Here is a 57,671-nt window from a genome sequence, read left to right on the forward strand (position 1 = left end):
CACGTGAGGCAGGAGTGGCTTCACCACGTCCCACTGCGCGTCTGTTATGTCGGTTTGGTAGGCTCGTCTGTCCATGAGCCCACAATATAGGTAGAGCTAGTTCACTTTGTACAATTCTTAAACACACTCTGAGGGAGCGCCGCGACACACTGTCCGCCCACACCGCACCCGGCGCGCGACCGAAGGATCTCGCCTCGGCAGCGACGGGGCTCGTTCCCGCGCCACGCACCGGCGGCAACTCGTGGGCGAAGACCGACATCATGCGGTCCCAGCCGCGGATTCATTTGCCTGGGCGGTCGATGAATCGGCATGGGCGATACCGGGCCCGGGCGGGATGGGATAGGGAGGCGGAAAACTCTTCAGGGAGGTGGGGGATGGTCGCTGAAAGCAGCTTCTGCGGGTGTGGGACGATCCGGGAGATTGTCGGGATCAACACGGAAAGGATGATCGGGCGATGAGCACGATGGATGGCGTTCCCGCGGCGGCCCCGCGCATCTACATGCGCGTGAGCGAGCGGACACGGGTGGGGTTGGGCGTCGCGGGCGCGGCGGTGGGACTGGGGATCGCGGGCGACGTGCTGCTGCGCAGCGCGCCCTGGGGCATCAACCTGACGCTGTGGACCCTGGCGCTGGTGATGACGATCGGCGCGCTGCAGCGCTGGGCAGAGGTGGACGACGCGCAGGTGGGGTGGATGCCGCTGGCGCTGGCGGCGGCGGTGCTGATCGCCTGGCGCGACTCGCCCACGCTCAAGGCGCTGGACCTGGCGGCGCTGTGCATCATCCTGGGCCTGGCGATGTTCCGCGCGCGCGGCGGCGAGGTGCGGCTGGCGGGGCTGGCGCACGACGCCATCGGCGTCGTGGCGTCGGCCGGGGACGCGGCGGTAGGCGCGGCCAGCCTGCTCTTTCGCGACGTGCGCTGGAGCGAGGTGCGCACCGACGGCGCGGCGCGCCACGGCGTGTCCGTCCTGCGCGGCGCGGCGCTGGCGGTGCCGCTGCTGCTGGTGTTCGGCAGCCTGCTGGCGGCGGCCGACGAGCGGTTTTCGCGGCTGCTGGGCGGGATGACGCTGGACGTGCCGGCGCTGATGGGGCACGTGCTGTTCGCGCTGCTGGTGGCGTGGATCGCCGGCGGCATTCTGCGCACCATGACGCTGGGCGGCGAGCAGCCCGGGCCGCGGGTGAACCGGCCCGACGCGCTGGCGCTGGGGATCGTGGAGGTGGGGATGGTGATCGGCCTTCTCAACCTCCTCTTCCTCGCCTTTGTCATCGTCCAGCTTCCCTACTTCTTCGGGACGGCGGACGTGGTGATGCGGCCGGGGACGACCACCTTTTCGGAGTACGCGCGGCGCGGCTTCTTCGAGCTGGTGACGGTGGCGGGGCTGGTGCTGCCGCTGCTGCTGATGGCCGACTGGCTGCTGCGCCGCGAGCGCCCCGGTCACGAGCGCGTCTTCCGCGTCCTGGCCGGCGCGCAGGTGGCGCTGCTGTTCGTCATCATGGGGAGCGCGCTGCACCGCATGCGGCTCTACCAGGGTGCGTACGGGCTCACGGAGCTGCGCCTCTACACCACGGCGTTCATGCTGTGGCTGGGCGTGGTCTTTGGATGGTTCGGCTGGACGGTGCTGCGCGGCCGCCGCGAGCGGTTTGCCTGGAGCGCGCTGACCACGGCGCTGGAGGCGCTGGTGCTGCTGCACGTGGTGAACCCCGACGGGATGATCGTCCGCGTGAACGCCGCCCGCGCCGACGCGTCCACCCACTTCGACGCGCCGTACGCCGCCTCGCTGAGCGCCGACGCGGTGCCGCCCCTGCTGGCTGCGCTCCCCACGGTGCGCCACGAACTGCGCTGCGCCGCCGCCGACCGCCTTCTGGAGCGCTGGGACCGCTCCAACGCTGACTGGCGCAGCTGGAGCCTGTCGACCTCCCGCGCCCGCTCCGCCGTGTCGCAGCGCCGCGGAGAGTTGCTGGCGATGACGCCCTGTCCGCCCGTGCCGGTGAACACGATGACGGTGTCCGCGTACCCGTCCTCCACCTCCGCCGGGCAGCCGCCAGCCGCCGCACCGACGGCATCCCCTGCCCCGGCCGTCTCCCCCGCGCCGATCGTGACGACGACGCCGGTGGACGCACCGCTCACGGGATCCGCCGCGACGACCGCGCCCGCTTTGTCGCCCGCCGCGGCGGCGGGTGAGCCGGGGAGAGCGCCGTGAGCACGCCGGCCCGCTACGCCGAGGCGGTGGTGCAGCCGGTGTCCGTGGCGCCGGCGACGTCCACCGCCCTTGTCCCCATCGCCGGGGATCGCGGGCCGCGGCCGGTGCCCCCCGTGGAGCCGCCGACGAACGCGCACCGGCTGTTCTTTGCCATGGGATACGCGGGGGTCGCGCTAATCTGGACGTCGATGTGGCTCGGCGGGCTCGTAAGCCAGGGCGCGGAAACCTTCGCCATCCTCGGCGTTTTGTTCACGGGGCTGGGCGGATTTGGCGTGTTCATCCACACCATCTGGAAGCCGAACGAGCGCAAGGTGCGGCACCTGCTGCTGGCACTGGCCACGCTGGGGCTCACCGTCGCGTCGTATCCGCTGGTAGAGCGCGTGTCGCGGGAGATGTACGCCACTGCGGCGGTGGCCCGGCTGCAGCCGCTGGCGGAAGCGCTGGCGCAGGATGCGCGCATTCGAAACATCGGAATCTCCAACGCATCCGTGATGTTGAACGGATACATGGGTCCGGAGTTCGGCGGCGGGAGCATCGAGGGGCAGGAGGGCGTAATGCTGGGAGAGGTGCTGTCGCGCGACGGCATCTCGCGCGAGGAGTACGAGGCGGTCCAGCAGCGCCTGAGGTTGGCGGGGGTAACCCGCGCCCAGCGCACCGCATCCACCGTCGCCTTTTACCCCGACGGCCGCAGCGGGCTCCGGCTGCTGTACGTCATCCCCGGCCACGCGCTTCCCCCGGCGCACGCGCTGCTGCAGGAGAACGGCACCTATTACTCGGAGCCGCTGGGTGGGCCGTGGTACATGGTGCTGGATGGCCCCCGCTGACGCGAGAAAAGGCGGTGACCCGGAGCCCGGATCACCGCCTTCTGTCTGTCCCGCGGATGCGGATCAGCCGCCGGCGGGTGGCTGGGGCGGCGGAACGCGAAAGTGCACGCCGCGAAAGAACTTCCATCCATCCGCCTCCCTGCGCCACACCTGCATGTCTCGCAGCTGCCGCGTGGCGCGCTGCGCCGGCTCCGCCTGCACGGTGGTGGTGTTCCACGCCACGCGGACCACCGCCAGGTCGCCGGAGACGATGATCTCTTCGATGGTTGGGACGGTGGTCACCGTGACGCCCGCCGGCAGGTTCGTCATCTCGCGGTAACCGGCGTCCAGCGTGGCATAGTCCTGGTCGGGGACACCCGGATAGGTGAGAATCACGTCGCGTGAATAGAGCGCGATGATGGTGTCCGGATCCTTGGCGTTGAACGCGTCCCCGGAGCGGATGACCAGCGCGCGCACCGCCTCCACGTCCGCCGCGGGCCCGTGGGTGACGGTCTGCTGCGCCGCGGCCGGAACGTGCAGCGCGGCCGCGAGCAGAAGCGGGGCCGCAAGACGGAATCGCATCGTGATCTCCTGGAAAGGCGAAGGGGCGGAACAACCGGCATTCACGTGAGACGGTGGATGATATCCCGTTGTTGGATGGAAGTGGTGAGGGTTTTGTCATTGTTTCTCGAAGTGGGCCCTGAAAAGCTGTTGGGTACAGAGGGACAGAAAAGGGCCAGAGAAACAGAGGACGTTTTCCTCTGTTTCTCTGGCCTTTGTCTGTCCCTCTGTACCCCCCCATCTGTTCCGTAGTGGCGGGGCGCTGAAAGGATCAGTCGACGCCGCGGCCGGTCTTTTCCTGCAGCTCGTCGATCTTCTTGGACGCTTCGGCCTTGGTCAGGTCGTCGTCCACCTCCACGTGCGCCTCTTCGGCCAGCGTGTGCAGGTAGGAGCGCTGCGCGCCGGTCATCGGCTGATCGCCCGTGACCCAGTTGTCCGGGTCCTTGATCATGTTGCCCTGCTCCGCCTGCTCGGCCGTATTGCGATCCGTCATCGCCGCCTCTCCTGCTATGCGTTCAAGTGATTGGCTCCCAACCGGTTGCCCGTCCACATCCGCAGAATCCGTACCAAACAAACACCGAAGCGCGTGCGGAGAGCGTGGGGTGAAGCGGAGCAGCGGTCCCGAACGCTCCGTGCCGATTTACATCCTCCCCGGCCGCGGGGAGTGATGATTCTTGCGGGGCCCGCATCGGCGGCACCGCATCCAGCGCCGCACCGACCCAGATCCCGCAGCCGGTCCTGACGCATGGCCAACGAAAAGCCGTCCCTTACGCGCGAGCTGTTTCACGGCAGCATCGACGACTCGATCCTGTTTCCGTATCCCCGCATCAGCGACGAAGAAGACCGGCTGGTGAGCGGCTTTATCGAACGGCTGCGCGCGTACTGCGAGGCCAGCCTGGACCGCGAGTGGATCGACGAAAACGAGCGCATCCCCCAGGACGCCATCGAAGAGCTGAAGCGGATGGGGCTGTTCGGCATCTCCATCCCCAAAGAACACGGAGGGATGGGACTGTCGCAGAGCGCGTACTGCCGCGTCTTTGAGTACGTGACCGGCTTTGATCCAGGGCTGGGGATCATGCTGGGCGTGCACCTGTCCATCGGTATCAAGGGAATCCAGCTGGCCGGGAACGAGGCGCAGAAGGCGCTCTACCTGCCCAAAGCCGCCACGGGCGAATGGATGGCGTCGTTCGCGCTGACGGAGCCGGAGGCGGGGAGCGACGCGGCCGGCATCAAGTCGCGGGCGGAGCGGCAGGCGGACGGCTCGTGGATCCTGAACGGCAGCAAGATCTGGATCGGCAACGGCTCGTTCAGCGAGATCATCGTGGCGTTCGCGCAGACGGCGGTGGAGCGCAAGGGAAAGACGGAGGACCGGGTGACGGCGTTCATCCTTCGCCCCGACATGCCCGGCTTTGAGCGCGGGCCGGCGCTGCGCAAGATGGGGGCGCGCGGCAGCAACCAGGCGGAGCTGTACTTCAAGGACGTGCGCGTGCCGCCCGAGAACGTGCTGGGCGAGCCGGGCGAGGGGTTCAAGATCGCCATGCGCGTCCTCAACTCCGGGCGGCAGGGGCTGAGCGCCGGCGCGGCGGGCGGGGTAAAGCAGGCGCTGCGGATGGCGACGGACTGGGCCCGCCGCCGCGAGCAGTTTGGCCAGCCGCTGGTGAGCTACGAAAGCATTCAGGGCAAGCTGGCGGAGCTGGCGGCCGACGCGTTCACGGCGGAGAGCGTGGCCTACTTTACGACGGGCCTCAACGACCGCGGCGACGTGGACTACGCGCTGGAAAGCGCCGCGGCCAAGGTGTGGAACAGCGACGCGCTGGACCGCGCGGTGGACGAGGTGGTGCAGATCGCCGGCGGGCGCGGCTTTGTGAAGGGCTATCCGTACGAGCGGATGTACCGCGACGCGCGCATCACGCGGATCTTTGAGGGGACCAACGAGATCCTGCGCCTGTTCGTGGGCCTGTCCGGGCTGCAGGGGCCCGGCGAGGCGCTCAAGGAGGTGGCGGCGGCGCTGCGCGAGCCGGTCAAGCAGATCGGCCTGCTGACGGACTTTGCGGCGGACCGGGTGCGCATGGCGTTCGGCGGCGGCGAGCCGGCGCTGGACACGGACGTGAACCCGCGGCTGCAGACGCACTTCGACTACCTGGTGGAGCACACGCGCGACCTGCGCGTGGCGGCGGAGCGCGCGCTGCGGCGGCATGGGAAGAAGATCCCCGAGCGGCAGTTCATCGTCACGCGGCTGGGTGACATGGCGATCGAGCTGTACGTGCGCGCCGCCACCCTTTCGCACACGCAGGCGCTGCTGCAGGCACGCGCGCGGGGCGCCGCCGTCGCCCCCGCGTTCACCAGCACGCGCCAGCCGCTGGACGACGAGTCGGTGCAGCGCATCCTGCGCCTGTGCGACCTGGCCTGCATGCGCAGCGGCCTGCGCTTTCGCGCCGCGCGCGAGGCGCTCAACGGCTCGCGCGACGACCTGGTGCGCGCCGTGGCCGCCGACGTCATCGCCCAGACGGACGCGCCCACCGACGCGCGGCCCACGGGCGAGCACGGCGCGGCCGCCCGCCCCGCGGGCACGGGCGAGACGCACCCCGGCAGCCCGTCGGGCGAGCCGCGCATGGGGATGTAATCGCGCGGACCCCGCGGGTGCTCGCCGCACGTCGCGTAACGGCTGAATCCGGCCGCGGGGGACCTTCGATCGGCGGGAGTGCGACTTCGCTGTTTGCGCCGCGGCGGGAACCTTGCAATATTCTTTTGATCCAGCAGCCGGCGGAGCGTCCCGCACAGGGCGCTCCCCGGTATGCGTCCGCCCCCGGCACGTCCACGATCCACAGGGAAACCATCATGAGCGCACCGACAACTCGCGTGACAGAAACCTCCGGCATTGAATCCGGTGAGGCGAAGGTCCGCCGGCCCTTCGTGGCCCCGACCGTGGAGACGCTGGGAAGCCTGGAGACGCAGACGCTGCTCACGGTGGTCATTCCGTAGCAAAACGCTCGGGTCGCGGCTAGGCCAGAGGCCCCGCTCGCGGGACCCGCGGGACGTCCTCAAGCGAACGGTCGGCTCCACGGTTCGATGATCGGCGGCGGCACGCCATAGCGCGCCGCCGATTGTCGCATCCCGCCGTACGGGGTGCTGGCGCCGGCTTTTCCCGTGTATCCTGGTTTACGGAAGCACAACGGACGTGCTCAGTGCCGTTTCGGTCATCCCATGGTTGCGGCTGGCGGGTGATTCCGCAATAATGAGCGGCGTCCGGTACTCGGCGAGCGCGTCACGCTCGCCGGGCGCGTGCTTTCCGCCGCAGGTTCAACATCGATGGGGACCCATGACCAAGGCAGCGATGACTGACGGTACGAATACCTCCGGGATGGATCCTCGTGACAACGAGGTCCGCCGGCCCTTCGTACCGCCCGCGGTGGAAAACCTGGGGAGCCTGGAGACGACGACGCTGCTGACGCCTCCCTGACGCAGGTCACCCGGCCGCGGCCACACCGGAAGACACGAACTGGTCTTCCCGGTCAGGGCGCAGACCCCATGGGTCGATGATCGGCGGCACGCAATCGCGCGCCGCCGATCGTCGTTTCCGGCATCCGGCCCGTCCGCCGATCGACCGCGGCACCGGGCGTGCGGAGATCATCCCGCCTGATGGGCAAACCCGGACCCGCGACCCGCATTCTCCGCTCCATGACGGCTGATCCCGATACGACCGCGCCCGCCATCCGCTGCCGCGCGCTGCACAGACGCTTTGGCGAAACGGTGGCGGTGCGCTCGCTGGACCTTGAGGTCCGGCGCGGCGAGTGCTTTGGCCTGCTGGGCCCCAACGGCGCCGGCAAGACCACCACCATCGAGGTGCTTGAAGGGCTGCAGCCGGCGGACGGCGGCGAGGTGGAGATCCTGGGGATGCGCTGGGACCGCGACGAGGGCGCCATCCGCCAGCGCCTGGGCGTGCAGCTGCAGGAAAGCGAGTTTCCCGACCGGATGACGGCGGGCGAGATCGTGCGGATGTTCCGCTCCTTCTACCGCCAGGGGCCGTCCACGGAGGAGCTGATCGACTTCGTGCAGCTGGCGGAAAAGGCGGGGACGCAGGTGCGGCACCTGTCCGGCGGCCAGCGGCAACGGCTGTCGGTGGCGTGCGCGCTGGCCGGGTCGCCCGACATCCTTTTCCTGGACGAGCCCACGACGGGGCTGGATCCGCAGTCGCGGCGGCAGCTGTGGGACATCTGCGAGGCGTTTCTGGCGCGCGGCGGCACCATCCTGCTCACCACGCACTTCATGGACGAGGCGGAAAAGCTGTCGGACCGCGTGGCCATCCTGGACCGCGGGCAGATCATCGCGCAGGGCACGCCGGCGGAGCTCATCCGCTCGCTGGGCGGCGCGCACGTCATCGAGTTTGCCGCCACCGTCGTTCCGGACGACGAGCGGCTGGCCCAGCTCCCCTCCGTCACCCGCGTCACCCGCCGCGGCGAGTCCACGCTGCTGACCGTGGAAGAGCCGCACCGCTCGCTGCCGCCGCTGCTGGAGATGATCGGCGCGGCGGGCGGCGAGCTGACCGCCCTCACCACCCACCGCGCCACCCTGGACGACGTCTTTTTGTCCATGACCGGCCGCGCCCTCCGCGACGAGTAGCCGACGCGCCGGCGGGGCCGCCGGACCTGGCTCATACCCAATCCGGCGAAACACCTCACCTCATGTCGGACTACGGTAACAGAGGTCAGGGTACAGAGGAACAGGCAACAGCCAGAGGAACAGAGGAGGGAATGCGGATCACCTCTGTTCCTCTGGCGGTTCTCCGTCCCTCTGTACCTTCCGATGTTGGTTTTTCCGGATTCGGCATCAGCATCAGGCTTCGGGCCCGTTGACTCCTTGTGATAATGAGGCCATTCGTTCGGCGGATTCACCAGACTGCATCCCACCTGCGCCACCGTTCAAAAATCCACCGGATCCGTTCAATCTCTCCCCGCGATTGCCCCGCTAGCTTTTGAGCCGGGCTACCGAATGACCACGGAACCAGGGAGACGATGACCCCGATGATCTGGCCATCGGCCGACGGCACCATGGAAAGGCTCCTCGCGCGATGGCGGGCCGCCACGCCCGGATGTGCGCACAGGAACCACCTGAACAACGCCGGCTCCGCGCTCCCGCACAGGGCCGTGGTCCAGGCGACCATCAACCACCTGGAGCTGGAGAGCGAGATCGGCGGGTACGAGGCGGCCGGCCGTAGCCCCGGGATGATCCAGGCGGCGTACGGGAGCATCGCCCGGCTCCTGGGCGCGAAGCCGGAGAACGTCGCCATCGTGGGGAACGGCACCGCGGGGTTCATCCAGGCGCTGACCTGCTTTGACCTGGAGCGGGGCGACGCCATCGTCACCAGCCGGTCCGACTACACCTCCAACCAGATCCAGTACCTGGCCCTGTCGGAGCGGCTGGGCGTGCGGATCATCCACGCGCCCGACCTGCCGGAAGGTGGGATCGACCCAGGCGCCGTGCGCGAGATCCTGCGCTCCACGCCCGTGCGCCTGGTGGCGGTGTCGTGGATCCCCACGCACGCGGGGCTGGTGCAGGACGTGGAAAGCGTCGGCGAGGTGTGCGAGGAATTGGGCGTTCCCTTCGTCGTGGATGCTGTCCAGGCGGTGGGCCAGATCCCCGTCGACGTGCACGCGCTGCGGTGCGACTACCTGGTGGGGACGGCGCGCAAGTTCCTGCGGGGCCCGCGCGGAATCGGCTTTCTGTACGCGTCCGACCGCGCGCTGGCCCGCGGCGACTATCCGCTGTTCGTCGACATGCGCGGGGCCCGGTGGACGGCGCCCGTGCGCTTCGAGGTCGCGGCCACGGCGCGGCGGTACGAAGACTGGGAGTTCCCGTACGCCCTGGTGGCCGGGATGGGCGCGGCGGTGGACTACGCCCTGGCGCAGGACGTGGGGCGGTGCGGGGAGCGGGCGTTCGCGCTGGGTGCACGCCTGCGGCAGGGGCTGGAGGCGATGGACGGCGTGCAGGTGCTGGACCGCGGAACCCGGCGGTGCGCCGTGGTCACCGCGGCCGTTGCCGGCTGCACGGGCCACGATGTAGTGGCGGCGCTCGCGGCGGAGCGGATCAACGCGGTCGCCACGCTCCGCGAGTTCGCCATCCACGACTTTGGCCCGCGGGGCGTGGAGTCCGGCGTGCGGCTTTCACCCCACTACTACAACACGGAAGACGAGGTGGATGCCGCCCTCGCCGTCATCGAGCGTACCGCCCGGTCCGCACGGCACTGAAGCGCCACGGCAGGGCGCGCGCGCTCGGAACGGTTTTCCCAAACCTCGCCCTGCTCCCAACGGGGCACGGTGTCATCCTGAGGGAGCGCGCCTCCGTAACTTTCATCATCACAGAAACTTGCGCGCGACCGAAGGATCCTTGCAGGGTCGCGCGAGACCCAGCCTCAGGAGCCGGTCAAGTCCCTCGGGCGCTCAATCCTCGCCGGGATCAGCGGGCGGCACGGCGCGGCGGCGGTACGCGCCGGGGGGCATGCCAAAGGCGCGCTTGAACTCGCGGGTGAAGTGCGCCTGGTCGCTGAACCCCGCGCGCAGGGCGACCTCGGCGAGCCGCGGGTCCCCGGTGGCGAGCTCCGCCGCGGCGTTTTCCAGGCGCACGCGCCGCAGGTACTTGCCCAGCGTAGTCCCGTACGCCTGGCGAAAGCGCCGCGCCAGGTAGTCGGCGCTCACACCGGCTTCCCGGGCCAGGTCGCGGATGGCGAACCCACCGGCGGGCGCATCGTGCAGCTGGTCCCGCACGCGCGACAGCCAGCGCGGCACTCCAGCCTCCCGCGCCGGCGTGCGGCTGCGGAGAATCTGCCCAAGCAGCTCCAGCGCAAGCCCCTCCGCGATCACCGGCGTGGCGTCGTCGCGCGTCTGCAGCTCGGCGTGCAGCCGGGCGGCCAGCACGGGGACGGAGCCTTCGCGAAAGAGAAGGACCTCGTCCAGCGACCGGGCGGAGGCGCGCGAAGCGTCCGGGGGCCACTCCACCTGCAGCGTGGTGGTCTCGCGGTCGTCGAATACGTCGCTGTGAACGATGCCCGCCGGCTTGAGCAGCACGTTGCCCGGGCGGCACTGCACGCGATCCCGCTCGAACGTCTCGGTCACCCCGCCCGACATGGTGAAGGCCAGGTTGTGAAGGCCGTGCGTGTGCGGCGGGATGCGGAAGCCCCGCGGGAGCGTGGTGTTGATGATCCGGAAATCTCCCGCGTCCATCACCCGCGTCTCGCTGCCCACGGCGATCTCCCGGAACGGCGCGGAGGACTCCCGGCCCGGCGCGCGCGGCGTGGCGTCGTATCCCGGACGATGGCGTCCTTCCATGATGCTCCTGGTCGTCGGCCGGGGCCGTGTGCAGCGGTGCGCGCGTCCGGGATACCGGCAGGGACGGAGAGCCGATCTGCTCGCCGCATCATTTTCCGACCATTCATGGTCCGCGCGCAAGGGAGGGCTGCCCCGGGACCGTTCGAGTGCATCGACAAGGCGCATTCCGATCCCCGGGCACTTCGCGACGGAAGCGTAGGGCGCTGGTTCGCCCGATCGCCATCGAAATTCAGCCGACCCGGCGTTCGGCCGCCCGATGAGAGCCGTCAGCGGGAGCGCGGGGGCCAGCGCCACCCACTGCTCCGCGCCCGATCATCCCGTGTTTCCGATGGGTCCCGGTGCCGCGGACCTCATACCCATTCCCATAATTCTCCGTGCACTCGGAGTTCTACTGCCGGGCTCACGCGGAGACGCGGAGGGCGCGGAGGCGCGGAGAACATCACGCTTCTCCGCGCCTCCGCGTACTCCGCGCCCTCCGCGTGAGATTCGTTGAATAGGCCTGAATACACGTTGAATCAGCGGAAACGGTATTCAGTTATCCGCCTCTTCGTCGCCCTCGCCATACTCCTGGAGCCGCCGGTACAGGGTCTTGCGGTCCATCCCCAGGATGTTCGCCGCGATCCCCCGCTTTCCCCCCGAGCGCCGCACCACCTCCATGATGTACGCCCGCTCCACCTCGTGCAGCGGAACGCTGCGCTCCGCGGCCGACGCCACCAGCGCGGCGACCGCACCGCGTGCACGCACCCGCGGCGGCAGATCCTCGGCCCGGATCTCCCCGCTGCGGGCAAGCACGGCCGCGCGATCGATCGCGTTGCGCAGCTCGCGAACGTTCCCCGGCCACGCGTAGCCCACCAGGATCGCCATCGCCTCCGCCGACACGCGGGTGGGGCGCGACGGCTCCTGTGCGCCACGCCCTCGCGCCAGAAAGTGCTCCGCCAGCAGGGGGATGTCGGCCGTGCGGTCGCGCAGCGAAGGCACGTGCAGCGTCAGCACGTTGATGCGCCAGTATAGATCCTCGCGAAACCGGCCTTCCGCCACGGCCGTCTCCAGGTTGCGGTGGGTCGCCGCGACCACGCGCGCGTCCACCGTCTGCGCCCGCGTGGCGCCCACGCGGCGAATCTCCCCTGATTCAAGCACGCGCAGGAGCTTGGGCTGCAGCGCCAGCGGCAGCTCGCCCACCTCGTCCAGAAAGAGGGTTCCCCGGTTGGCGGCCTGGAACAGGCCGATCTTCTCGCGGTCGGCCCCGGTGAACGCACCCTTCTCGTGGCCAAAAAGCTCGGATTCCAGCAGGTGCTCGGGGAGCGCCGCGCAGTTGATCGCCACGAACGAGTCACGCCCGGACGCGTCGTGGATCGCCCGGGCCACCAGTTCCTTGCCCGTCCCCGTCTCACCCGTCACCAGCACCGGCAGCGCCGACGCCGCCGCCCGCCCCAGCAGGTCGAACAGCTCGCGCATGGGCCGGCTGGCGCCCACGAACCCCGGCGGCACCGCCCCCGCCTGCGACCGGCGCGCGAGCTCGCGGCGCAGGCGGCTCTCCTCCAGCGCGCGCCGAACGGTCAACAGCAGCTCCTCCGTCCCGAACGGCTTGGCCAGGTAGTCGTACGCGCCGCCCCGCATCATCTGGATCGCCGAGTCGATGGAGCCGAACGCGGTGATGATGACGACGTTCAGCTCCGGCCGGCGCGCGCGCAGCTCGGCCAGAAGCTCGTGGCCGCGCATCCCCGGCATGATCAGGTCGGTGATCACCAGGTCCGCGGCGGCACCCCGCACCACCTCGGCCAGCGCCGCGTCGGCGGTGGGAAACGAGGCCACCTCGTACCCGGCGTCTTCCAGCTCCTCGGCCAGAAACGCCCGCAGGTCACGGTCGTCCTCCACCAGCAGCACGCGCTCAGACATCCGCGGGGGCCCCGGCGTGAAGGGGAAGGACCACCCGGAACACGGCCCCGGCCACCGAGCCGTCGGGATGGAGCCGGTTGAAGGCCGTGATGCGGCCGCGGTGTTCCTCCACGATGCCCGACGCGATCGCCAGCCCCAGCCCGGTGCCCTGTCCGCCCGTCTTGGTGGTGAAGAATGGCTCGAACACCTGGGGCAGCACGTCGTCGGGAATGCCCGGGCCACTGTCCTCCACCTCCAAGACCGCCGCCGCGGCCTGGCCGTGGTCGCCAGCGGCCTCGCCCGCCGGCTCCATCGGCCGGATGCGCAGCGTCAGACGCCGATCGCCGGGCACCGTCTCCAGCGCCTGGATCGCGTTCAGCACCAGGTTGAGCACCGCCTGGTGAAGCAGGTGAGGGTCACCCGCCAGCACGGTGGGGCCGGCCGACTCGTGCCGCACCCGGATCTCGGCCCGCGCGAACTCCCCTTCCAGCAGGTCCAGCACGCGCCCGGTCACGGCGGCCAGGTCCACCTCCTGGACCAGCGGCTCGCGCCGTCGCGAAAAGTCGAGCAGGTTGCGGACGATCAGCGTGATCCGCCCGATCTGCTCCACGATGATCCCCAGGTGGCGGCGCCGCACCTCGGGCTGCGGCTCGGGCTCGCGGCGCAGCAGCGTTTCGGCGCGGCCGCGGATGACGTGCAGCGGAGCGCCGATCTCGTGCGCCAGCCCCGCGGCCAGGCGGCCCACCGTGGCCAGCTTTTCGGTCTGCCGCAGCTTGCGCTCCAGCTCCACACGCTCCTCCGCCTCGTCCACCAGCCGGCGCCGCGCGTCGGCCAGGTGGCCGGCCATGCGGTTGAACTCACGGGCAAGCTCCGAAAGCTCCACGCCCGTGAGGTTTTCCTCGATGCGGTACGAAAGCTCGCCCCGGCCCAGCGCGCGCACACCGCCTACCAGCGTGGTCAGCGGCGTCGCGATCAGCCGGCGCACCAGCCAGTGGATCAGCACCGTAACCGCCAGGAGCAGAAGGAAGGTGCTGACCACGAAGCGCGTGGTGACACGCGTGCGCTCCCGGTACAGGTACGAGAGCGGCTGCGCGACCTCGTACGCGCCTACCGCCCGGCCCTGGTCATCCTCGATCGCCTCGAGCACGGCGTACACGTCCCGGTCGGCGATTCTGCGCTGCATGGCCGCCCCGCGCCCGTTGCCCAGAACCTGCCGCACGCGCGCCGAGGGAAGCGAGTCCGCGAGCCTCACCGGCACCGAGGCAAAGAGGGGCCGGCCGGCCGCGTCGTACACCAGCACCCCGTAGATCTTGGGCTCACGGCTGATGCGGTCGATGATCTGCTGCGCGTCGGTGTGGTCCGGGTCGCGGAACGCCAGCTCCAGCGCCACCCCCAGCGCCACGGCGTACGCGTGCGTCTCGCGCCTGCCCTCGGTGATGAGGGTGCGCTGGCGCTCCACCAGCGACCAGCCGGCCGCCAGCATCATCACCAGCGAGACAGCCAGCAGAAGCGGCAAAAGAAGCCGCGAGCTGAGCCTTACGGGCCTTCGGTGCAGGGTGAGCTTCCTTGCAGGGGGATCGGGCGATAACGGACAAGATGGGGCATTGTGCCCCGCAATCGAAAGTACCCACGGGGCAGAACACGGAGCCTCCGCCCGTCGTAAGTGGAGGCTCCGCATACGGTTGCGCACCTTTGCCACCGGCGCACACTCCTTGCCCGGCGCAGAGGGCGTCTCCCATCCTCGATCGCGCTACCCCACGTTGCGTTCCGCCGCGACGCCGGTCCACCGTCCGTGCAGCCAGGACCGCGTGTCCGGGCGGGCGGGATGGGCAGCGGACCGCGCGAACCGGGAGCGCGGCGGATCGCGGTACAGGTGGGAGCGGCGGGCAGGGAGGGCGGCAAGCGGGTCGGGTGGGTACGGCGGCAGGTCGGACTGGGACGGTGCGGATGACGGGGACGGGCCCGGCCGCCGCGTGGTGTCCGGGGCAAGAATGCCGCAGTGGTTTGAAGGAGCTTCATGAAGGTCGTAGGAATCATACAGGCGCGGATGGGCAGCACCCGGCTTCCCGGAAAGGTGCTGAGGCCGCTGGCCGGAGAGCCCATGCTGGCCCGCTGCGTGAGCCGCCTGCAGCACGCACGGACGCTGGACCAGGTGGTGGTGGCCACCACCACGGGCGAGGAGGACGACGCCATCGTCGACCTGTGCCGGGCGCGCGGCTGGCCCTGGTTTCGTGGCGAGTGCGACGACGTGCTGGACCGCTACTACCGCGCCGCCCGGCAGTACGGCGCCGGCGTGGTGGTGCGCGTGACCTCCGACTGTCCGCTCCTGGGGCCGCGGGTGGTGGACCGGGTGGTCAGCGCCCTGGGTGACGCCGACCTGGCGTCCAACGTCCTTCCCCGCCACACCTGGCCTCGCGGCCTGGATGCCGAGGCGGTGCGCATGGACGCGCTGGAGCGCGCCTGGCACGAAGACACCAACCCCGCCACGCGCGAGCACGTGACGCTGTACATCAAGCGCCACCCTGAGCGTTTTCGGCTGGTGGAGGTGAACAACCACCATGCCCTCCCGGAGATGCGCTGGACGGTGGATACCCCCGAAGACTACGCCTTTGCCAGCCGCGTGTACGACCACTTTGGCCACGACCGTTTTTCGTGGCGCGAGGTGCTGTTGCTGCTGCGGTCGCACCCCGAAATCGCGGAGATGAACCGGCACGTGATGCAGAAGGCGCTGCCGGCCTGATGGCCGCGTCCGCATCCGCCGTGCTCCCGGTCACGCGCACGGCGTAGCGCCTCTTTCAAACCGTGCAAGCGCCTGGAACAGGCCCCGGACCGACTCGCGTCCGGGGCCTGTTTCCGCGCGGCAAGCCACGTGCATGTGGCGGCGCGGGTCGTCACGAACCGGGTAGCAAGCCCGCCCGCGAAACCCCGGCGCCGAGCACCCCGCAGGCTCCGCCGCCCGCCGGTGGCTTTCGAACTCCGTCCACAACCGTCCGACGCATGCACGGTCCCAGTCCCCTGCGCGAGCTTACGCTGGCGCGCATCCGCAGCTTTCTGCGCGAGCCCGAGGCGCTGTTCTGGACCTTTGGCTTTCCCATCATCATGTCCATCGGCCTGGGCCTGGCCTTTCGCGAGCGGCCGGCGGAGCGCGCGGTGGTGGGCATCGAGCGCGGCTCCGTGGCCCAGCGGTACGCCCCCGCGCTCCAGGCGTCGCCGGAGGTGGAGCTGAAGATCTTTTCCCCCGACTCCGCCGAGCGCGCCATCCGCAAGGGCGACGTCGCCGTGCTGCTGGCCGGGCGCGATGCGCTCACCTACCGCTACGACCCCGCCCGCGCGGAAAGCCGCAGCGCGCAGCTGGTGGCGGACCGTGTGGTGCAGCGCGCGGCGGGCGCGACGGATCGCGTGCCGACGATCCAGGACCGCGAGCGGCGGCCGGGCGGGCGCTACATCGACTGGGTGCTCCCGGGGCTGATCGGGATGAACCTGATGTCGACCGGGATGTGGGGGATGGGGTTCGGGCTGGTGCAGATGCGGCAGAAGAAGCAGATATTGCGAGGGTTCGTCCAGTGCGGCCCCCTTCGCAGCGGCGATGAGCACTGCGCAGCCCATCGTGGTGCGTTACTCATGCCACTGACCTGATGCATGCCCCACCCCCGCCGTGCTCCTGACACGCTTCTGTCACGGATTCTGTCACGGACAACAAGGGCGAAACCCCGGCAATCGGGAGTGGTGTCCCCGGCGTGCCACCCCGCATCCTGAGTTAGTTTATGCGTGCCGTCCGCCGACCGCTCACCCATCTACTTGTCACGGACATTGTCACAAGCTACGCATCTGGCCGCCGCGCTACATCCGTGCTTCTCGGTCGCAAAACCGGCTTCTTGGTGCGACGCGCAGGACCGATGGAGGTGTGACGCGAAATGAGTTGCGAAGGAGCTAAAATGGCACCATACTGCACGACCGAGGATGGCGCCGGACCCTCCTTCAAGTCGGTTCCCACCTCATCTACACGGTGTACTCCCATTCGGCGAGGCCGGAATAAGCCAGCCTTTACGATCCGCCTTTCATCGCCTCTTGAGGCAATCATGAGCGACAGCGCCTTTCCCCGGATCGAGGAGGCTCCACACGTCATTGGGCGCGTGGAGGACGGACACCAGTTCGGCGGTGCGCAGGAGGGGGAGGACACCTGCTGTATTCGCTGCGAGGAATTCGTGCTTGAACTGTTCACGGGACAGGACTTTGATGAAGCGGAGTTGGTTGAGGAGGCCCGGGAGAACGGCTGGCATCAGCCGGGCGGGAGCGCGGTGGAAGACGTGGGGAACCTGCTGGATTACCACGGAGTCGCTACGAAGCGGTACATCCACGCCAGCATCTTCAACCTGGCCAGCGAACTGTCGCAGGGACACAAGGTCATCATCGGCGTGAACTCCGACGAGTTGTGGAGCGCGCACCCCGTACTGGAGCACATTCACCATAGCTTGGGCGCGGACCACACGGTGGTGGTATCAGGGATCGATACCACGGACCCGGAGCACGTGATGGTTATCGTCAGCGACCCTGGCACCGGAGAGGCAGCCGCCCGCTATCCGCTGGACACCTTCGTCTCCGCATGGGCGGACAGCGAGTTCTTCATGGTCGCCACGCGCGACCCGGTGCCTGCATGGGCGCCGGAGATGGCCAACTTCGACTACGAGGCCGGCCACATTCCTTCCGTCGCAGGCCTTCCGTACGACGATTTCGCAGAACTGGAGGAGCAGCCTGAGGTGCTGTCTGGAATGCTGAGCACGGCGGCGCACCATTACGATTTCGGCGAATCCCATACGGAGCACCATCACCCGCACACGTCCCAAGGGGATGGCGACGGGCCGGGCGAGGGAGGGGACCTTGGGAGCGACACGCCTTGGGACCCAGCGCACGGGCCAAGCCATCAGCCACACCCCCACGGCGACGCGTCGCATCGCGACCGCGACTACGCGCATGGTCACGCGTCCCACCACCATGGGGACGGTGGGGTGGATCACCACGCGGACGATCTCGGCATCTTCTCCCACGAGGCGGACGTCGGCTCGCTCGGCCATCCCGCCGAGGAGGACCCGACAGACCACTTCGATCCTTCGAACCATTACGACCGCTGGGACGAGGGCTCCTCCCACGACGATCTCGGTCCCGGCTATTGACGGCTCTCCATCCCACGCTCTCAACCGGTAAGAATCTACATGCAGTTGGGAATGGACTTCGGCACCTGCTTCTCCAGCGCCGCAGTACTCACTGATGGCGCACCGCGGCCGGTGAAGCTGGGCCATAATCGCACCTCGCTTCCCTCCACCGTCTTCCTAAAGGATGACGGGACTCTGGCGGTAGGAGACACGGCCGACAACGAGCGGCGACGCGACGTAGACCGCTATCGGCGGGAGTTCAAACGCGCGTTGGGCGACTCCGCGCCCCTATTTTTGGGTGGGCAGGCCTTTCTGCCCGAGGAGTTGATCGCCGCAGTGCTGCGCCTGCTGAAGACACGGGCGGAGCAGCGCTTCCGCCAAGGCGAGTCCTTCAGCACGGCAGTGATCACAGTTCCCGCAGACTACGAAGGCCACCGGCGGGCATTGATGCACGACGCTGCCGCGCGCGCAGGGTTCAAGGATGTGGTGCTGCTTGAGGAGCCGATCGCCGCAGCGCAGTACTACCTGTGGCAGAGCGCCGGTCGGGATGGTTGGAAGCAAGGGGACACCATCCTGGTCTACGATCTGGGTGGTGGGACCTTCGACGCCGCGCTGCTGCGCAAGCAGGGCGCGGGATACGTCTCTCTGGCGCCGCCAGTCTCGCGTCGTATCGGCGGCATGGACTTCGATCAGTGCATCCTGCGGCACCTCCTCCCTTCCCTTCCTGAAGCAGTGCGAGAAGCGCTCGCCGACCCAGGTGCACGCGGCAAGCTCGCGCGCGATCTGCTCAGCGAACAGTGCCGGCTCATCAAAGAGCGCCTGAGTGAGGACAACGTGGCCGAGGGCGAGGTAAGTATTGAGGGACTGCACCGCCCTCGGCTGGATCGAGAGACTTTCGAGGGACTGATTGCGGAGCTGGTGGAGGAGACCGTAGTGGCCTCGCGCGAGTTGCTGGCCGCCGCAAGGATGGAGGCGGCGGAGGTGCGCGGGGTCCTGCTCATCGGCGGCAGTACACGCATCCCCTACGTACAGCAGGCGCTTTCACGGGGGCTGGAGCGACCGCTGTTCCTGGTGGATGATCCAGAGCTTGCCGTGGCGCTGGGCGCCGCGCTGCACACGGCAGAGCCCACCGTTCCCGACGCCGTGTTGATGCAATACCGCATCGCCTGTGAGATGGCCATCGCTGACGGGTCACTGGGTGCGGCGGAGGCGCGACGGCTGGACGCGCTGGAGAAGCAACTGGGGCTGGGCTCGCAGACCGCCGCGGGAATCGAGCGCGCGACGATGGGCAACACCCGCGACGCCCTGCGCCCCAGCCTCGTCGTCTCCTCCTTGGGCGGCGGAGACCACACCTCCATCCAAGCGGCAGTGGACGCGGCCGAAGGTGGCATGCGCGTGATCGTGAAGCCCGGCATCTATCGCGAGACGGTGCGGCTACGCGACGGTGTGGAGGTAATGGGCGAGGACCGCGCCACCACCATCCTCGACGGAATCGCCGGCAACGCGGCCACGCTCGCCGGCGGCAGCGCTGTCGTGCGGGAGATGACACTGTTGTGCACCGTAGAGCCGGTGCCGCGCAGCCGAGTTGAAGGCGGCGTGCGGCGGGCTACGTACTTCTGCGTGAATGTGTCGGGGGGCACGCTGCACCTCGAGAACTGCAACGTGACCTCCTCTTCTCTCTCCTGCCTAGGCGTGCACGGGGGCGGCGTGGCGCGCGCCAGCGGGTGCCGCTTTCATGACGGCGCATCCGCGGGAGTGCTGGTTTACGAGGGCAGTCGCGCCGAGCTACTCGATTGCCAGGTCGAGAGGAACCGCTTGGCTGGGGTGGAGGCGCGGGTACAGGGACATGCGGAGTTGGTGCGCTGCCGCATCACCGGCAACGGTTACGAAGGAGTGTGGGTGCACTACGGTGGCACAGCGCGCTTGGAGGCGTGCGACTTAGCCGGTAACCGTATGGGACCGGTAAAGGCGGAGCCGCCGGAAAGCGTGCAGACACTGGCGCCGGTCGGGATCTGACCCCGTACCGACGCGAAGAGACAGATACGACCCGGGCGGCGGTACCGGAACATCTAACCGAAAATGGGCGTGGAGGAACAATGGCGACATTTCAGGAGAGCAAGCAGGACGTGCTGGAGCTGTTCGGCGAGACGCTCCACTTCCTGCGCGGGCGCGGCGACACAGACGTGCTGCAGGTCGTGGAGGCTGCGCGCGAGCGGCTGGAGAACGGCCGTTTCACCGTGGTGGTGGCGGGCAAGTTCAAGCAGGGCAAGTCCAGCCTGCTCAATGCGCTTCTGGAGGAGCCCGGCTTGTTTCCCGTGGACTTGGACATCGCCACAAATCTCGTGACCACCATCGCGTACGGACCGGAGGAAAAGATCACGGTGATGGTGGGCGAGCGGGGGAAGGAAAAGCCACGGCGCATCACCCGCTCGGAGATCCCTGAGTACGTGACGGAGCAGCACAACCCTGCGCGCCGACGCAAACACCAAGCGCGGCTTTTGGTGATCGAAACGCCCAACCCGCGGCTGCGCGAAGGGCTGGTGCTCGTGGATACGCCGGGCGTTGGCGGCCTGAACGAGGAGCACACCGACATCACCTACACTTTCATCCCCAACGCCGACGCGGTGCTCTTCACCAGTGACGCCATGGCCCCGCTGGACACCGAGGAGTTGGAGTTCGTCGAGCGTATCGCTGAGCATACCAAGCATATCCTCTTCATCACGACCAAGATCGACGCTAAGCGCGACTATTCGGCCATCGTGGCCAACAACCGCGCCAAGCTAGCCACAGTGCTGGGGCGTGCCCCCGGTGACCTGACGCTGATACCGGTTTCCAGCCGCCTGCGCCTGCAGTACTTGGAGTCTCGCGATGCCGAGGACTTGGCGGACAGCAACTTTCCAGAGCTGGAGTCCACGCTTTGGCGGTTCGTGGGCGAGGAGAGCGGATTCATCCTTCTGATGCGTGCGCTACACGACCTAGCCAACGCCCTGGCGGGGCTGCAGCGACCGCTGCAGGCGGAGTGGCAGACCTACCAACAGCGCGTCCAGCAGGAAACGCGCGATGCGTTGAGGAAGCTGGAGGAACCGTTGCGTGAGCAGCAGGCCCGGCTGGACCTGCTGCAGAATTCGCGTGCGCCCTGGCGCCAGGAACTGCGCACACGCATGCAGGAACTAAAAGCCGAGTCGATGCGCGACCTGTCCGCACGGCATCGCGAAGTCAGGCGCCGCGCCCAAGGTTACCTGGCAGACAGTCGCCGTCTGCGCAACCCCGAATCCATCGCGCAGGCGCTCGAAGGCGACGTGGCTGGCGCTCTGGTGCTTGTGAGCAACGCACTCTCGGGGCGAGCGGCGGCCCTGCACGACGAGATGGCAGAGAAGCTGGGGCTGGAACTGAACCCCTTCGCGGTTTCCGCAGTTACGGTGGACGGGCAGTCGCTGGACCTGTCCGGGGTGGCGCCGCCCAAGACAGGAGCATGGGAGAAAGCGGTAGAGACCACCAGCCGCGGTTTGTTCTCCGGGACGGCTGGCGCGGTGCTGGGCGGGATCTTTGGCGCGGTGGCCGGCGCGGTACTGGGCTTCTTTGCCGGGGGCGTAGGAGCCGTACCTGGTGCGGCTGCAGGCGCAGCGCTGGGTGCGGGACTGGGCAAGGTTGGCGGCGCCACCACGGGTGTTAAGCGGCGGCTGAAGGAGATCGGCGAGCGCGACGACGCAGCGGCTCGGCGGGTGATCCACGCGTTGGTGCAGCCGTACCTGGGGGAAGTAGAGGCAGAGAGCCGGCAGGTGCTGGAGGACTCCTTGGCCGGCCTGCAGCGCTCAGTAGAGCAGGCGTTGGACGAACGCATTCTCGCCGAGCAGAGCATTCTGGGCGAGATGCGACGAGGGGTTGAGAAGGGACGCACCGCCACCCAGCAGCAAGCCGCACAGCGAATGCAAGAGATGCGTTTGCCCATGACGGTGCTGGCCCAGCTACTGCGCCGTGCGCAGGCATTCGTGGAGCAGTTGGCGGCGGGCAGTGAACCCCCCGCGGTGGGCGGAGCCGCCGCCGCGGCCCTGTAGCCCGGCCCGCCAATGTTCGACACACGGCTGCGGGAGCGTGCGGAGGAAGTATTTCGTCGCGGACAGGAGCGTACGGCGGGGCGGCCGGCGCTGGAGCCGCTGCACCACGCCTTAGGCGATGCCTTGGACCGGCTGGGGCAGCCGATGCGAGTGGCGGTAGTCGGCAAGATCAAGGCGGGAAAATCGACCTTCATCAACGCACTGCTAGGTGAGCCGCTGGTAGCCACGGGGGCGGAGGAGCTCACCTATAACGTCAATCGGCTACGATACGGAGAGCAGCAGTCGCTGATGGTGCACTTTAAAGACGGTCGCCCCCCTCAGCCGCACGCGCTGGAAGAGCTGGAGGCGCTCACCAGGCGCCGGGAAGAACACCGCGACTTCCTCTCGTCTATCCGCCACGTTGAGGTGTTCTATCCGAATGACTTCCTGCGCGCCTTCGACTTGGTAGACACTCCGGGGCTCAAGTCGTTCTTTGAGCAAGACGCACAGAACACCCTGGACTTCCTAGGCCTTTCCGCGGAGGACGTGCAACTGGCCACGGAGCAAGAGGCGTCCGGCGCCGACGCAGTGCTCTACCTGTTCCAAGGCGGGATGAGCCAGTCGGATTTGGAGACGGTGGTGGACTTCCAAGGTCCGGCGCTGGGACAGGTCACACCGATAAACGCCATCGGTGTGCTGACGATGGCGGACACCTACTGGTCGCACAACGCACCGGCCGAGGAAGGGGGCGACCCGATGGCAGCTGGCGGACGCGTCGCCCGCCGGTACGCTGAGGAACCGCGCTCCCGCGGTGTGTTCTACGGCATTTACCCCGTGGCGGGAAAGCTGGCGCTGGGGGCGCAAACGCTCACCCCGCACGCGTTCGCCATGCTGCAACGGCTGGCGGAAGTGTCGGAGCGGCGCCTTGCCTCACTGTTGGGAAGCCCCGACCGCTTCTGCGGCCGCGAGTATGAAGACGTTCCCCTTCCCGCGGAGGCGCGGCAGGAGCTATGGGACCAACTGGACCCCTTTGGCTGCTGGCGCGCCTGCGCGCTGATTAGGGATGGGGCGGTGTCGTCGCTGAACGAGTTGCGCACAGCACTCCTGACGGAGAGCGGCGTTCCCGCCGTTCACCAGTTAGTGCTCTCCCACTTCGGCAACCGGTCGCTGATCATCAAGCTCAACAGTGCCGTACAGCGAGTGGCCAGCGTGTGCCACGTGGAGAAGCAGCGGCCGTTAGGAAGCGAGCGGCGCATCGTGGAAGAGGTAGCCGCTGACGTGGAGCGCCTCGCGCGGCAGGAGCATGAGTTCTTGGAGCAGGAGGTGCTGCGCGGCCACTACCAGGGGCGGCTGGAGTTGGAAGAGGAAGAGGTGCAACAACTGCTGCAGGTGACCGGCGAGCAGGGCCGGTCGCTGCAGGCGCGGCTGGGCCTGCTCCCCGGCGACCCGGTGTATCTGGACGAGATGCTCTTCCTGGCCCGTGAGCGGCTGCGCCGGTGGCAGGCGCTAGCGAACGACTTTCTTGCCGGGCGCGAGACCGTGCGCGCAGCGGAAGTAGTGGCGCGCTCCTACGAGCGTGTCCTGCACGCGTTGCTGCAAGTGCGCCAGCAGTTGGGGCTTTGACACGCATCCCCCCGCATCCCCCAAACCTGCCGGAGACGATTTCGCACCATGTTCCTCGACCTGTTGCCGTGGGGCCGCCGCGCGCGTGAAACGCGCGCGCTGGCCTTAGAGATTGAGCGCCTGTTCCACGTGCTCGAAGGTACGCCGCCTCCGCTGACGCGTGGGGACACGCACGTGGCGCTACGCGCTGTGCGCGCCGGGCTCAGCACCTTGGTGCAGGCCCGCCGTGCCGCCGAAGAGGCGCCGCCGCCAGCGCCCTCTCCGGCCCCGCCACCGCCACTAACCTCCTCCGCAGCCGCGTTGCCTCCGCGGCCGTGTATCGCGGAATTGGACGAGGATGCGGAGTTGTCGCCGGTGGCTCGAGCGCTGATTCGCATGCGCGACCACTTGGCTTTCGCGCGGATGGACGGAAGCGGCCTGTCCCCGGACGTGGTGGAACTGGTGTACCGTGAACTGGGCGCGGCGCTGGCGCTGGAGAACGTGACGGTGCTGGAAGATGAGGGGGTGTTTGATCCGGAGTACCAGCAGGTGGTGGACCTGCGCGCCACCGCTGACCCCGCACAGGCGGACCGCGTCTGCCAGACCGTGCGGGCGGGCTACAGCGTGGGGGGGGAGGTAGTGCGGCCCCAGCAGGTCGTCATCTACGCGCGCGCGGGATAGCCCCGCGCGCCGCGGTCCGGCCGCTACGCGCCGATAACCCAGTAGCGGCCATCGTTCGTCTCCTCCGGGCGCAACCCCATCCGGCGCTCCGGCGGATTTCCGTGAAAGATCAAGTCGTGCATGTCGTGAAGCACGTCGCGTGCTTCAGCGACGTATCCATGCCCCAGCACGGTGAGGTCCACATTCGACACGTTCACCGTGTCGATGTGCGGCAACACCGTGACTGGCGGCGTGTACCCCACCCGCGGGGCCCCATGCAGCGCCAGCGACGCACTCACGGCTCGGTCGCGCGCCGATACATAAAGCGTCGCGCGCCTGCAGACGCCCTGATACGCGCGCGAAAGGTCGCGGAACACGTCGGCGTCCACGTCGGGCGCGGCGAGAATGAACTGGCCGAAGGACACCCCGGCGCGCCGCTCGGCGGTCACTAAGCTGCGGTTGACGGCCCGCAGCAGGCCGCGATTCCCCATGCTATGTGCGATCACATGCACGTGCGACGCCCCACTCTGCTCTGTGAAGCCGGTGAGGTATGCGGCTAGGGCGGCTTCGCTGGCCTCAATGCTGGCGGTGTCCGGGATGTATCCCTGCACTGTGCCCCGCGACGGCCAACTGAAAAATGCCATTGCGCGCACCTGCAGATCGAAACCCACCTGCGCCGCGCGCAGCGCCGCCTCTTGGAACGAGACGTTATAACCGTGGATGAAGACTACTGCGTGGTCTTGTCCCGCCTCCAACCCCGCGATTACCCGGCGAAGGTCCGCCCAGTGCTCATCCGCGGCAAGCGGTTCCACCGCCTGGATGCGCAAGCGGTCGTCCGTGCGGGTAATCAACCGCTTCCACCACGGCGAGCCCGTGGAACCGATTCTGTGGGATTTGGGGATGAAGACGCGGCAGCGCCCGTGGTGCACCCGATCGTCGCGCTCGGCCGAATAGCCGCGCCCGGGGTTCGCCTCGTCAACCGGTTTGCGGTTGGTGCCATACCACACGAGGTACTCCGCCCCGTCCATACGCTTTCTTCCAAGCCGCACCGTTGGCCGCAATCCTGTGATAACTTCGGCTCTCTGATCCCCGCTGTCTCCGACAATCGGTCGTAAGGCAAATACCGCCGAGACGGTGGCCCGACCTCGGTGGTCGGTCGCGGCCGTACCGGTCCAGACGACTTCCGATCTGCTCTGCCCGAACCTACAAACCACATTGATCTGGGTTGTGGGCCGCCCGAGCAGGTCGATGCTCACCTGTATCGGACCACTCGAGATTGACGGCGGCAGGTCAACGCGCAGGGTTTCCTCGTCGACCTTGCTCTCAAGCAGCAAGCGAGGGGGCACGGAGACGGAGATTCGTATCGATGTCGTGCCCGGTGCTTGGAGTAGGAGGCTAAGTGGCTCGCCAGGGTCGTACTGCAAGAGAGTCATGATAGTGTCGCACAATCTAGGATAGCGCCTCTTGGATTGTGCTACATAGTGCGCTAACGCTGCCGAGCAGACAAGAAAACCGCACATGCTGCAGAAGTGCGCGAGCCCGTACACCCGGGGACTTTCCTCCCGCTCGCCGACCTCATCAACGAAGGCAACGTCGGGATGGTGCACGCAGCCACCAAGTTCGACCCGGAGAACGGGGCGAGGTTCGTCTCGTACGTCTCTTGGTGGGTGCGCCAAGCGATCCACCGGACACTGAACGGGGCGGTAACCGTGCGCCCGAAAGGCGCGAACGAAAGAGAAGCTCCGGCGCATCCGCAAACACGCCGCGCATCAGGCGCAGCTCTACGCCCGCGAAACTATCCTCACGGAGCTCGCCGGCGCCGCCGGGGTGGAGATTCTTGATGGCCGCGCACGCCCTGAACCTGACTGGCGCGCGCCGGTCAGGCACCGACGATGATCTGCTGCTGGAGCGATGGCACTCGTCCTGAACCAAGTATCAATTTCGGCCGGCACGGCTCAGAACTTCCATCCGTCGAGACAGATCGCATGCTCTTGAAGCCTGACCGCATCGCGCGAAGGTTCGCCGTTGCCATTGGCAGCAGATCACACCCGATGCTCGCATGACCGAATGGTCCCGCCTTCAACCGTTCCGGGAAAGCAAGCGGAAGAGTTTCGAAGAACTTTGCTTTCAACTCGCCAGACGAGAGTACGGGCACGCCGGCCGATTTACCTCCATTGACGACAGCGGCGGCGGAGACGGTGTCGAGTTCTTCTTGACCCGCGCCGACGGGGATGAATGGGGCTGGCAGGCGAAGTTCTTCTATCCCAGCCCCCGGATCGGACGCAACCAGAGGCGACAGATCGAGGACTCGCTCAGGCGAGCGATCGAGTGCCATCCGCAGTTGACCAAGTGGTTCCTCTGCACACCCACCTCGTTCACCACCGGTGCGGACGGCTCGGAGCTGAAGTGGTGGAACGCACTGCAGGCGGCACACCCCGGCATCGAACTGGTCCACTGGGGCGACAGTGACCTCTCCGAGCTTCTCGCACAGCCCGCCAGCGCTGGACAGCGCGCATTCTTTTTCGGTGAGATCCCGCTCAGTCCGGAGTGGTTCCGCACCCGGCTCGCGTGGCAGCTAGCCAATCTCCGCGACCCCTTCGAGCCCGCGCTCCATGCGGTGACAGAAGCCGACATGCGCGTGCATTTCCTCGCGCAAGACCGGTTCTGGACCGCAGCACTCAAGCATACTGCGAAGGAGGCGGAATCAGTGCTCGCCTCCATGCGGATTGAGTGGCAGAAGGCCTGCGCACTGGCGGAAACTGAAGATTACCTCCCAGCAGCCACCTCGCTGCTCGCTGCCTCGGAAACGGCGCTCGCTATCCTTCATCATGTCGCGGAACATGCCGTATCCGATCTGGCGGAGAGCAACGCGCTGGTTGCGACGGCAATGGCACAGGTCGAAGAGGCGAGGCGCATCTTTGCGTGGACCGCGGTCGGCGAGTTCAAGCCCGAGATGGTGGACGGCACGGACGTGGATCCAGACCGACCGCTCCCCGGCCCTCTCCAGATCATGCTCCAGCCGGGGAGCAGGGCCGTGCAGATCCTCCAACTCCTGCACCAGTCGGCCGAGGCCCTGCGGGATTCCGGGCGGAGCGCCATGCACGTGATCGGCTCAGCCGGCATGGGCAAGACACATGGCGCGGCGCACGCGTGCCACGCTGCGATCTCGGAGGACCGGCCCGCGGTGCTTCTGCTTGGCGGGCGCTTCAGGGCAAGCTCATCGATCGAGTCGCAGATTCTGGATCAGTTGCAGATCCCCCGCTCCTATTCATGGGAAGAGTTTACTGGTGCTCTGGACGCGTACGCCGCAGCCTGCGGTTCCCCTGCGCTCCTGGTCATCGACGCGATCAACGAGGCGGAAAACCCTGGGCTGTGGCAACAGAACCTTCCTGGGCTGGAGGAGTCGATCGCGCAGCGCCCGCACGTGCGCCTCGTGACCACCTGCCGGCCGTCCTATCTGCCGGTCGTCTGGGGAGACCCACCGGCCGACATGGTGGAGGCGAAGGGCTTCACGGCAGAAGTGCTATCATCGGTCATCCAGCAGTACTTCAGCCGGTATCGGCTCGTCGTGGACATCACACTGAGTCCATTGCGCCAGTTCCAGCACCCGCTGTACCTGAAGATCTTCTGTGAGAGCGAGAACCCGAAGCGCGAGGTGCAGAAAGAGGTCTTCCTCGGGGCGCAGACGCTCTACACCGTGCTGCAGCGGTACCTGGCGACGATCAGCCGATCTCTAGCCACCAGGCTTGATCTCCGTCCTTCTGAGCGGCTCGTGGAGGACGCGCTCGCGCCACTATGCAATCAGCTATGGGAAAGCGGCCGGCGCACACTTCCGATCGATGATGCAACTCGCCTCCTGGACGGTTCCCATCCCACAGGGTGGGAACGATCTCTCACCCGGGCTCTCCTCGACGAGGGGCTGCTGATCCACAAGGACCTGAGCCAAAGCGAAGGAGAACAGGTCGGCTTCACCTATGACCTCCTCGGCGGCTACCTGATCGCGCGTCAACTGCTTGCCGACGTCCGCCAGCGAGGGCTCGGGGATCTCGTCTCCTCGGAGCCGCTCCTCACGCGGCTCGCGTCGGTAGATGCCGAGAGAAGGCACCCACTGTCCGAGGACGTGGTGCGGGGCCTGGCCGCCGCCGCGCCTTCGAGCACCGGCGCGCACCTGTTCTCTGTCACAGACAACCCGGTTCTTTGGAACGCCGGGGTGCAAGCTCTTTTCGAGATGAATCCGGCGTCGATCACAGCTCGTGAGGCTGGCGTGGTCGCTGCCTTGTTCTCGGACCCAGCGAATCGGGACGTGCTTCTCGAATTGGCCCTCAACACGGCGCTCAGCCCGAAGCATCCGCTCAACCTGAGGCTATGGGACCAGCTGCTCCGCGGGTTGAGCATGCGCGAGCGCGACTTGGCGTGGGGTGTCCATGGGCAGCAGACCCTCCATTTCTGGGAATGGCTCGCAGCCGAAACCGAGCGCACCTGCCGATCGGACCGTTCGCGGGGGGCCCACACATCCGAAAAAATGGAGCTTGCCGCCCTGGGGCTCAGATGGCTGCTCACAAGCACGGTTCGTGGCCTCAGGGACCGGGCGACGCGCGCGCTGTACTGGTACGGGCGGCGCCATCCCGATCTGCTCGCTGCGCTCACGCTCGACTCTCTGGCCATCAACGATCCGTATGTACCTGAACGCTGTCTGGCCGCGTGCTTCGGGGTGGCGATGGCCTTCTACGCGGATCCGGCGGCGCGAATATACCAGGGAGATGTGCTGCCCCGGCTCGCCCGTGACCTGTATGCAGCCATGTTCGCCCACGCAGCACCGCATCCTTCCACGCACGCACTCCTGCGAGACTCAGCCTCCGGAGTCCTGGCGCTGGCCGCCAGGATCGATCAAGACCTCTTCACCAGGCACGAGCTTGACCGCGCAGCCGCTCCCTTTCCGCGTGCGGGAGGGCGCGCTGACGTCGACCGCTGGGGACACGCGGACGACAGAGACCGGGACCGGTATCGGGACGGGAACGAGCCCATGCACATGGACTTCGCCAACTACACGGTAGGGGGCTTGGTACCCGGGCGGCAGCTGTATAACAACGACCACCCGGAGTACCGCAAGGTGATGGGCCGCCTCCGGTGGCGGATGTATGACCTGGGATATCGGTTCGACGCCTTCGGGGAGCTGGATACCCGCACGGAAACAGTTGCACTCATGGCACCGGCCGCCGAACCGCGACCCTACATCGAGCGATTTGGGCTGAAGTACGCATGGATCGCGTTCTATGAACTCTACGGCTGGCGTCTGGACCGTGGCTTACTCCCGGAGGGCTATCATGAGCCGCGGCTGCGGCCCGCCGAGGTGGACCTCGATGCCAGCTTTCCAGATCCGCCACGCAGCCTCCGCGTGGTCAGCAGCAGCCTCCTGCCCGATCAGCTCACGCCTCTGCGCGAGTGGGTCGCGCGTGGGGCCGTCCCGGAGGTTTCCTCATGGCTCACGGCCGAGATCATCGATGGACAAAGTGGTCCGTGGATCCTCCTGGACGCGGTTCTCGACGAGAACGATCCTTTGACAGGTCAAGGGATGCTCGTCATGGTTCGTACTGCAACAACAGCAAAGCGTGATGCCGCGGCGCTTGCGCGCGAACTGGCAGGCGTGGACCCCGGGCATCGAGGCCTGCCTGACCCACCCCAGGATCGCCACACCTACGCTGGCGAAGCGCCCTGGCGGAACACCTTCCCCCCAACCGAACCGACTCCGGTTTCACTGGCGCACTCCAGGACCGGTTCCGGGCGCACCTTCAAGGTGCGTTCTCTCATCCGGTACAACGCTTGGGATGCACACCATTCCGAGATCACCGCCAACTATCAAACCGCCGTTCTCGACAAGGAGATCGCGGAGAGCCTGGGGCTCTGGATAAGGCTTCCTTCGTGGGATTTCCACGAACCGGGCGGGCGCAGGGCTACGATCTCACTCCTCTACCAGGACGGCACCACGAGACACGCCATGACGTGGATCCGGCAGGACCTTCTGGAGAGTTGGCTCAATGGGGAGCGGCAAGCCCTTATCTGGGCTGTTACGGGCGAGCGCAAGCGCTCCGTCCAGCATCCCACCTTCACGCGGGATCCTGATCCCGGACCTCACTACCATGCGTTTGCGGAGGTGTATCGCTGGCACCGCCGCCACCCCGTTCGCGTTGGTTGACCCTGGCCCCCAAGAACTAAGGCGACCTGCATGGCAACGCACAGAAAGCTTGCGAAGTGAAGGCAAAATCCTCTACCTAACAGGATGGCCGTGAGCTGCCGGGTAATCGAGTTCCACGTATCGATCTACTCGCTCCACGGCAGGACCAGGGGGTTCACTTTCATTATGAGGGAGCAAAATGCGTCACTTGATGCACCGCGCACTCGCAGCACTCGCGCTCGTGTTCGCAGTCGGGAGCCCATTGGAAGGGCAGTTCGCATCTGGAGAAGCCCTCGCAGCCGAGCTTGTACCGCAGCTAAACCAATCGGCATCAGTTGTCGTCGTAGCGACGGTGAACGACCAGGTGGATTGGTCGGGACGGCTTTCTCCCTTGGCCGATGATCTCGCTGCCGCTATCCGCACACGCGGAATCGCGATTCGGACCCTAAGTGACCCCTCCCTTCAAAGCCTTGCCCGCCAGAGCTTTGGCGCGAGGGGCCCTGTCACGCGGACTAGCATTGGCAGCTTCGGCCGGGCGGCCGGCGTCGGAATGCTGCTCCTGCTGGCGCTTGCTGATATAGAGGAATCGAGGACCAGCATCACGACCTCTATCCACGCCATCTTGGATGGGGTGGTCAGGGAGGTCTGGCGTACCCGGACTCCGTGGCGGTTCCACGACGGCACGGTCAGCGGACCAGGGCAGTACGTACGTGCATGTACTGGGAACCTGCTGGTGAATGGGAACTTCGAAAGACACTGGAGCACCGGCTGGAACCGGACCTACGGGGACATCGAGCAAGGGGCAAGCGTCACCGAAGTCATCCGCGGCGCCGACAGTCACGTGCTTCACATGAGCCATGTTGGACGTTCGCACGTGACCATCCAGCAAACTGTCTCCGTACCGCTGGGACGCATCCTCTTCGGGTACGAAGGGAAGTTCAACGCTAGAGAGGGTGGAATCATCGGGATCTCGGGGACCGGAAACGCAGGCTTGAGCTTGACGCTCTTGGATTCCAGCCACCGGCCGCTGGGGCAGATGTACGCCGGAAGCTACATCAACATCTGGGAAGGATCTGCTTTCGCCGGGGCACCAGAGGCTCCCCGAAGCACAAATCGTTTCAACTTCAATCGGTTGCCAAACGGCGAAACCCTACGGGAACGCGTGGATGTTACGCGCATCGTCATGGATCGGATGGGGCAGGTCGATCTGAGTCAAGTTGCGTTCGTCACGGTCGCGGTCTCCGTGGGGGCGAATGACAGACGTGCCAGTGCGGAAGCATGGGTCGACAACTTCTCTATTGAGGTTTGTCCGCGGTAGCGAGCGACGGCCAACATGGTGCTGGAGCGACCACTCGTACCGGACACTTAGTTAGGAACAGCGGAAACGCCGCTCAAAACTGAACACATGCGGAGCAGCTTACGACGATTATACCTGCTGGGCGAGTTCGACTTGGTTTCGAGCGTGCGTATCCACCTATACGCCCATGAAAACAGCGATCAGCTTCATTACACTGAGACGCACGAGCTTAGCCATCAGAGTTTGGCGTCAAGCACCACCCACGGTCACGTACAGCAACTGCTCGCGCTGGTGATCACGCAGATGCCGCCGAGCCGCGTTCCGTGGAGTTCCAGGGCACGCGAAGTACTCGATGTAGTGCTCGACGGCAGTTGGAACGTGGACGAGGGGTACGCAGTATTCCGCGAGTTCGACCTGCAGCAGCGCTACTCGCTCGATGTACGTTCTGCCGCGCTTCAACCCGACTATCTCGCCGCCTACGAGTTGATTACAAGTCCGCTGGCAGCACTCGGCCCCGCATTCGCCGGATTCGAGTGGCTAGTCGTACGCGCGCTTGCCGAAGCCGCCCTCAACACAGACGTACTTCTCCAGGCACCGTTTGACGACCGATTCCCGGATGCGGTGTCAGCCTTGATGTGCGACGCTGCATATCGACCTGATGATAGGCTGCAGCAACTTGCATCTGCGCTCGCGCGAAATCCGTTCTCGACGGAACTTGGCTGGCTGGTGCACCAGCAGGTGATCGAGTCCGCGATCGCTCATGGCCTGCCGACCGATGGCCCACCGGCGGAAGTCTATCGACGCGCTACCGAGAGCGTTGCAAAGCAGAACCTCGACTTCATTGAGGATGTGGATCGGCGGCTCACCGAGCCGGTAGAGCACGCGCTGGCCGCTATCTGTCCAGGGGTGCGTTTCGTAGGCGCCTACGAGGCCTACCGCAGTCGCGAAGCGCACAGCGAGGCCGGCCGCATCTATGCCGAGAGTTGGGGGCTGGAGATGCCGGAGCAGCAGCGCCCTACGCACGCCCAACTCGCACTTTCGCGAGCGGATGTAGAGTACGAGGTCAAGATCCCGCTCTCCACTACTCACATCCTCCATCCACTGGCCGGGGAAATAGCAGTGGAGGCGATGGTAAAACACTACCGTGGGTTCATCATCACCGTAGGGCCCGCGAGTGTCGTGCTGGAAGAACAGTGGCTCACGTTGCTCGTGATTCCCCTTGAGCGCGTTCCCGACTCACCGCCAAGCGCAGATCACTGGATGCTTTCGGACATGCGCATGAGGTTATACGGGCCCACGGCGGATGTGGAAGCCTGGTTCCGCCGCTTTAAATCGCACCCGGTCGTAGCCATACTCGACGAGGCGGCGTTGGATCTCGAGAACTGGACGGCACACTCGGTAGTGCGTGCACTCAACCCGCTGCCTGTCGTCGTGCTTCCGTACTGGAAAGGGTCTTGGCTGCTTGCGTTCCTACGAGAATGGAGAAGGGTAGGTGTACGACACATCGCCCTTATCGGCCTTACGGGCGACCGGCTACTGCATCTGCTGGTGCGCCTGAATACCGGAATCGACATTGTTATCCGCGTGTCATTGTACCTTATGGGCGTGTTACGCGTGCACTACCCCGACGTACACGCATTTTTGGAAGAGGAGATGGAGAAGGTGGACCCAGCCTCGCTCCCCCCTCGCGCGTTCCTCGACCTGCTGGTGGCGGGCGACAGGGCCGGTGCGTTCTCCCCGGCCCGCGATACCGACGAAGCGGTTTTCGTCGACGCGCCGTTTGATGCCCGTAGAGGCAGGCCGTAGTGTTCACGACCAGTCTGACGTATCACGGCATTTAACTGAGCATTTGCCTGTCCGGGCCGCAGGGCCTTGTCCATGAGCGAGCTTGCCAAGTGAGCAGAATGAGTGCGTGGGCGCCGCCACGTAGACTTCTAAGCACCGAGCGAGTTGGATGCAAATCCGCCCTCGGATGCGAAGTGCATCCGAGGGCGGATTACCTGCCGCGACGACCGTTCAAACCCGGAGTTGAACCTGGGCTTGGATCGGCGCGAGTAGAGGGAATTGTTGGCTGACCAGCCCATACAGATCCACGGTGGCGCGCGTGCTAACGGTTACCAGCATCGCATACGGAAGCGCATCCACATCCCGCTTGATAACGCCACCATCACGCGCGATGTAGTTTAGCTCGATCGTCGGCTCGATCAGCGTCCTTGCCTCCAGCCGCGAGAAGCGTTGCTGCACGACGGTCTCCCATTTGCCTCCCTCCCTCCGACCCTGCTCTCGTCCCAACATCCGGGGTGCAGACTTCGACACTGGCATTCGACTCTGCACGTATCCCTGCCTTATGAAGCTTCGGGCGAGGTCGCGCTCCTCCCGGATATCCGCCTCCCCCATCTTCTTGTTGTTCCTCGCCGGATCATTGAAGCTGTACCGGTAGCGGTGCGGACGGAAGAGCACCTCGCATCCAGCCATCGTGTACTCCACCGCGTCGCGCGGCGCGATCGGAGCCGTGATGCACAGGGTCCACCACAGCTCGAGCTGCGCGTCGGCCGGAAGACCCGCAGGCACTGGCAGGCGCAGCCCAGCGACTCCCTCGCGGTTGAGCCGGTCTTCGTACACCACCGTCACCGAGTTGCGCGCCCCCACCCACACATCATCGTAACGCTCTCGGAAACGGCCATACCCAATCTGGTTGAGATCATGGTTGCGCGTGCTGCGCGTCGCATGGTGGATTGCGAACGCTCGGAGGAGTTCCGGTGACGCACGGGTCGGCCCGATCTCGGCCAAGAGGCCTGTCAAGCCGTGCGTCACCAGCGGGGCGGCAAAGCTAGTCCCCTCCATGATCCCAAGCGCACCGTGCGGAAGAACGCCCACGAAGGGCGCCGACGGCAGGACCCCGCCGAACGCGACACCTGCCGGCTGGACCCGCGCCCCCCACCGGCCTGGCCCCTGCGAGCTGTACGAAGCCCTGACTACCTGGCGCCCATCGCGGTCCACACACGCCCCCACTCCGAGACCATTCACCATGTCGGCCGGCACTTGGACGCGGTGCAGGCCTGATTCCGCGTCCAGATGACCATCATTGCCGGCGGCGGTTACGAACAGAACTCGCTTCTCGCGGGCGAGCGCGTCGAGGGTGCTCGTCCACGCGTCTGGCTCGCCAGCCTCATCCACCGCCATGCGCGGTCCCACGCTCAGGTTGACCAGCGCGTAGTCGCCAGCACGCACCTCGCGTTCGATCTCGCCCAGGAGCCAGTACAGCTCGCGGTCGATATCGTCCGGTCCGTGCGCAGCGGCGTACGGTAGCGGAAGCACGCGGAAGTGGTCGACGAACACATCCGGCCGGGGGACGGTAGCATCGGCCCGCACGTACCCGTACAGGGTTGTTGTCGTCACCGCTGCGCCATGGGCCACATCCTCGTCTTCCGGAGGCTCCGGGGAGAGCTCGAACTGACGCACGAACGGCCGGACGAACGGACAGGACTCGTCCACGCCGCCATCGAAGATGGCGATCCGGGTAGCGCTCCGGGGAGTTGCCCGCTCGTCTGGAGGCGTCAGCTCGAACGGTCCGTCCACCGCGCGAGTGACCGGAACCCGCAGCGGCCTCACCTTGGGCATGATCCTGATGCAGCGCAGCGGATTGAAGCGCGCCACACGCGACAATGACTCGGCCGCCAGAGAGACCGGAATGAAGCTCATCCCGTCGACGGTTCGTACGTCGTCCAGGTCGATCGCGCCTCCCTCTGACCTGACCAGCGCCTCCCATTTGGCGAGGACGCTGCGAAGCTCCCGGGAAGCGTTGACCGAGCGTGATCTCACGGGGTGGAGCACCGCTTCCCACGTGAAGACCTCGCCCGTCCCCAGCTCCACACGCGACCGGATGACGTCCTCGGGGGGCGCGAGGCGCATCTCGTCCACACGAACCATGCTCTCCCAGAACCGCGGAGCCGCCGCCTCGGGCTCCGCGCCGACAAGGCGCATCAACCGCGTGTAGCTCTCGTCCGGGCCGGCAAGGAGCAGGGTCTTCGTGGGGTAAGTCTCCTCGGAATCCCGCGTCACAAGCCGACCGGGGGAATTGCGGCTTCCGACCAGTTCGAACCCAGCCGCGCGGATCAGCTCTGCGGGGTGATGACTGCCGGCAAGATAGTTGGCCAGCAGTCTCGTCTCGAAGACGACGTCGGTCCCACGCAGCTGCTCCGGCATGCTGCGGACGGCGATCTGCAGGCCGTCAACCTGAGGGAGGAGCCGAGCCCGGGCTTCGCGCGGCGTGTACGGCTCGAACTTGTCCCCACCCCCACCCGCTCGATCGACGTCGACGGGGTAGTTCTCCCCGCCCACAAGGAACGGTCGCCGGGCCTCCGCAGCGCCGGACCCAGCACGTAGATCCGCGGGCGGTCGAGCCCTGGATCCGCGCGCTTCAGCACGATCAGCCATTAACTGTCTCCGTGTAAGTGACTACGTCAGGTGATAGCAGGCTCGTTGCCTCCGGCAGTCCCCTTCACACGGGATCTCGCGCGGCGCTTGGCCGGCCCGGCCGAGTCTGCGCGTTTTAGCCAGGTGCCCACTGTCGGGTGTGTGACTCCGAGCATCTGGGCGATGGAGCGCTGGGTCCATCCTAGTTCCTGATGGGCAATACGAGCGATTCGCTCCGCGTCCGCGCCGCCGCTGCCGCCCCGAGCGATTTCGGCGCGGGCGGCATCGGCCAAGCAATGGTCCATGCTGCGGCCGGATAGTGCGGAACTCCTCAAGGTCCCACGGACTAAGCGAGCCAGATCAGACCCTGACATGCCCTCTGTCGCCAGGGCGCAGAATTCGATAATCCTGTCGTTGGCCGCAGCGTCCCCCCAAGTACTCCCCGAGAGGGCCTCGGTCAGGATACGCCGCCGGCGGCTGGTATCCGGAAGATCGAGCGCGATCACAACGTCAAACCGGCGCCACACCGCAGGATCCAGCAGTTCCGGGTGGTTCGTGGCGGCGAGGAGCAGCCCGTGCTCAGGCCATGTCTCCAGTTCCATCAGGAGAACGTTCACGATGCGCTTCAGCTCGCCGACATCGCTCTGATCATCCCGCCGCTTGGCCAATGCGTCGAACTCGTCCAAGAGGAGCACGCAGGCGTGTTCGCGGGCGAAGTCGAGCACTTGGCGGAGGTTCTGGCCGGTCTTGCCCAAGAAGCTCGACATCACGGCGGCAAGATCCACCGTCACGAGTGGGAGCCCCAGGTCAGCTGCTATGTAGCGGGCCGTCATGGTCTTCCCGACACCCGGGGCGCCGGTGAGAAGCACCGTTCGGCTCGGTGCCACACCAGCCGCAGAAAGCGCTTCGCTCCGCCGCCGTTCCTGCAGCACGGATGTGATCGCCTCCAGTGCTTCAGTTCCTAGCACGGGCGCTTCAGCTGCCACGCCCGTTTCGACTCTTGCAAGCCGCAGCGCGCTGCCCGCATCGAAAGGGATATCCGCAGGCTGCGGACTCCGCGCGCCGCGCTGGGCGGCGGGTGCGGTGCTACGCCCACGCGAAGCGGTATCTTCCCGGAGCGCGGCGGGGGCGGCGCCACGACGAAGCGCAGGACGCACCGCGTCCTGCTGCAGGAGGAGATCTCCGATGGCGGCCCTGAACTCGCCTTCCGGGCCATCGCCTGCGGGGGCCCGCTTGAGCAGGCGGCGCGAGTATTGGCGCACGGAATCCACGTCTCCGCGCATGCCCATCCGCACCAGGTCGACGATTGCGCGCTCTAGCTCATTCATGTGTGGAATCTGGTAAGCAAAACCACTCTAGTCAAGGTTTGCTTACCAAAGGATACGAAAGTAGCGTTCAGAGGACAGCTGTTACCAGTCGATCCTGCTGTGGTAAGTAAGCCTGCCGTTGGCAATTTCACTTACCACAACGGAGATCAGGCAAGCTTGGTGCCGGGATCCAGCGGACCCGAGACCACAAGTGCGAAGGACTGGGGACCATGGAGCAGGTTGGACCCGACGACCTGCAGCAGCAGGTGGCCCGCACCCGCAACGTCCAGCCGGACCACCTCTACGTTATTGTCGCTGTCTAACTCCCCGAGCGCGAACGGGCGGCCAGCGTTGCCGGGCACCGGCGGAGCCAGCGGGGACTCGTCGGCGCGTACCCGCTGCACGATGAGGTTCAGGTCGTTCTGTAATCCGCGTCCGGGAGGATCCGTGTAAGCAAGGCACACGCGGACCTCGCCCGGTCCGCTCACATGCACAAGCCACCGCCCGACCGCCCCGGTGAACCCGATCGGCTGGTCTTCGACAGCCCATCCCCACGTATCGACGAACGCCACCTCCTCCCGGTGTCCCACCCCCAAGGACCGAGCAAGGCAGACGCGCCCGAAGCCCTGGTGCACATTCGGGAAATCGGGGTGATCAGCGACCGCATCAGCGCCCGTGAGCCACTCCGTCCCGTTCACCAGGGTGGCCTTGACCAGCGCAGCGCTGGGCCAATGGCCGCGCCGCTCCTCGTAGTATTGCCGCACGAGTGCTGCGCAGCCGGCCACCAGCGGGGCGGCCATGCTGGTCCCACCCATGTACGCGTAGTGCACGTCGGAGTGCTGCCCCCAGAAATTACCATCAGGCGCGCCCGAGGCTCTCGTGGAGAGCACGTCCGTTCCCGGTGCAACGACGTCTGGCTTGATCCGGCGGTCAGTGCACGGGCCCCGGCTGCTGAAGGCCGCAAGCCGGGACGCATCGCCCGATATGCGATCATCACCGATGCCCGCTGCTGGATAGTCATCAGGCCAAACCTCGCTGTAGGTGTGCTCGGCGAACCCACCGTGATCCCGGTCCGATCTGCTGGCACCGACCACAAGCGCGTTCTTGGAAGTGCCCGGGGAGCAGAGGGAAAGCCAGTCCACCGCGCCAATCGAGGCATGGCGCGGAGCGGCGGCCGTGCCTTCGTTGCCGGCGGAAATGACGATGAGGTAATCCGGACGCCGGTGCATGTAGGCATCCACCTCCAGCGCGTCCACCGCATACTGCGATTCCGTAGCAGCCCCCCAACTGCAGTTGTGGATGCGCGCGTTGGCATCAAAGGCTTCTTCAAAAAGCTCCTCAAGGGACACAGGAAGACCCGTCAACGCCCCGGAGTCGTCGCTCAAGGACTGGAAGACCAGTTCCGCCTCCGGCGCGATGCCGCGGATCCGTCCTCCCGATGCCAACCCAGTCCCGGCGACCGAGCCGGCGACATGGGTCCCGTGACCGTTATCATCGGTGGGATTCCCGGGCCTGCCACGAAAAATAACCGTCCGGAGCCGATCCCGGAGATCCGGGTGATCCGCGTCGATCCCAGTGTCAGCAATTGCGACAATCTGTCCGCGCCCGAAAAGGCCTAGCCCAGACGGCTCAGTCTGCACTGGAGGAACGCAGATCAGTTCCGAAGCCCGTTCATTGTGGAGCCGTCTCTCGCGATGCGGCTCCACCCATGCCACGCCTGCCATCCGGCGGACTAGGTCGAGCTTCGATCTGGACACCGTCCCGATCCTGACCCGCCGCCCGCCGTGCCCCACCACTGGTACGCCAGCAGCTTCGGCCTCCAGAAGAAAACGGTCAGCGTGATCCGCCGTATGAAGCCACACATCGTGCTCGACGGTCTCACCAGCGGCAGAAGCTCGCAAATGTTGAACGGTGTAGCGTAATCGGCCGGCGCCGCGCCGGATCAGAGTACTCGCAGACCGCTCTTGCGGTGGGGGCGATGGGGCCGTTACGAGCGGTTGCGGCGGGCGCGGATCATACCTCGTCACCTGGGTAACAAACGGCAGTTCGGCAACTGCGGCCCAACTCTCCGCGCCCATGGCGGCCACGTAGGTTTGCTCTCCTAGTCGCTCGGTCAGCCGGGCACCCACACCTGCCAACCCGTCGGCCCACTCCGGGAGCAAGGGACCTGAGATCACGATTGTCGCGTATCCAGGCTCGCCAGGTAGGCGCGCCGCGACACGCGCTCTACCGGTTCTGCCCCGCACCTGTGGACGCCGTGCCTCCTCCCTCGACCGTAACGGGGGCGCAGGCCCAAGATCCTTGACGAGGAAGCCTCGCCTTCTCAGATCGCGCTGGATCTCTGGTTCGCCATCCGCCACGAGGAGTCCGGGCCCGTCACTCACGATGTAAGTAAATAGGTCCTTGATCGAGTCAGCATCCTCCCTCCGGAGCAACGTGACTGAGAACCGATGGAGCGGCATGCGAGTGCGTGGGTCGTTTAGGTGATAAAGTGAGAACCCGCACCTAACCTGCGGTGTGCCTACCGTAACCCGCAATCCACCCCTTTGTCGTCACTTCAAGTCCCCTAATTGACCACCGCAACGGAAGCGCAGGATGCAGCTCCGTTGCGGAGGGCCGGACCCCTGCGCTGGATGCTGGCATGGCGCGGCAGGGGCCGCAGTCGACGTTCATCTTTACCGTTGCGTTGGTGGGATCGGATGCTGGACATCCGATTGTTGCGTCGCGAAAACCTCGTGCGCGTCCACGGCACGGTCGAGATTACGACAAGCGGAGCCGGAATCACGATCAGAGGCCGTGTCCTGCCGCAGAAGCGCTCCAAACTCGCTAAATCCTCCGTCGCCCAGTCTGTGCACCAGCCACCGCGCCCGCTCGCGGACCGACTCATCCTCCGATGCCAGCGCCTGTTCCAGAATGGGCCCCACCTCCTGCAGGCGAAAGTCGGGATACTCTCCGCTGAGGCGGGCTTCGACAAGATCAGCCGTCATCTCCAGCGCCGCCGCGATATCGACCGACCCAAATTCCCTCACGCGGTCCCACAGCGGGCGCAGGCGGCCCCGCTTGCTGGCCAGCGCAATGGTGCGGCGCGCGAGGGGAATGACTTCGTCCAAGGGGATGTGCGGAACATGGATCAACCAGTCCATCTCCGCAGCCTCGTCCCGCGCCCGCTCGCCCGGCTCGTTTTCCAGAGCATCGAGTCTCCACGACCACAGCCGGAGCAGCCCCTCCTGCTGCTCCCGTGGAATCGGATCGTTCGCGTCCGTCCAGGCACGGAACACGGACCAGTACACCCTCCCAAGGATGTCCGGCGCCAGATGCGCGAACAGCGCCTCCACGACGGTATCGACGGGAGCGACAGTGCCGTGGATCACCGCGCCCAGCACATGCCGTGCGGCCTCGTAGACGACCTCCGCGCTGCCCTCCTGCTGAAGCCGCGCGCGATCCACCGGCTGCAACGCTCGCAGAAAGTCGAGGTACCACGGTCGGAGATCGCAGAACAGACGACTCTCCATCTCGGCCGTCCGCAGGTACTCAATCCACCCCGGCCCTGGGCCTGTTTGGCCGTCGGCGGGCGCAAACACGCGCGGCGCGATGGCCAGCGTCCAGTGGCGATCCATTCTCCACAAACGCGGAACGTACCGACCGATCACTGCACGAGCCGCCTGGCCGCCGCGTCCGCTCTCCCCCAGCACGCCCTCCAGCACGGGGAACAGCCGCTGGCGAACCCGGGTCTCCGACTCTGCGGAGCCGGCGTGGGCGCGCCACGACCACAGTCCAGCCTGAAGCACCGCCCGTATCGCTATGTGGGTCCTGGACGTGGAGCCCGAACTGACGGGCCGCGTCTCCGGAGGCACAAGCCGCACTGCCGCGCGGCACCACCGTTCCAGCGCGCTCCACAGGCGGTCCTCCTGTCCGGAGGGGAGCTGATCCTCGCGGCACGCGGTTTCCACCAGCCGGACGGCCGCATCCGCGGCCAACGCCCAGATGGTCCCGCCTAGCGCGCCGTTTAGGCGCTCGAAGATGAAGTCGCCCAACTTAAAGGCGGCTTCCCAGGGAATGGGACGCGCTTCCTTTATCGCTGTGCGCAGGCCGCGCAGCACTCCGTCGAGGTACTCGGGGCGCAGGGCGGCGTCGCACGCCCCGACGATCAGCGGCTCCAGCGCCAGCGGATTCGTGGCCACGGCCGATTCCAGCGCGGTCCCCAGACCATATGCCGAGGGTCCGCTGATGTACGCGGGGCCGGGCTCCCACTCCCGCAGGTACTTCAGGATCTCGCGCGCATCCATCCCCAGCAGCGCCTCCGGCTGCAGGGGGCTTTCCACCCCGAAGAGGGGGCCGCGTGCCGCCCGGACGGCAAAGCCGTTCTCGTCCAGCGCCCGCTGATACTGCGGGTCCTCGTCCGCGGTTGGGTCCGTCCCCAGGCGCTCGTGCAGGTCACGGAGCGAGGGGGGAACGTTGCCGTGAAAGTAGCGCAGCACCTTGCGCTGCCACGTCTCTATCCGGGCGCGGATCGCGTCCTCGTCCAGCTCGTCCCCTGCTACCACGTGGGAAATGACAAACGGGTCCGGCCCGCGGTCCAGCGCGTAACGAAACACGCGTTGCGCCTGCCCCGAGGCGCCGGCAAACTGCGCCCGAAGGAACGCGGCGTACTCCTGCGCCGGCATCTGGTCGATGCGCGCGGTTTCCATCACCGCCAAGTCGCGCCAGATGGGGACCCGGTGCCCCGCCACACCCAGCACGTGCAGACGGATGCGGTCGAACACCTCGTCCGCACCGCTGCTCAGTAGCCGCAGCACCTGCTCCGCCTGCGCTTCACCGACCAGGGCGGTGCGCGCGGCGGAACCGGCCAGCGCTACGGCAAGGTGGGTGCGGACGTCCGCCTCGCCCTCCGCGCTCTGCAGGTCGTCCGGCGACCAGCCGCGCAGGCGTGCGCCGCGCTCCTCCTCCCGCCCCGCCACGTCGCGGATCGCGGTCTCCAAGCGGCGGAAAAGCAGGCGGACGGTCCCGGCGCCGTCCAGCCTTTCCAGCGCGGGGAGCAGGCGCTCCATCACCTCACCGATGTCGTACGTCTCCAGATGCTGCAGCCGCAGAGGAAAGAGGCCTCCGGAGCGCAGCGCCAGGGGCACGGAGGCCGGCTCCGGCTCGACAGGAACGATCTCCAGCAGAGCGCGCGCGACCTTGAACGCCTCGCGGTCACCCAGCTGCGCCAGGTGCACCGCCAATTCCAGCAGCACCTGGCCCGCCTGCACGCCCGTATGGCCGAACGCGGCCACCACCCGCCGGGAGAGCGGCCGCGCGTGTGCCTGCGGCAGCCGTGCCGCCGCCCGCGCGGCGGCGGCCCACACCGCGGCGTTCCGCAAATCGGGGGGGATCGCCAGCAGCACCCGGCCCACGACGGCCGGTTCCGACGGGGCCATGCGGACCAGGTAGGCGCCTTCGGGCCACGCGCTCCACCTCCATCGCCCGTCGGCAGCCTCTACCGCCTCGGGCGGGCTGGCGAACACCCCTTCAGCGGCGAGCGGCTCCAGCCACCCCACGTGCGCCAGGCGGTCAAAGAAGTACGCTCGCTGCGCCGGCCGCAGCAGCACGCGCCGGAGCCGCTCGACCTCCGCCCGCGACGGCTGCTCCACGGCCAGCAACTCATCCAGCTCCGCCTGCGTGTCGAAGTACGGGGCCACGCGCCCGTACAGCATCTGTACGCGGGCCGAGAAGGCGTCGCGCGTGCTGTGGGGGTCGGGCCGGGTGAGGCTGTGGTGCGATTGCTTGACGAGCGTGCGCTGGTCCTTTACCCAAGCGCCCACCAAGCGGTGCTCCGGGGGCAGCCCCAGCGCCGCCGCCACCTTCAGGCGGTTGCGTTCCCGTGCTTCGGGGGAGGGCTCCGCCCCGGCGTCTTCGTCCGGCGACGCCCCAACGTCCCCCACCAAGTGGCGCATCAGGCCGTTGCTCAGCTCGCGCCCGGCGTGCGCAACCAAGTACGAGACTCCCGGCTCGTCGATTCGGTCCATGAGCCGGATTCCGTGCAGGAACAGTCCGGCCAAAAACGGGTCCAAGCGGTGCAGTTCCCGCCATGTGGCGCGCTGGTCCTCGGTCAGGTCGTCCAGCGGGTGGGGAGGCGTGCCTGGAGATGAATACGGGGGCATGGGACGAAGCGCGTATTCCGGGATAGGTTGCGATACACCGGTCGCGGGGCCGTCTCTGGGGCTCAGCAACCGCCGGACCGAATGCCCCCGCACGCCTCACTCGCGCGGCGCGGGGCCGGCCAGGGGCGACTGTGCGCCGGGGGCCGGCCAGTTTGCCGAACCTGAGAGCCAGGCAACACCCTGCCGTGGCCCGGAGCAGCGTCGCCCTACTTCTTCTTTGAGGGCCGCTGCGAAAGCGCGCTGGCCGCAGCCGACTTGGATGCAGCGCTGGTCTGGCCGTCGCCGAGCACCTTCGAGGCGGCGCTGCCGGCCTTGGCGGAAGTGGTCTTCTTCGGCGCGCCCGTCTGCGAAAGCGCGCTTCCCGCCGCCTTTTTCGATGCCGCACCCGTCGACCCGCTGCTGAGCGTCTTCGACGCCGCCGATGCGGCCTTGCTGCCCGTCGTCTTTCCCTTGGCCATCGGAACCTCTCCTCTAAAGGTTGATGTTCAGCCCCAACCCCAACAACTGGTCAGCCATCGGCCTCAAGCCAAAACAGCCGGATACTTCGCGCGGTACGCACCGACGTAATCAGGATCCTCGCAGATGCAGGCACCGGTGCCGACCTTTCGCCTCGGAGCCGAAAGCACGGTCCCGAGTGGCCGGAGCAGGTCCATCACCGTGGTCGTCGGCAGGGGCACAAGCCGAAGCGCGCCCGCTTCGGCCACGAGCTCCGCCGCGAGCAGCACGCCCGCCATCGCCGACTGGAACGCGAGCGGGATCTCCGCCCGAGGGGCGGTCGCGTGGCCGCCCATCCGCATCACCATCCCGCTGCAGACTGCTCCGCTGTAGAACTTTCGCAGCGTCTGGCCCACAAAGCCCAGGAGGAGATCGGCGTCGACGCCCATGCAGGTGGCCGCATCTCGCACAAACGCCTCGTCGAGCGGTGCGGCACGGTGGAGCAGATCCCGAATCCGGAGGAGCGCGGGCCGGCCGCTCATCCCGATTGCGGACGCGATGATCTCGTCCTCGCTTCGCTGCACGGATTCAGGAATGTACAGGCACGTCAGGCAAGCCTCCTCGCCGTCGAACCGGTGGCGGGAGATCCCGACGTTGCGCGGCTGCGTCCAGGCGTTCGCGATCCAGCGGGGAAGCGCGCCCTGCACGTGCACACGGTCCCGTGCGCTGTCGACCGCCACGACCACCCTGTCGAGGCGCCAGTCGCCCCGCGCGTGCAGAAACTCGCCCCAGCTGCACGGATGGGCATGCACCTCTAGGGCAGACCCGGCCAGGGCCGCCGCCGCGAGCTCCACCTTGACGCTGTCCACGTCGCGCTCGGCGGTACCGGTGTAGCGCTGCACATTCGTGAGGTCCAGCTTCTCGGGATCGATGACGTGCAGCTGACCCGAGAGCCCGGGCACCCTCGCCAGCGTCCAAACCGCCGCACTCCCCACCGCGCCCCCGCCCACCAGGAAGGCTTCGCCGAGGTCCGTGTTCGTGAGCGCTGGGCTCGACGGCTCCTCCTCCAGCGGGTCCAGCGTGAGCACCGAGAACTCTACGTCGCCGTCGGGCTCGCCCGCCGGCAGCTGCGCCCGGAAGACGTGCCTAAACACGTTGGCCGCGCCGAGGCAGGCCGCGGCCGCCGCGCCGAACGGGTTGCTGCCCTGCCCGACAGCGACGGGGCGTGTCGAGGACAGCCTCGCGATCCAGCCGTCGGACCCGATATAAAAGGTAGGCGTATCGGAGAGTGCTGCCACCTCCGCCTGTCCAAGGCTGATGCGGACGGTCGCAGTGCCCGGCTCCGCGAAGGAGACAAGCCCGTTGATCTCTCCCGCGCGCTCGGCGAGCGCCGCCTGGAGAGCGTCTGCTCCCTCCCCACGCGGCTCCAGCAGCAGCGCTGGGTAGAGCCGCGCGAGCAGCTCGATGGCCATCTCGAGCGCCACGCGCCCGGCAGGGGAGGCGGCTGCCGCCGCGTCCCAGGAGATCGCTACGACGTGCTTCTCCAGGACGTCCGCGAACGCCGCGGGATCGAAGCCTTGAAGCACGGCCGAGCCGGCGAGCAGCGACTTGTCGAAGTACCTGGCGAGAGCCATCGGTCAGTCCACCACCTTCAGCAGGGTTTCGATCTCGGCGCCCGACAGGCGGATCCATCCGCGCCCGGGTAGGAGCCTGTGCGCCGCCAGATCCCTGACGTCGAACGGACGCACCGCGAAGTCCGGGAGAACGAGGGAAAGCCCTCCGGCCTGCGCCATGATGGGGTACCGGTCGTCGGTCTCCGAGTGGTAAGCCTCGCCCGGGTGCGCGTGCAGCTGCGTGACCAACTGCAGTCCGTTGTCGTACAGCCACACGTTGAGCCGGAGAAGCTCGTCTCCGTCCACCTCGACGAGCAGGCCCGAAGGGGTGCGGTGCGCCGTCTGCCTCGGCACCAGCGTCGCGAGCACCTCGAACACATCCCCGCCGCGCTTGCCGGCCCAGAGCACAAACGCCTCACAGCCCTCCTCGCCCGCTGCGCGGAGGTGCTCCCTCGCGGCTTCCGCCAAGTCCCGGGGAACCCGCACCTCGCGCACGTCCAGGAGGTCGCTCATTCCGGCCGCAGCTCCAGATCGAAGCCGACTACCTGGGCGTGGATCCGGAACGGACCCGGCGGCTGCCAGCCAGCCGTCTCCAGCCCAACCTGGACAGCGTAGCCAGTGACATTCTGAACACCGAAGCGGTGCAGATGCTCGAGCAGCACGGACATGCGGCCGGTGCCGCGGGGGCGGTGCAGCATCCAGGAGTCACCCGTATGCGCCGGGTGATCGTGGTAGGCCCGCACTCCGGGTAAGCAGATGAACGGCACCTCCTCGGGATCATGCGACATCATCAGCTGGCCCACCTCCATCTGGATCGGAACGCCGCCGGCGCCCCCTGCGCCCTGCGCCCCGAGCGCCTCTGCCACCTGGGCCTCCACCGCCTCTTGGCGGAGGCCGACGCCCCCGGCGCCGACCAGGCGTGGCAGCACGGTCGGCAGCTCCTTCGCCCGATACGGCTCCCGCGTGAACGGATCCACCAGCGTCACGTCCAGGGGGAGCAGGTCGTAGTCGCTGAAGTCGAACCGGACCCCGAAGACCACCGGCGCCGGCTTGATGTGCGCAGCCGCGAGCACGAAGACAGCGGTCGGGAACTCCGCCTCGACGAGGAGCCAGCCGCGCCCGCGGTACTCGGCCTCTAGCGCCCGGTACTCCGAGATCTCGCGGTCAAACTTCGCGCGCGAGACGGCCGGGTCCGCCAGCTTGCACTCGGCAGCCATGGGCGCCCCCTCAGCCACCAACACCCGCGCGGAGGCTCAGGAAGAGCGTTGACCCGCGGACGAGCCCCGCCTCCCCGACTTTGGCCGACAAGTCGAGCGGATTACCGCTCCGGTCCGTGAGCTTCCAGTTGTCGAACGGCTGTCCGGAGTTCTTCGTCTCGGCCAGCGCGTGGGTCACAACCGTGCGGAGCTCCGCGTTCGGGTTCGCCTCCAGCTCGACCGGCGAGCCGTTCACCACCACCGTCAGGATCAACTTCTCGGGCTTCATCTGCTTTCCCCCGCTCCCTGGGCCCGGCGGGCCGTACGGGCCTCGGGCGTCGTCGAACTCAGCAGCCCGCTGCACCAGCGTGCGAGCGGCGCTTCACCGGCCGGAACCCTTCCGGCCAGGGCCCTCTCGGGCCCTCGTCCAACTGACGCGGCTCCGTTACAGTCGGACGGCGCGAGCACCCCTCCCAGCCATGACCGGAAAGCGAATGCCCCGGCTAGGAAGCCGGGGCATCGCGCGGGGTCCATCCGGAGAACGCGGACGACAGCTACGCCGATTGAGAAGTGTCATCCTCATCGCCTGCTTCGGGCGCCTCGGCACCATCCAGCGCCGCGTCATCGCTGGTGTCCGCATCCAGTGGTTCCGGCCCATCGAGCTCGAGGTAGGCTTGAAGCATGCGCCGATCCGGGTCTGCCTCGAACTTCGCGATCTCCGGACCGGTGGGAATCCGGAACTGCGAGCGCGGCTTGCGGGGGCTCGGCTTGTCCACCCCCTCCACCGTGTGGATCACGAGCTGCGCGATGCGCGTGCCGGCGCGCAGGTGCATCGGCACCTCGCCCACGTTCGTGATCTCAAACGTCAGCACGCCGGCAAAGCCCGGCGAAACAACCGTCGCCGTCGCGATCTGCAGGCCGTGGCGGCCCCACGAAGACCTCCCCTCAAGGTACCCCATCAGGTTCGACGGGAAGCGGACGTATTCCAGTGTGCAGCCGAGGACAAATTGCTTCGGGTGCAAAACAAAGGTCTTGCCGAGCGCCACGTGGAACGGCCGGAAGATCTTAGCCACCTCCGCGGCATGCTCGTCCCTGTGGGGATCGAGGAGCGACACGTCGCTCCTAGTCGGCACGAGGAACTCGGTGCCGAGACGCATGTCCACGCTGGCGTCTTGGATCTGGTCCTCGCGCTCCAGCAGAGGCGTGATGACTAGCCGCCAGTCGAGCTCCGGAAGGTGCATCGCGGCGCGGATCGCATCGCCAGACAGCGCGCTCATGCGGCCACCTCCGCGCGGTTCTGCACCCGCGCGATGTCCTTCTGGATCTGCGCGAACTCCACGGATTTCGCGATCAAATCGAAGATCCGGTGCCTGAGTCGCTCCCTCTCGTCGGGATCGGTGGCGCCGATCTCCGTGAAGAACTGCTCAAGCTCGGCGAGCATGAACATCCACCCCGTGTTCAGGATCGCCGCCAGGCTCACAGGGATCCACGTCCCCCGATCTACATCGTACCACTCGTTCAACGGTACGAACGACTTGAGCTGCGCCAGCAGGACCTGGCACTCGTGCGCGTACTGGCCCGCAACGAATCCCGCCGGCATCGAGGACCGCACCTCCTCGATGAGGGTAGGGAGCACCCGCTCCACGTAAGCGAACAGTCCTTCCGTGCCGTCGTCACGCAGATTGGCGCCGCAGCGCTCACCTGCGGACGCGAGATCGTCCCGCCAGCCGTCGATGTGCTCCCGGAGTGCGGCCGGCATGGCGTCCAGGAAGCCCTCCGCGCCGAGCACATCCAGAAGGACCAGCATCCGCCAGTACGATGGCGGGTGCCGTTCGCGGTACGTCTCAAGCACCTCCGTCGACAGCATGCTCTGGTAGATCCCGAAAACGTACGCCGGCCCGGCAATCCTGAGCGCTGCAAGGTCGGCCGCGAACTCCCAGATCCAGGCCTCGGCGTCGATGTCCGAGATGGCTGGCGGATTGGCATGCGCCGCCATCACCCGGTCCATGATCCCGTTCCGGTAGGTGATGTGGTGGCCCAGCTCATGGAGGAAGATGCCGTGCAACATGACATTGTTCCTCTCCGCCGCCGGGTAGCTCAGCACCACCAGCCCTTGGCCAAGCGGCCGCACTAGGTCCTCCAACCGCACGTCGATGAAGTCTGCGGCCTGCTGGAGGACCTCCCTGATCTGGAGGTCCAGCGCCTCGTAGCCGTACTGCACCCCCTGGCTGTCCGGACGGATCAGCAGATCTACCGAGCTTCCCGTATACTCGCGCGCCGTGTCGCGGAGCGAGCTGATGAGCGCCGCCGGCGTCTTGGCCCGCGAGGTCTCGTTGACGATGAACATCAACGCGTGGAGGTTGCTCAGCAGGTTCGTGAGCCACCCGCCGGAGCGCCTGCCGGCCTCGGGCGCGCGCGCGAACCGCGGCTCGTAGAGCTTCAGCTGGTTGGGGATCTTCTCGAGGATCTCGCGGATGACGCCCAGTAGGTTGTGCGAAGCGGGCGTGGGATAATCCTTCTGCTCCAGCTCGATTACGCGAGCCTGGAGCGAGGAGATCCGGTCGCGGACCGCTTCCTGAAAGCCTCTCACGCGCCGGCTACGAGAACAGGGAGCGTTCCGGCAGCCGCGGGGTCTCTCGCGCCAGCGTGTATTCGCTGTACCGATCGAGGAAACCCTGCAGCAGCCGCACCTCGCCCTCCTCCGCCCGCCCGGTATCCCGCAACCCATCGATCGTGCCGAGGATTCGTTCGATCGTGGGGAACTCGCCTTCCAGCGCGCCCGATGCACGGCACGACGACAGCGACTGGAGAGCCCGGTTAGTCACGGCCAGCACGTCGACGCTGGCCGCAACGGAGCTCAGCCCCGGCCGCGCGGCTTCCTCGCGGGCCTCCTGGTACCGCTCACGAAAACGCCCGAGTATCTCCCGGCCATCCGCCGGAAGCGCCTGCTGCTGCAGGTATTCGCTGACCACCAGCAACGCGCGGTCAGCGAGCACACCTGTCCCGGACACGCCATGCAGCCGGCCTCGAACGAGCATGGATGCCATGGTCCCCTCCTCGTAGTTCATGTGGATGCGCGGAGCGGTGGGCCTTAGCCCGGCACGAGCAGGTGCTCACGTCCGCGCTCGCGCAGGATGCGAGCCGTATCGGCCAAGGTGGGGTGCGAAAAGGGAGGTCCGTCGGCCGCGAGTGATGCGGCGGCCTGGTAGAGGGTGGGTTCGGCCCGCCCGCGCGGGCGGGGGCGCCGCACAGAGGATCGGACGACGTGCAGGGGGATGTCAAGGATTTCGAGCATGTCGGCCAGCGACTCCGCAGGCCAGTCGAGCACTGCCCGTGCGGAAGCTTCCGCATCGCGAAGAAGCCCGACGCCGATCGAAAGCCGACCGGCAAGCTCGTCGTCGCTCACTGCGGCCGCCGTGCGCGCCCTCCGGAGCGCGGCGCTGAACCCACCGACGATCAGCAGATCGGCACGCGCCGCCTGGAGCCGGCGGTCGACCGCGGCGTTCCTGGCTGAACGGACAGCCTGCTCCCGGGCCCCATCTGACAAGGCGTCTTGGGAGGCGCGCGCCTGCAGCACCCGCGCGATAGGCGCGCTCGGCTCCAGCCGGGCCGAACCGGCCCGGACCGCTGCCCTGAGGGCGCTCGCCGTCATCTCGTCGTCACGATCCTGATGCGTCATTGGTCGCTTCCCGTGTCTCGATCGCCTCTGCGCGCCCATCCCCACCACCAACCCGCGCGTACGCCTTCCGAAACCGCTCACTTGCACGATGGCGCAGCACACGTGCATGTCCCGGCGTCACCCCCAGAACCTCGGCGATCTCCTCGTTCGTGAGATCGTGAGCCACGGCCGACAAGACCTCGCGGTCCCGTGGAGAGAGCGTCTCTAACGCAGCGTCCACCCGCTCCGCGCGCGCCACTACCTCGGAGCCTGGCTCCTGATCACTGGATTCGCCGGGGGCGACGAGCAGCGGCTCCCGCTCAAGTGGCACTTCGTGCCGTGCTCGTAACTTCCGGTGCCAGTCCACACCGGCCCGATATGCCAGCTTGTACAACCATCCAGCGAGGTTCTCAGGACGTTTGAGTTGATCGATCCGCAGGATCGCCCGGTAGAGCGCGTCATTGAGAACGTCCGCAGCATCGAGTTCCTCCAGCCCGACCGTGTTTATCAGGTACCCGAACAGCCGGTCTCCGTAATTGGCGACCAGCCGCCGGGCTCCCGCGTCCCTTGCATCGGCCGCCGCGGCACGAAGCAGTCCCACGATTTCTACAGCACTGTCAGCTTCGTCTTGATGCATTCGACCACCGGGCCGCGTCCCTGGGGCGACAGCCTTTTCCTACGCTGTCGCCCCAGGGACGTATTCGCGTTACACCCCCTCTGTAGCGCCGATTCGGTCACCATATTTGCGAAGGTAAGGGGCAGACGTATGACCTACAAGATTCCGAAATCCTTCTCACCCTTTGCAGATGTCGGAAGTCGGCGGGAACAACGCGTACTTCAATGCCTCGGCGACCCACGCGTAACCCGGGGCGAGCTAACGAGTGCTATACCCGCAAACACGCGATGATTAGAAAAAGTCGCGGGAGCAGCAACATCGAATTGCTGCTCCCGCGTGCGGATACCGCTGAGCCGCGGCCGCTCAGCAGTGGTCCTTGTCCGTGTACTGCGCGTTCGTGCCGGCGCTGAGATCCAGCGTGACCTCAAAGCTCTCCACGTTGAGGTCTTCCAGCTTCAGTTCTACGCGCTTCATAGAGGGCCTCCAGGGCTTCGGTGACGGAGCCACAGCGCTCGCTCGTGTCGCTGCTGGCTTCCCATGATTGACGCAGCCCCGTTACGCCCGGACCAAGTTCACACCGTCGGGCTCGATGCGACCACCACCACCGCTTCAGTCCTCCCATCCGGACGGGCGGCGGCGATGCTTACGCCCTCCACATGCTGGGTGTGCGCTTCCGCCGCGAGTTCCAGCCCAAGAATATCATTGCGATCACCGCTTCCCGTCGCATATTGCAGCAGCACACCGGATGTTCACCACCCTTCATTCATTCGCGATTATGCACTCCATCCTCTCAGCCGGCGCACGCACGGCTCTCCCGACTGTCCTGCTTCTCCTCCTCACCGTCGCCGGCGCGCACGCTCAGGACGGATCACTTCCGCCGGAGAACGCTATGGCCCGCGCCCGCGCGGCCGCGGCGCTCCGGGACTCCCTCCTGAAGGTCAATCCCAACTTTGAGCAGCAGCCCGAACCCTTGGGCGGCGATTCCCTCGTGGAACGCCGGATCCAGGCTTTCCTCGCCGCCCCCTACGACGTGTTTCCAGCGCCGACGCTCGGCGAAATCGACGCGGTCGCCGCTGCGGTCAACTTGAGAGTCGCCGAAGCACGGCACACGCGAGCCAGGGACCTCGCGCGCGCGGCGGCCGGGGGGCAGAGCGTGTCGGGACCGCTCGGCGCACCGACGGGAGCGCTCGGTGCCGGCGTGGAGGCAGCCCGTGCCACGGGCGTGGCGTGGCTGCCGTCGCAGGCCGACATTCTGCGCGGCGGAGCGGAGTTCTTCGTGAACCGGGCACAGGACGAGGTGGCATTCAGCTTTGTCCTGAACCTGCGGGAGCGCGTTCGCGGGGACCAGTGGCTGCAGGTAGCCCTGCCGCAATCGCGCGACCTGATTGAGCGGATGGACACCGAGACTTTCCAGACCTTCATGCCGCTGCTCCACGCCGCCTTCATGCGCGACCTGGACGACTTACCCGCACGTATCGATATCGTCGCGGAGGCGTTCGGGATCCGGGCCGAGCACCGCGCCTACCTCGAGGGCATGTCCGTGGTGTTCCAACGGGGGCTTGAGATCCGCGCCGGCAGCCCACCGGCGGTGGCGATGGCCAACCTGGTTCAGCTCGACGAAGGACAGGTGCAGAACCCGGTCATCCGCCGCGCGATGCAGTTCGTGGGGCTACTCGCCCGCGAATACGCAGCCGCCGGTGGCGAGCCGTTTATCCAGGAGCTTGCCAACCGGGACCGCGGGTGGCAGCGCCGGTACTTCGTGGCCCTGGTGGGCCACGACATGATTCGCCTCGACCCGGGGCTGAGAGCAACCGCATCCGATTTCCTCGAAGCGCTGCAGACGCGGGAGGCTGACGCCGTTCTCCTGCTCAACCAGCTCCACTCGCTGCCTCGCGTGGCCTCGGACGCCCGCACCTTGATGGACTCCGCGGCGACCGAGGCCCGGGCGGCCGTCTCGAGCCCGGGCGCGGTAATGCAGCTCCTGCAGGCCGGCTCCCGGTTCCTGATCGACGATCAGCAGCAGGAGGTTGCCACTGCCACCGCGGCGTTCCAGCGCTTCGTGGCGGATGCCACCACACTCTACGAGTCCGTGAGCAACCGCCAATATGGGGCCGTGGTTACGTGGCTGCTGCGGAGGCCGGAACTGGACCTGTGCCGGACAACGCCTGTGAGCTACGATGCGCTCCTGGCGACCGCACGCGCGGAGGCGGAGCAACAGGCGGACCGGTTGGATGCACTAGACGATGTTCGAGCGAACGTGCGCGCGCGGCGCGGGGCTCCGACAGAAGACCGGACGGCCGAACAGGACAGGCGGCGGGAGCGGCTGATCCGTCAAGCCGAGCGCGCGGTGCTTGGCACGTCTTCGCGCGCGGCGCGGCTCTCGGACAGGGCGTGCGAATGGCGGTTGCAGTACCTGTCGTTCGCGGCCTCGCTTGCCGGCGCCCGCACCGAAGAGGAGGTGACCGTGGCGCTCCGCACCGCCAGCGCGCCTGTCGGGTCCTATCGGTCCAAGCGCAATCAGGACACGCGCGAGCCGTTCCTGCGGCGTTGGGGTCCCACCACAGCGTCGGTCGTCGGCTACCCGGGACTGACCTTCGGGTGGGAGCGCCCCGCCGGCGGTCGCCTCCCGGGGAGAGACGACGCGAATCACGTGGGGCTGTCGCTGCCCGTGGGGATTGAGATTAGTCGGGGGTCGCCGCTGGGTGCGTTCTCCCTTTTCGCCTCAGTGATCGATTTGGGAACCCTGGCCAGCGCGCGGTTCAACGGGGACGAGGAAAGCGACGAATCCGAGCTCTCGACCACCCCCGAACTCGGATTCGGCCAAGTCTTCGCCCCAGGAATCTTCTTCATGGTCAACGCCCGAGGGTGGCCGCTCTCGCTCGGCTTCGGCCTGCAATCCGTCGGCAATCTCCGCGAGCGGTCCGTGACCGCCTCGGACGGATCAGTTACTCGCACGGAGCGGGTGGACGTTGTACGGGCGTCGGTCATCCTCGGCGTGGACGCGACGCTGTTCCACTTCCGCTTCTGAGCGGCCCGTGCCGATCTGGACTCCCTGGAAGATCCGCGGCAGCGCGAGGGAACGCGCCGCGCTCCTCCTGACGGTCCTCACCGCGGTCGCGACACCGATACTGCCCGCCCAGGAGGCACCCTTGGGTGTCCCCGCCGCCCCGATCGACACCGCAACCCTGCTCCATCCCCTGGAGGTGACGCAGGGGATGCAGGACACCGGTAACGGCGTTCCGCTCGTGGGTGGAAGGCTGACCTGGGTGCGTGTCCACCTGCGCCTAAACGAAACCGGTACTGCTTCCATACGCGGCCGGCTGCATGTGAGAACAGACGCCGGGCTGGACACGCTCCTCCAGAGCTTGAATGCTGCCGTGCTAAACCCCGACAAAGAGGGAAGGGCGGCAACGAACCGCATGCTATTTCCCGCCACCCTTAACTTTGAGCTTCCGGCCAACGCCCTGCCTCCCGGCGTCGTGCGGCTGCGCCTGGCGCACCTATTCCACGAGCAGTCGGGTGAGATGATCGCCTGCCCCGCCTGCGAATTGCCCCAAGAGGTGACGATCGGCGACTCCGCCGTGCTGCGGCTGAAGGTCGTTGCCCTGCGGGACGAGTATGGTCGCCACGCGGACGAAGACCAGGTGGTCGCGCTACGCGACTGGGCACGACGGGTGCTCCCCGTTAGCGAGGTACGGATGGAGTGGGTGTCAATGTACGTCCCCACCCCCTTGGAATGCGGCGACATCAATTTACACCTTGCCCGCATTCGCGCGCTTGACGTCCGAGCAGGCCAGGACAGCCGAACCCGCTACTACGGCATCGTGGCGGACGGCGGGAGCCTACCCATGCGGGGTTGCAGCTCGGGCCTGCCTCCCACCGCCGACGCTTCGTACATCGCCTCCGGTCCGGCAGGGGTACCCCGGCTCGGCGTGTACCCGTGGGACCGCGACGGCTCGTACACGGATTGGTATAGCTCCCATGAGCTCGCGCACACCTTTGGGGTGCCCCACCCGCCGCGCGACGGGTGCCAGCCCGCGGACACCGCCGGGACTGCCGTTATGATCTTGGAACCCCTCGCGGCTGGGATCGATCTGCACTCGGCCAACAGCATGAACGACTTGATGAGCTACACGTCCACGGGCGGATGCGTGGGCCCCTGGCTGACACCCGCAGCGTACCGGCAAATCCTGAAGCGGCTCCACGAGGAACAGTTCGACTATTTAGCCCGCGCCACAGTCTCCGCTCCGGCGGGGCGATTGTTCGAGCGGGCGGCTTGGCTGAACGTGGCCGGCACCGTAGGGCGCTCATACGGGCTGATGCACAGCAGTGTGCACGGCACCGTCGCTGTCGGGGAGCCGGGGACGGACCCGCGGCGGGACGCGGAATACCTGCAGGCCACGCCGGCCACCAGGCAGGTTACCATTTTGCTGCTGGACCCCAACGGCCTTGAGGTGGCCGCGGGTGCCGCGCCCCTGCAGTTCGATGCGCGCGACCGTACGCCGGATCAGCCGGGCACCTGGTCCGGAGCGTTCAATGCCTACCTGCCCAACCACCCCGCAGGGTCTGCCGTCCGGCTGGTATACCAAAACCTGGCCCTGGGCACGTTCCCGATCAGCCACCACGCTCCGCGGCTGGACGGCCCCGTCACGGTGCGGCGCACCCAAGGCGGCCTGGAGTTCACTTGGCGCGCGCGTGATGCCGATCCAGAAGCGGGCGCGCTCACCTTCTTCATCCAGTCTAGTTTCGACGACGGCCAAAGGTGGGTCACGGTGCAGGAGCAGACCCGGGCGCCGCTAACGGTCTCACCGGCGTTCCTGCACGGACGGGTCAATGTGCGGGTGCGGGTAATCGCCTCAGACGGACGGAACGAAACCGTGCTGTTCACCTCGTGCAACCTGGCAGAACCAGCGGCCGCCGTTGCGGCTCCGGACGAAGTCTGCCCGACGTGAGCCAGGCCACGGCGGCACTCCTTCGACAGCGCCGCGGGTGGGCAGCGTTCGCTCGCAAGCGCGGCTAGCGCGGGGACTCGTTACGGTCCACGACGAAATCCTGACCCCGACGAGCGCGGGCCGCACGTATCTCGATACGTTTGGCCCGCGCCAGCGTCGCTCAACCCCAGAGCATCCTCGCGCAACCGTCATCCGCAGGGCGGCACGGCGCCTGGAACTCGTGATCCCGCCCGGCTCTGAAGTTCTCGTCGGCAACATCATGGCCTCCGCGGACGATCTCGTGGATGCGTTTCGGAGGCATGCGGCCAAGCTTGAGCGGATCCGTGAGAGATAACCCCTATACTTTTATGTCCCACCATCCTCACCCCCCCGCCATCGCGTGATTGATGGGTGACGGGTGCTGGGGACAAGACGCTCTACGCTGCGAGTTCAGAGCACCAGATCGCCTAGCACAAAGCTGTCGCGCGAGGGGAGCGATACACTTCACAGCACGGACTCAGGCGTCATCGAGTGTAAAAACGTCTCCGACAGGCCGATCCTCTCCCGGCAGCCTCGCGAACGCTGCCCAGGCGCTGCAGCGGAACGCCCGCCCCACCGCGTCGTGGACGACGCCCCCGATGCCTGCCTCCGCAGCGAGTCCCTCCACCCCCTCGGCTATTTCCGTAGAGTCTCGGAACACGCGCGGTCCGGCCGCCACAGGAAAGACCGGCACCTCGCGCACGTACGACAAGCCGACGTCGTCGACGCGCACGGTAGCAGGAACACCGTCCAGGGCACGCTCCAGAGCCGCGCCCACCCGGCGCTGGAGCTCCTCCAGGAGTGGCTCTATCTCCTCCGGCCGGAGCGACGGGTCGGGCTCCACCGTGATCATCGGGTTGAGCGTGGCGGCGCGCGCCGGAACAGGTACGAAGGCTCGTCCGCCCCCCGGCTTCACCTCACGCCGCGCCTGCCACCGGACAGCCGTCATCCCACCTGCCAGGAACGCGGCTCCGAACTTCAGGGTGTCCAGCCCCGCCGCCCAGCCCTCGTCCGTGTTCTGCGTGCGGAGCGGATCAGGGTCATGCGGATCAAACTCCAGGAGCCCGAGGTCGCGGAGCGATGCGTACCCAGGCTCGCCCACGACCACGTGGTCGGCGACGGGGATGCCGACCAATTGTCCAACCAGTTCGAGCCCCTGGGCCACTGACACGTCTTCGGGGCTCGGCGAGGGGTCGCCCGACGGGTGGTTGTGCACCAGCACGATCGCGGCTGCGTTTCCGAGGATCGCCGCCTTGAACACCTCCCTCGCTCCCGCCTCGCTCCGCTGCAGCGACCCCACCGAGACCGTGTGCAGCCCGCTCACCCGCCCGCGGGCGTCCAAGTGGATCGCGACCATGTGCTCGCGGTCCAGCACACCGGCGTACCGGCGGTAGAGCGCCACCGCGTCCTCGGGCCCGCCGAACGCGCGCCAGGGGAACGCGAGATACCGCTCCCGCTCCAGCCGCACGCGATACACCGCCAGCCGGACCGCCGGCGCCTCCTCTTCCCGGGCCGCCGGCCGCTGGCCGTTTCCGGAGACCTGCCCCCCGTCGCCGCGGCCCATCAGCCGTCGCTCCGGCCGGAGAGACCGTCCAGGGCACCCGCGGCGAGGGAACCCGCTTCCTTGTCGCCGCTCGCGGCCGCCAC

Annotated in this window: 43 protein-coding genes (1 of these 43 running past the window's edge); 20 read left to right on the forward strand and 23 right to left on the reverse strand. The window is 67.2% G+C overall.

Annotation, left to right across the window (positions count from 1 at the left end):
* Nucleotides 1-454 precede the first annotated feature (454 nt).
* Together ACOJUJ_RS16990 and ACOJUJ_RS16995 are read left to right on the forward strand one after the other, a co-directional pair.
* Nucleotides 455-2,197, forward strand: a complete 1,743-nt coding sequence (locus ACOJUJ_RS16990; protein WP_420128093.1) for a DUF4153 domain-containing protein — start codon at nt 455-457, stop codon at nt 2,195-2,197.
* A complete protein-coding gene (locus ACOJUJ_RS16995) occupies nt 2,194-3,021 on the forward strand; it encodes a hypothetical protein (protein ID WP_420128094.1) in 828 nt (275 codons plus the stop codon). The genes ACOJUJ_RS16990 and ACOJUJ_RS16995 overlap by 4 nt, the downstream gene beginning before the upstream one ends.
* 63 nt (nt 3,022-3,084) lie before the next feature.
* On the opposite strand, the gene ACOJUJ_RS17000 is transcribed toward ACOJUJ_RS16995, so the two are convergent.
* Together ACOJUJ_RS17000 and ACOJUJ_RS17005 are read right to left on the reverse strand one after the other, a co-directional pair.
* Nucleotides 3,085-3,582 (reverse strand): nuclear transport factor 2 family protein, encoded by a 498-nt coding sequence (locus ACOJUJ_RS17000; protein ID WP_420128095.1) that lies wholly within the window; start codon nt 3,580-3,582, stop codon nt 3,085-3,087.
* A 250-nt stretch (nt 3,583-3,832) separates the two neighbouring features.
* On the reverse strand, nt 3,833-4,054 hold the full coding sequence (locus ACOJUJ_RS17005; RefSeq protein WP_420128096.1) for a DUF3072 domain-containing protein: 222 nt from the start codon (nt 4,052-4,054) through the stop codon (nt 3,833-3,835).
* Nucleotides 4,055-4,306: 252 nt separating this feature from the next.
* On the opposite strand from ACOJUJ_RS17005, the gene ACOJUJ_RS17010 reads away from it, so the two are divergent.
* The 5 genes from ACOJUJ_RS17010 to ACOJUJ_RS17030 all read left to right on the forward strand — a co-directional run bounded on the left by ACOJUJ_RS17010 (nt 4,307) and on the right by ACOJUJ_RS17030 (nt 9,806).
* Nucleotides 4,307-6,184, forward strand: coding sequence for an acyl-CoA dehydrogenase family protein (locus ACOJUJ_RS17010; RefSeq protein ID WP_420128097.1), 1,878 nt, complete (start codon nt 4,307-4,309; stop codon nt 6,182-6,184).
* 215 nt (nt 6,185-6,399) lie between these two features.
* The gene (locus ACOJUJ_RS17015; RefSeq protein ID WP_420128098.1) at nt 6,400-6,543 is read left to right on the forward strand and encodes a hypothetical protein; all 144 of its coding nucleotides are present in this window, start codon (nt 6,400-6,402) and stop codon (nt 6,541-6,543) included.
* A 352-nt stretch (nt 6,544-6,895) separates the two neighbouring features.
* A complete protein-coding gene (locus ACOJUJ_RS17020; RefSeq protein ID WP_420128099.1) occupies nt 6,896-7,021 on the forward strand; it encodes a hypothetical protein in 126 nt (41 codons plus the stop codon).
* Between the two features lie 218 nt (nt 7,022-7,239).
* Nucleotides 7,240-8,181, forward strand: a complete 942-nt coding sequence (locus ACOJUJ_RS17025; RefSeq protein ID WP_420128100.1) for an ATP-binding cassette domain-containing protein — start codon at nt 7,240-7,242, stop codon at nt 8,179-8,181.
* A gap of 392 nt (nt 8,182-8,573) precedes the next feature.
* Nucleotides 8,574-9,806: an aminotransferase class V-fold PLP-dependent enzyme gene (locus ACOJUJ_RS17030; RefSeq protein ID WP_420128101.1), complete on the forward strand. Its 1,233-nt coding sequence runs from the start codon at nt 8,574-8,576 to the stop codon at nt 9,804-9,806.
* Between the two features lie 192 nt (nt 9,807-9,998).
* Here ACOJUJ_RS17030 and ACOJUJ_RS17035 read toward each other — a convergent pair whose 3' ends face one another.
* The 3 genes from ACOJUJ_RS17035 to ACOJUJ_RS17045 form a co-directional block, all read right to left on the reverse strand.
* Entirely contained in the window at nt 9,999-10,883 is an 885-nt protein-coding gene (locus tag ACOJUJ_RS17035) for an AraC family transcriptional regulator (RefSeq protein ID WP_420128102.1), read from the reverse strand.
* A 531-nt stretch (nt 10,884-11,414) separates the two neighbouring features.
* Entirely contained in the window at nt 11,415-12,779 is a 1,365-nt protein-coding gene (locus tag ACOJUJ_RS17040) for a sigma-54-dependent transcriptional regulator (protein WP_420128103.1), read from the reverse strand.
* On the reverse strand, nt 12,772-14,274 hold the full coding sequence (locus ACOJUJ_RS17045) for an ATP-binding protein (RefSeq protein ID WP_420128104.1): 1,503 nt from the start codon (nt 14,272-14,274) through the stop codon (nt 12,772-12,774). The genes ACOJUJ_RS17040 and ACOJUJ_RS17045 overlap by 8 nt, the downstream gene beginning before the upstream one ends.
* Before the next feature lie 501 nt (nt 14,275-14,775).
* Between ACOJUJ_RS17045 and ACOJUJ_RS17050 the strand changes: the two genes are divergently transcribed.
* The 7 genes from ACOJUJ_RS17050 (at nt 14,776) to grpE (ending at nt 24,225) form a co-directional block, all read left to right on the forward strand.
* The gene (locus ACOJUJ_RS17050) at nt 14,776-15,498 is read left to right on the forward strand and encodes a cytidylyltransferase domain-containing protein (protein ID WP_420128105.1); all 723 of its coding nucleotides are present in this window, start codon (nt 14,776-14,778) and stop codon (nt 15,496-15,498) included.
* 257 nt (nt 15,499-15,755) lie between these two features.
* A complete protein-coding gene (locus ACOJUJ_RS17055) occupies nt 15,756-16,394 on the forward strand; it encodes a hypothetical protein (RefSeq protein WP_420128106.1) in 639 nt (212 codons plus the stop codon).
* Nucleotides 16,395-16,837: 443 nt separating this feature from the next.
* Entirely contained in the window at nt 16,838-17,929 is a 1,092-nt protein-coding gene (locus ACOJUJ_RS17060; RefSeq protein WP_420128107.1) for a hypothetical protein, read from the forward strand.
* A 51-nt stretch (nt 17,930-17,980) separates the two neighbouring features.
* The gene (locus ACOJUJ_RS17065; protein ID WP_420128108.1) at nt 17,981-19,924 is read left to right on the forward strand and encodes an Hsp70 family protein; all 1,944 of its coding nucleotides are present in this window, start codon (nt 17,981-17,983) and stop codon (nt 19,922-19,924) included.
* Nucleotides 19,925-20,004: 80 nt separating this feature from the next.
* A complete protein-coding gene (locus ACOJUJ_RS17070) occupies nt 20,005-21,963 on the forward strand; it encodes a dynamin family protein (protein WP_420128109.1) in 1,959 nt (652 codons plus the stop codon).
* 12 nt (nt 21,964-21,975) lie between these two features.
* Nucleotides 21,976-23,565: a dynamin family protein gene (locus tag ACOJUJ_RS17075; protein WP_420128110.1), complete on the forward strand. Its 1,590-nt coding sequence runs from the start codon at nt 21,976-21,978 to the stop codon at nt 23,563-23,565.
* Between the two features lie 375 nt (nt 23,566-23,940).
* On the forward strand, nt 23,941-24,225 hold the full coding sequence (grpE, locus tag ACOJUJ_RS17080; RefSeq protein ID WP_420128111.1) for a nucleotide exchange factor GrpE: 285 nt from the start codon (nt 23,941-23,943) through the stop codon (nt 24,223-24,225).
* 23 nt (nt 24,226-24,248) lie between these two features.
* On the opposite strand, the gene ACOJUJ_RS17085 is transcribed toward grpE, so the two are convergent.
* Complete coding sequence (locus ACOJUJ_RS17085) at nt 24,249-25,460, reverse strand: alpha/beta hydrolase (protein ID WP_420128112.1); 1,212 nt, start codon at nt 25,458-25,460, stop codon at nt 24,249-24,251.
* A gap of 273 nt (nt 25,461-25,733) precedes the next feature.
* Here ACOJUJ_RS17085 and ACOJUJ_RS17090 point away from each other — a divergent pair, with 273 nt between their 5' ends.
* The 4 genes from ACOJUJ_RS17090 to ACOJUJ_RS17105 all read left to right on the forward strand — a co-directional run bounded on the left by ACOJUJ_RS17090 (nt 25,734) and on the right by ACOJUJ_RS17105 (nt 33,479).
* Nucleotides 25,734-26,045: a sigma factor gene (locus ACOJUJ_RS17090; protein WP_420128113.1), complete on the forward strand. Its 312-nt coding sequence runs from the start codon at nt 25,734-25,736 to the stop codon at nt 26,043-26,045.
* A 218-nt stretch (nt 26,046-26,263) separates the two neighbouring features.
* Nucleotides 26,264-30,397 carry a hypothetical protein gene (locus ACOJUJ_RS17095; protein ID WP_420128114.1) on the forward strand — a complete coding sequence of 1,378 codons (4,134 nt, stop codon included), beginning with the start codon at nt 26,264-26,266 and terminating at the stop codon, nt 30,395-30,397.
* A gap of 529 nt (nt 30,398-30,926) precedes the next feature.
* Complete coding sequence (locus tag ACOJUJ_RS17100) at nt 30,927-31,694, forward strand: hypothetical protein (RefSeq protein WP_420128115.1); 768 nt, start codon at nt 30,927-30,929, stop codon at nt 31,692-31,694.
* 87 nt (nt 31,695-31,781) lie between these two features.
* Nucleotides 31,782-33,479, forward strand: a complete 1,698-nt coding sequence (locus ACOJUJ_RS17105) for a hypothetical protein (protein ID WP_420128116.1) — start codon at nt 31,782-31,784, stop codon at nt 33,477-33,479.
* 210 nt (nt 33,480-33,689) lie between these two features.
* On the opposite strand, the gene ACOJUJ_RS17110 is transcribed toward ACOJUJ_RS17105, so the two are convergent.
* The 15 genes from ACOJUJ_RS17110 to ACOJUJ_RS17180 all read right to left on the reverse strand — a co-directional run bounded on the left by ACOJUJ_RS17110 (nt 33,690) and on the right by ACOJUJ_RS17180 (nt 51,794).
* Nucleotides 33,690-35,879, reverse strand: coding sequence for a S8 family peptidase (locus tag ACOJUJ_RS17110; RefSeq protein WP_420128117.1), 2,190 nt, complete (start codon nt 35,877-35,879; stop codon nt 33,690-33,692).
* 257 nt (nt 35,880-36,136) lie between these two features.
* On the reverse strand, nt 36,137-37,417 hold the full coding sequence (locus tag ACOJUJ_RS17115; RefSeq protein WP_420128118.1) for an AAA family ATPase: 1,281 nt from the start codon (nt 37,415-37,417) through the stop codon (nt 36,137-36,139).
* A 146-nt stretch (nt 37,418-37,563) separates the two neighbouring features.
* The gene (locus ACOJUJ_RS17120) at nt 37,564-39,858 is read right to left on the reverse strand and encodes a S8 family serine peptidase (protein WP_420128119.1); all 2,295 of its coding nucleotides are present in this window, start codon (nt 39,856-39,858) and stop codon (nt 37,564-37,566) included.
* A gap of 213 nt (nt 39,859-40,071) precedes the next feature.
* Nucleotides 40,072-43,401: a hypothetical protein gene (locus tag ACOJUJ_RS17125; protein WP_420128120.1), complete on the reverse strand. Its 3,330-nt coding sequence runs from the start codon at nt 43,399-43,401 to the stop codon at nt 40,072-40,074.
* Nucleotides 43,402-43,742: 341 nt separating this feature from the next.
* The gene (locus tag ACOJUJ_RS17130) at nt 43,743-43,994 is read right to left on the reverse strand and encodes a hypothetical protein (protein WP_420128121.1); all 252 of its coding nucleotides are present in this window, start codon (nt 43,992-43,994) and stop codon (nt 43,743-43,745) included.
* Between the two features lie 63 nt (nt 43,995-44,057).
* Nucleotides 44,058-45,605, reverse strand: a complete 1,548-nt coding sequence (locus ACOJUJ_RS17135) for an E2 ligase fold family C protein (protein WP_420128122.1) — start codon at nt 45,603-45,605, stop codon at nt 44,058-44,060.
* Between the two features lie 3 nt (nt 45,606-45,608).
* Nucleotides 45,609-46,097: a hypothetical protein gene (locus ACOJUJ_RS17140; RefSeq protein WP_420128123.1), complete on the reverse strand. Its 489-nt coding sequence runs from the start codon at nt 46,095-46,097 to the stop codon at nt 45,609-45,611.
* On the reverse strand, nt 46,094-46,801 hold the full coding sequence (locus ACOJUJ_RS17145) for a putative metal-binding protein (protein WP_420128124.1): 708 nt from the start codon (nt 46,799-46,801) through the stop codon (nt 46,094-46,096). Before ACOJUJ_RS17145 ends, ACOJUJ_RS17140 begins: the two co-directional genes overlap by 4 nt.
* Before the next feature lie 10 nt (nt 46,802-46,811).
* Entirely contained in the window at nt 46,812-47,069 is a 258-nt protein-coding gene (locus tag ACOJUJ_RS17150) for a DUF2604 domain-containing protein (RefSeq protein ID WP_420128125.1), read from the reverse strand.
* Between the two features lie 265 nt (nt 47,070-47,334).
* Nucleotides 47,335-48,057: a dCTP deaminase gene (gene dcd / locus ACOJUJ_RS17155; protein ID WP_420128126.1), complete on the reverse strand. Its 723-nt coding sequence runs from the start codon at nt 48,055-48,057 to the stop codon at nt 47,335-47,337.
* Complete coding sequence (locus ACOJUJ_RS17160) at nt 48,054-49,370, reverse strand: hypothetical protein (RefSeq protein WP_420128127.1); 1,317 nt, start codon at nt 49,368-49,370, stop codon at nt 48,054-48,056. Before ACOJUJ_RS17160 ends, dcd begins: the two co-directional genes overlap by 4 nt.
* Before the next feature lie 7 nt (nt 49,371-49,377).
* The gene (locus ACOJUJ_RS17165; RefSeq protein ID WP_420128128.1) at nt 49,378-49,827 is read right to left on the reverse strand and encodes a hypothetical protein; all 450 of its coding nucleotides are present in this window, start codon (nt 49,825-49,827) and stop codon (nt 49,378-49,380) included.
* Between the two features lie 44 nt (nt 49,828-49,871).
* Nucleotides 49,872-50,459, reverse strand: a complete 588-nt coding sequence (locus ACOJUJ_RS17170; RefSeq protein ID WP_420128129.1) for a hypothetical protein — start codon at nt 50,457-50,459, stop codon at nt 49,872-49,874.
* Entirely contained in the window at nt 50,440-51,075 is a 636-nt protein-coding gene (locus ACOJUJ_RS17175) for an RNA polymerase sigma factor (protein ID WP_420128130.1), read from the reverse strand. The genes ACOJUJ_RS17170 and ACOJUJ_RS17175 overlap by 20 nt, the downstream gene beginning before the upstream one ends.
* A 551-nt stretch (nt 51,076-51,626) precedes the next feature.
* Nucleotides 51,627-51,794, reverse strand: coding sequence for a hypothetical protein (locus tag ACOJUJ_RS17180; protein WP_420128131.1), 168 nt, complete (start codon nt 51,792-51,794; stop codon nt 51,627-51,629).
* A 5-nt stretch (nt 51,795-51,799) separates the two neighbouring features.
* Between ACOJUJ_RS17180 and ACOJUJ_RS17185 the strand changes: the two genes are divergently transcribed.
* Both ACOJUJ_RS17185 and ACOJUJ_RS17190 read left to right on the forward strand, forming a co-directional pair.
* The gene (locus ACOJUJ_RS17185; RefSeq protein ID WP_420128132.1) at nt 51,800-54,082 is read left to right on the forward strand and encodes a hypothetical protein; all 2,283 of its coding nucleotides are present in this window, start codon (nt 51,800-51,802) and stop codon (nt 54,080-54,082) included.
* Between the two features lie 7 nt (nt 54,083-54,089).
* Nucleotides 54,090-56,006, forward strand: a complete 1,917-nt coding sequence (locus ACOJUJ_RS17190; protein ID WP_420128133.1) for a hypothetical protein — start codon at nt 54,090-54,092, stop codon at nt 56,004-56,006.
* Between the two features lie 496 nt (nt 56,007-56,502).
* Here ACOJUJ_RS17190 and ACOJUJ_RS17195 read toward each other — a convergent pair whose 3' ends face one another.
* Together ACOJUJ_RS17195 and ACOJUJ_RS17200 are read right to left on the reverse strand one after the other, a co-directional pair.
* A complete protein-coding gene (locus ACOJUJ_RS17195; RefSeq protein ID WP_420128134.1) occupies nt 56,503-57,588 on the reverse strand; it encodes a JAB domain-containing protein in 1,086 nt (361 codons plus the stop codon).
* Nucleotides 57,588-57,671, reverse strand: partial view of a hypothetical protein gene (locus ACOJUJ_RS17200; protein WP_420128135.1) — the final stretch only. Its footprint extends 516 nt past the window's final position; 84 of the gene's 600 nt are visible here — the last part of the coding sequence; its start codon lies off the right edge, out of view; its stop codon occupies nt 57,588-57,590. Before ACOJUJ_RS17200 ends, ACOJUJ_RS17195 begins: the two co-directional genes overlap by 1 nt.

The organism is Longimicrobium sp., from assembly GCF_048594345.1.
In the GTDB taxonomy this organism is placed as follows: domain Bacteria; phylum Gemmatimonadota; class Gemmatimonadetes; order Longimicrobiales; family Longimicrobiaceae; genus Longimicrobium.

Coding starts and splice junctions, on each gene's coding strand:
- ACOJUJ_RS16990 (WP_420128093.1), top strand. CDS start 455: ATGAGCACGATGGATGGCGTTCCCGCGGCGGCCCCGCGCATCTACATG.
- ACOJUJ_RS17000 (WP_420128095.1), bottom strand. CDS start 3,582: ATGCGATTCCGTCTTGCGGCCCCGCTTCTGCTCGCGGCCGCGCTGCAC.
- ACOJUJ_RS17005 (WP_420128096.1), bottom strand. CDS start 4,054: ATGACGGATCGCAATACGGCCGAGCAGGCGGAGCAGGGCAACATGATC.
- ACOJUJ_RS17010 (WP_420128097.1), top strand. CDS start 4,307: ATGGCCAACGAAAAGCCGTCCCTTACGCGCGAGCTGTTTCACGGCAGC.
- ACOJUJ_RS17015 (WP_420128098.1), top strand. CDS start 6,400: ATGAGCGCACCGACAACTCGCGTGACAGAAACCTCCGGCATTGAATCC.
- ACOJUJ_RS17020 (WP_420128099.1), top strand. CDS start 6,896: ATGACTGACGGTACGAATACCTCCGGGATGGATCCTCGTGACAACGAG.
- ACOJUJ_RS17025 (WP_420128100.1), top strand. CDS start 7,240: ATGACGGCTGATCCCGATACGACCGCGCCCGCCATCCGCTGCCGCGCG.
- ACOJUJ_RS17030 (WP_420128101.1), top strand. CDS start 8,574: ATGACCCCGATGATCTGGCCATCGGCCGACGGCACCATGGAAAGGCTC.
- ACOJUJ_RS17035 (WP_420128102.1), bottom strand. CDS start 10,883: ATGGAAGGACGCCATCGTCCGGGATACGACGCCACGCCGCGCGCGCCG.
- ACOJUJ_RS17040 (WP_420128103.1), bottom strand. CDS start 12,779: ATGTCTGAGCGCGTGCTGCTGGTGGAGGACGACCGTGACCTGCGGGCG.
- ACOJUJ_RS17050 (WP_420128105.1), top strand. CDS start 14,776: ATGAAGGTCGTAGGAATCATACAGGCGCGGATGGGCAGCACCCGGCTT.
- ACOJUJ_RS17055 (WP_420128106.1), top strand. CDS start 15,756: ATGCACGGTCCCAGTCCCCTGCGCGAGCTTACGCTGGCGCGCATCCGC.
- ACOJUJ_RS17060 (WP_420128107.1), top strand. CDS start 16,838: ATGAGCGACAGCGCCTTTCCCCGGATCGAGGAGGCTCCACACGTCATT.
- ACOJUJ_RS17065 (WP_420128108.1), top strand. CDS start 17,981: ATGGACTTCGGCACCTGCTTCTCCAGCGCCGCAGTACTCACTGATGGC.
- ACOJUJ_RS17070 (WP_420128109.1), top strand. CDS start 20,005: ATGGCGACATTTCAGGAGAGCAAGCAGGACGTGCTGGAGCTGTTCGGC.
- ACOJUJ_RS17075 (WP_420128110.1), top strand. CDS start 21,976: ATGTTCGACACACGGCTGCGGGAGCGTGCGGAGGAAGTATTTCGTCGC.
- grpE (WP_420128111.1), top strand. CDS start 23,941: ATGCGCGACCACTTGGCTTTCGCGCGGATGGACGGAAGCGGCCTGTCC.
- ACOJUJ_RS17095 (WP_420128114.1), top strand. CDS start 26,264: ATGACCGAATGGTCCCGCCTTCAACCGTTCCGGGAAAGCAAGCGGAAG.
- ACOJUJ_RS17100 (WP_420128115.1), top strand. CDS start 30,927: ATGCTGCTCCTGCTGGCGCTTGCTGATATAGAGGAATCGAGGACCAGC.
- ACOJUJ_RS17105 (WP_420128116.1), top strand. CDS start 31,782: ATGCGGAGCAGCTTACGACGATTATACCTGCTGGGCGAGTTCGACTTG.
- ACOJUJ_RS17110 (WP_420128117.1), bottom strand. CDS start 35,879: ATGCCGGAGCAGCTGCGTGGGACCGACGTCGTCTTCGAGACGAGACTG.
- ACOJUJ_RS17115 (WP_420128118.1), bottom strand. CDS start 37,417: ATGAATGAGCTAGAGCGCGCAATCGTCGACCTGGTGCGGATGGGCATG.
- ACOJUJ_RS17120 (WP_420128119.1), bottom strand. CDS start 39,858: ATGCCGCTCCATCGGTTCTCAGTCACGTTGCTCCGGAGGGAGGATGCT.
- ACOJUJ_RS17125 (WP_420128120.1), bottom strand. CDS start 43,401: ATGGACCGAATCGACGAGCCGGGAGTCTCGTACTTGGTTGCGCACGCC.
- ACOJUJ_RS17130 (WP_420128121.1), bottom strand. CDS start 43,994: ATGGCCAAGGGAAAGACGACGGGCAGCAAGGCCGCATCGGCGGCGTCG.
- ACOJUJ_RS17135 (WP_420128122.1), bottom strand. CDS start 45,605: ATGGCTCTCGCCAGGTACTTCGACAAGTCGCTGCTCGCCGGCTCGGCC.
- ACOJUJ_RS17140 (WP_420128123.1), bottom strand. CDS start 46,097: ATGAGCGACCTCCTGGACGTGCGCGAGGTGCGGGTTCCCCGGGACTTG.
- ACOJUJ_RS17145 (WP_420128124.1), bottom strand. CDS start 46,801: ATGGCTGCCGAGTGCAAGCTGGCGGACCCGGCCGTCTCGCGCGCGAAG.
- ACOJUJ_RS17150 (WP_420128125.1), bottom strand. CDS start 47,069: ATGAAGCCCGAGAAGTTGATCCTGACGGTGGTGGTGAACGGCTCGCCG.
- dcd (WP_420128126.1), bottom strand. CDS start 48,057: ATGAGCGCGCTGTCTGGCGATGCGATCCGCGCCGCGATGCACCTTCCG.
- ACOJUJ_RS17165 (WP_420128128.1), bottom strand. CDS start 49,827: ATGGCATCCATGCTCGTTCGAGGCCGGCTGCATGGCGTGTCCGGGACA.
- ACOJUJ_RS17170 (WP_420128129.1), bottom strand. CDS start 50,459: ATGACGCATCAGGATCGTGACGACGAGATGACGGCGAGCGCCCTCAGG.
- ACOJUJ_RS17175 (WP_420128130.1), bottom strand. CDS start 51,075: ATGCATCAAGACGAAGCTGACAGTGCTGTAGAAATCGTGGGACTGCTT.
- ACOJUJ_RS17185 (WP_420128132.1), top strand. CDS start 51,800: ATGTTCACCACCCTTCATTCATTCGCGATTATGCACTCCATCCTCTCA.
- ACOJUJ_RS17195 (WP_420128134.1), bottom strand. CDS start 57,588: ATGGGCCGCGGCGACGGGGGGCAGGTCTCCGGAAACGGCCAGCGGCCG.